The organism is Agrococcus sp. UYP33 (assembly GCF_054060915.1).
Map to the genome: position 1 here is coordinate 57,672 of NZ_JBSSDR010000001.1, position 53,981 is coordinate 111,652.

59 protein-coding genes, 1 tRNA gene and 1 other RNA gene (2 of these 61 cut by a window edge) are annotated in these 53,981 nt (G+C 73.4%); 22 read left to right on the forward strand and 39 right to left on the reverse strand.

Annotated elements, in window-relative coordinates; translation table 11 throughout:
* Window positions 1–257 carry the 5' end (the start) of a helix-turn-helix domain-containing protein gene (locus ACVWW9_RS00200; protein ID WP_456513923.1) on the reverse strand. Its footprint begins 1,231 nt before the window's first position, so the window shows 257 of its 1,488 coding nt (coding positions 1–257); the start codon lies at window positions 255–257; its stop codon lies beyond the left edge, outside the window.
* 129 nt (window positions 258–386) lie between these two features.
* On the opposite strand from ACVWW9_RS00200, the gene aceA reads away from it, so the two are divergent.
* Window positions 387–1,715 (forward strand): isocitrate lyase, encoded by a 1,329-nt coding sequence (gene aceA / locus ACVWW9_RS00205; protein ID WP_456513924.1) that lies wholly within the window; start codon window positions 387–389, stop codon window positions 1,713–1,715.
* A 33-nt stretch (window positions 1,716–1,748) separates the two neighbouring features.
* Complete coding sequence (gene aceB / locus ACVWW9_RS00210; RefSeq protein ID WP_456513925.1) at window positions 1,749–3,407, forward strand: malate synthase A; 1,659 nt, start codon at window positions 1,749–1,751, stop codon at window positions 3,405–3,407.
* Between the two features lie 3 nt (window positions 3,408–3,410).
* Here aceB and ACVWW9_RS00215 read toward each other — a convergent pair whose 3' ends face one another.
* The 3 genes from ACVWW9_RS00215 to ACVWW9_RS00225 are packed head-to-tail and all read right to left on the reverse strand — an operon-like array spanning window position 3,411 to window position 4,820.
* Complete coding sequence (locus ACVWW9_RS00215; protein ID WP_456513926.1) at window positions 3,411–3,875, reverse strand: pyridoxamine 5'-phosphate oxidase family protein; 465 nt, start codon at window positions 3,873–3,875, stop codon at window positions 3,411–3,413.
* 43 nt (window positions 3,876–3,918) lie between these two features.
* Entirely contained in the window at window positions 3,919–4,191 is a 273-nt protein-coding gene (locus tag ACVWW9_RS00220) for a zf-HC2 domain-containing protein (protein ID WP_123698256.1), read from the reverse strand.
* A complete protein-coding gene (locus ACVWW9_RS00225) occupies window positions 4,188–4,820 on the reverse strand; it encodes a sigma-70 family RNA polymerase sigma factor (protein WP_456515386.1) in 633 nt (210 codons plus the stop codon). Before ACVWW9_RS00225 ends, ACVWW9_RS00220 begins: the two co-directional genes overlap by 4 nt.
* 106 nt (window positions 4,821–4,926) lie before the next feature.
* Here ACVWW9_RS00225 and aroA point away from each other — a divergent pair, with 106 nt between their 5' ends.
* Genes aroA through hisN form a run of 3 tightly spaced genes read left to right on the forward strand, consistent with a single transcriptional unit; the run spans window position 4,927 to window position 8,097 of the window.
* Window positions 4,927–6,234: a 3-phosphoshikimate 1-carboxyvinyltransferase gene (aroA, locus tag ACVWW9_RS00230; RefSeq protein ID WP_456513927.1), complete on the forward strand. Its 1,308-nt coding sequence runs from the start codon at window positions 4,927–4,929 to the stop codon at window positions 6,232–6,234.
* Window positions 6,231–7,271, forward strand: a complete 1,041-nt coding sequence (gene rsgA, locus ACVWW9_RS00235) for a ribosome small subunit-dependent GTPase A (RefSeq protein ID WP_123698625.1) — start codon at window positions 6,231–6,233, stop codon at window positions 7,269–7,271. Before aroA ends, rsgA begins: the two co-directional genes overlap by 4 nt.
* A gap of 49 nt (window positions 7,272–7,320) precedes the next feature.
* The gene (gene hisN, locus ACVWW9_RS00240; protein ID WP_456513928.1) at window positions 7,321–8,097 is read left to right on the forward strand and encodes a histidinol-phosphatase; all 777 of its coding nucleotides are present in this window, start codon (window positions 7,321–7,323) and stop codon (window positions 8,095–8,097) included.
* 21 nt (window positions 8,098–8,118) lie between these two features.
* On the opposite strand, the gene ACVWW9_RS00245 is transcribed toward hisN, so the two are convergent.
* The gene (locus ACVWW9_RS00245) at window positions 8,119–8,592 is read right to left on the reverse strand and encodes a VOC family protein (RefSeq protein ID WP_456513929.1); all 474 of its coding nucleotides are present in this window, start codon (window positions 8,590–8,592) and stop codon (window positions 8,119–8,121) included.
* Window positions 8,593–8,639: 47 nt separating this feature from the next.
* Between ACVWW9_RS00245 and ACVWW9_RS00250 the strand changes: the two genes are divergently transcribed.
* A complete protein-coding gene (locus ACVWW9_RS00250; protein WP_456513930.1) occupies window positions 8,640–8,930 on the forward strand; it encodes a rhodanese-like domain-containing protein in 291 nt (96 codons plus the stop codon).
* Window positions 8,931–8,979: 49 nt separating this feature from the next.
* Window positions 8,980–10,503 carry a CYTH and CHAD domain-containing protein gene (locus ACVWW9_RS00255; RefSeq protein WP_456513931.1) on the forward strand — a complete coding sequence of 508 codons (1,524 nt, stop codon included), beginning with the start codon at window positions 8,980–8,982 and terminating at the stop codon, window positions 10,501–10,503.
* A gap of 11 nt (window positions 10,504–10,514) precedes the next feature.
* Here ACVWW9_RS00255 and ACVWW9_RS00260 read toward each other — a convergent pair whose 3' ends face one another.
* The 7 genes from ACVWW9_RS00260 to ftsE form a co-directional block, all read right to left on the reverse strand.
* Window positions 10,515–11,882 (reverse strand): NAD-dependent succinate-semialdehyde dehydrogenase, encoded by a 1,368-nt coding sequence (locus ACVWW9_RS00260; RefSeq protein WP_456513932.1) that lies wholly within the window; start codon window positions 11,880–11,882, stop codon window positions 10,515–10,517.
* 77 nt (window positions 11,883–11,959) lie between these two features.
* Window positions 11,960–12,649, reverse strand: coding sequence for a hypothetical protein (locus ACVWW9_RS00265; RefSeq protein WP_456513933.1), 690 nt, complete (start codon window positions 12,647–12,649; stop codon window positions 11,960–11,962).
* A 50-nt stretch (window positions 12,650–12,699) separates the two neighbouring features.
* Window positions 12,700–13,070, reverse strand: a transfer-messenger RNA (tmRNA) gene (gene ssrA / locus ACVWW9_RS00270).
* A gap of 113 nt (window positions 13,071–13,183) precedes the next feature.
* Window positions 13,184–14,212, reverse strand: coding sequence for a 6-phosphofructokinase (locus tag ACVWW9_RS00275; RefSeq protein WP_123698263.1), 1,029 nt, complete (start codon window positions 14,210–14,212; stop codon window positions 13,184–13,186).
* Between the two features lie 117 nt (window positions 14,213–14,329).
* Window positions 14,330–14,806 (reverse strand): SsrA-binding protein SmpB, encoded by a 477-nt coding sequence (gene smpB, locus ACVWW9_RS00280; protein ID WP_456513934.1) that lies wholly within the window; start codon window positions 14,804–14,806, stop codon window positions 14,330–14,332.
* 55 nt (window positions 14,807–14,861) lie between these two features.
* Window positions 14,862–15,776 carry a permease-like cell division protein FtsX gene (gene ftsX / locus ACVWW9_RS00285; protein ID WP_123698265.1) on the reverse strand — a complete coding sequence of 305 codons (915 nt, stop codon included), beginning with the start codon at window positions 15,774–15,776 and terminating at the stop codon, window positions 14,862–14,864.
* Window positions 15,773–16,489 carry a cell division ATP-binding protein FtsE gene (gene ftsE / locus ACVWW9_RS00290; protein WP_456513935.1) on the reverse strand — a complete coding sequence of 239 codons (717 nt, stop codon included), beginning with the start codon at window positions 16,487–16,489 and terminating at the stop codon, window positions 15,773–15,775. The genes ftsX and ftsE overlap by 4 nt, the downstream gene beginning before the upstream one ends.
* Before the next feature lie 1,083 nt (window positions 16,490–17,572).
* Between ftsE and ACVWW9_RS00295 the strand changes: the two genes are divergently transcribed.
* Both ACVWW9_RS00295 and ACVWW9_RS00300 read left to right on the forward strand, forming a co-directional pair.
* The gene (locus tag ACVWW9_RS00295) at window positions 17,573–18,310 is read left to right on the forward strand and encodes a hypothetical protein (protein WP_456513936.1); all 738 of its coding nucleotides are present in this window, start codon (window positions 17,573–17,575) and stop codon (window positions 18,308–18,310) included.
* A 549-nt stretch (window positions 18,311–18,859) separates the two neighbouring features.
* Entirely contained in the window at window positions 18,860–19,624 is a 765-nt protein-coding gene (locus tag ACVWW9_RS00300) for a hypothetical protein (RefSeq protein WP_456513937.1), read from the forward strand.
* A 62-nt stretch (window positions 19,625–19,686) separates the two neighbouring features.
* Here ACVWW9_RS00300 and ACVWW9_RS00305 read toward each other — a convergent pair whose 3' ends face one another.
* Window positions 19,687–21,090, reverse strand: a complete 1,404-nt coding sequence (locus ACVWW9_RS00305) for a 4-hydroxyphenylacetate 3-hydroxylase N-terminal domain-containing protein (protein WP_456513938.1) — start codon at window positions 21,088–21,090, stop codon at window positions 19,687–19,689.
* A gap of 35 nt (window positions 21,091–21,125) precedes the next feature.
* Entirely contained in the window at window positions 21,126–22,241 is a 1,116-nt protein-coding gene (gene prfB / locus ACVWW9_RS00310) for a peptide chain release factor 2 (RefSeq protein WP_123698270.1), read from the reverse strand.
* A gap of 90 nt (window positions 22,242–22,331) precedes the next feature.
* Here prfB and ACVWW9_RS00315 point away from each other — a divergent pair, with 90 nt between their 5' ends.
* Window positions 22,332–23,561 carry an MFS transporter gene (locus ACVWW9_RS00315; RefSeq protein ID WP_456513939.1) on the forward strand — a complete coding sequence of 410 codons (1,230 nt, stop codon included), beginning with the start codon at window positions 22,332–22,334 and terminating at the stop codon, window positions 23,559–23,561.
* Window positions 23,562–23,565: 4 nt separating this feature from the next.
* Here ACVWW9_RS00315 and ACVWW9_RS00320 read toward each other — a convergent pair whose 3' ends face one another.
* On the reverse strand, window positions 23,566–25,170 hold the full coding sequence (locus tag ACVWW9_RS00320; RefSeq protein ID WP_456513940.1) for a protein kinase domain-containing protein: 1,605 nt from the start codon (window positions 25,168–25,170) through the stop codon (window positions 23,566–23,568).
* Window positions 25,171–25,314: 144 nt separating this feature from the next.
* On the opposite strand from ACVWW9_RS00320, the gene ACVWW9_RS00325 reads away from it, so the two are divergent.
* Window positions 25,315–25,893: a sigma-70 family RNA polymerase sigma factor gene (locus tag ACVWW9_RS00325; protein WP_456513941.1), complete on the forward strand. Its 579-nt coding sequence runs from the start codon at window positions 25,315–25,317 to the stop codon at window positions 25,891–25,893.
* A gap of 31 nt (window positions 25,894–25,924) precedes the next feature.
* Here ACVWW9_RS00325 and ACVWW9_RS00330 read toward each other — a convergent pair whose 3' ends face one another.
* A complete protein-coding gene (locus tag ACVWW9_RS00330) occupies window positions 25,925–26,164 on the reverse strand; it encodes a hypothetical protein (RefSeq protein ID WP_354259925.1) in 240 nt (79 codons plus the stop codon).
* A gap of 224 nt (window positions 26,165–26,388) precedes the next feature.
* On the opposite strand from ACVWW9_RS00330, the gene ACVWW9_RS00335 reads away from it, so the two are divergent.
* The gene (locus ACVWW9_RS00335) at window positions 26,389–29,781 is read left to right on the forward strand and encodes a PKD domain-containing protein (RefSeq protein ID WP_456513942.1); all 3,393 of its coding nucleotides are present in this window, start codon (window positions 26,389–26,391) and stop codon (window positions 29,779–29,781) included.
* 21 nt (window positions 29,782–29,802) lie between these two features.
* Here the strand turns inward: ACVWW9_RS00335 and ACVWW9_RS00340 are convergent, their stop codons facing one another.
* The 8 genes from ACVWW9_RS00340 to ACVWW9_RS00375 all read right to left on the reverse strand — a co-directional run bounded on the left by ACVWW9_RS00340 (window position 29,803) and on the right by ACVWW9_RS00375 (window position 34,670).
* Window positions 29,803–30,012: a hypothetical protein gene (locus ACVWW9_RS00340; RefSeq protein ID WP_456513943.1), complete on the reverse strand. Its 210-nt coding sequence runs from the start codon at window positions 30,010–30,012 to the stop codon at window positions 29,803–29,805.
* 162 nt (window positions 30,013–30,174) lie between these two features.
* A complete protein-coding gene (locus ACVWW9_RS00345; RefSeq protein WP_456513944.1) occupies window positions 30,175–30,600 on the reverse strand; it encodes a pilus assembly protein TadG-related protein in 426 nt (141 codons plus the stop codon).
* Between the two features lie 17 nt (window positions 30,601–30,617).
* The gene (locus ACVWW9_RS00350; RefSeq protein WP_456513945.1) at window positions 30,618–31,106 is read right to left on the reverse strand and encodes a hypothetical protein; all 489 of its coding nucleotides are present in this window, start codon (window positions 31,104–31,106) and stop codon (window positions 30,618–30,620) included.
* Entirely contained in the window at window positions 31,081–31,455 is a 375-nt protein-coding gene (locus tag ACVWW9_RS00355) for a TadE/TadG family type IV pilus assembly protein (protein WP_456513946.1), read from the reverse strand. The genes ACVWW9_RS00350 and ACVWW9_RS00355 overlap by 26 nt, the downstream gene beginning before the upstream one ends.
* 5 nt (window positions 31,456–31,460) lie before the next feature.
* Window positions 31,461–31,646 (reverse strand): hypothetical protein, encoded by a 186-nt coding sequence (locus ACVWW9_RS00360; protein ID WP_456513947.1) that lies wholly within the window; start codon window positions 31,644–31,646, stop codon window positions 31,461–31,463.
* A gap of 11 nt (window positions 31,647–31,657) precedes the next feature.
* Window positions 31,658–32,590, reverse strand: a complete 933-nt coding sequence (locus tag ACVWW9_RS00365) for a type II secretion system F family protein (protein ID WP_456513948.1) — start codon at window positions 32,588–32,590, stop codon at window positions 31,658–31,660.
* On the reverse strand, window positions 32,587–33,441 hold the full coding sequence (locus ACVWW9_RS00370; RefSeq protein ID WP_456513949.1) for a type II secretion system F family protein: 855 nt from the start codon (window positions 33,439–33,441) through the stop codon (window positions 32,587–32,589). The genes ACVWW9_RS00365 and ACVWW9_RS00370 overlap by 4 nt, the downstream gene beginning before the upstream one ends.
* A complete protein-coding gene (locus ACVWW9_RS00375; protein ID WP_456513950.1) occupies window positions 33,438–34,670 on the reverse strand; it encodes a CpaF family protein in 1,233 nt (410 codons plus the stop codon). The genes ACVWW9_RS00370 and ACVWW9_RS00375 overlap by 4 nt, the downstream gene beginning before the upstream one ends.
* Here ACVWW9_RS00375 and ACVWW9_RS00380 point away from each other — a divergent pair.
* Window positions 34,669–34,944: a VOC family protein gene (locus ACVWW9_RS00380; RefSeq protein WP_456513951.1), complete on the forward strand. Its 276-nt coding sequence runs from the start codon at window positions 34,669–34,671 to the stop codon at window positions 34,942–34,944. The genes ACVWW9_RS00375 and ACVWW9_RS00380 overlap by 2 nt on opposite strands.
* Window positions 34,945–34,950: 6 nt before the next feature.
* On the opposite strand, the gene ACVWW9_RS00385 is transcribed toward ACVWW9_RS00380, so the two are convergent.
* The 5 genes from ACVWW9_RS00385 to ACVWW9_RS00405 all read right to left on the reverse strand — a co-directional run bounded on the left by ACVWW9_RS00385 (window position 34,951) and on the right by ACVWW9_RS00405 (window position 39,227).
* Window positions 34,951–35,874, reverse strand: coding sequence for a hypothetical protein (locus ACVWW9_RS00385; protein WP_456513952.1), 924 nt, complete (start codon window positions 35,872–35,874; stop codon window positions 34,951–34,953).
* A gap of 100 nt (window positions 35,875–35,974) precedes the next feature.
* The gene (locus ACVWW9_RS00390; protein WP_456513953.1) at window positions 35,975–36,781 is read right to left on the reverse strand and encodes an alpha/beta fold hydrolase; all 807 of its coding nucleotides are present in this window, start codon (window positions 36,779–36,781) and stop codon (window positions 35,975–35,977) included.
* Between the two features lie 52 nt (window positions 36,782–36,833).
* The gene (locus ACVWW9_RS00395) at window positions 36,834–37,538 is read right to left on the reverse strand and encodes a flavodoxin family protein (RefSeq protein ID WP_456513954.1); all 705 of its coding nucleotides are present in this window, start codon (window positions 37,536–37,538) and stop codon (window positions 36,834–36,836) included.
* 58 nt (window positions 37,539–37,596) lie between these two features.
* Window positions 37,597–38,460, reverse strand: coding sequence for a 3-hydroxyacyl-CoA dehydrogenase family protein (locus ACVWW9_RS00400; RefSeq protein WP_456513955.1), 864 nt, complete (start codon window positions 38,458–38,460; stop codon window positions 37,597–37,599).
* The gene (locus ACVWW9_RS00405) at window positions 38,460–39,227 is read right to left on the reverse strand and encodes an SDR family NAD(P)-dependent oxidoreductase (protein ID WP_456513956.1); all 768 of its coding nucleotides are present in this window, start codon (window positions 39,225–39,227) and stop codon (window positions 38,460–38,462) included. The genes ACVWW9_RS00400 and ACVWW9_RS00405 overlap by 1 nt, the downstream gene beginning before the upstream one ends.
* Window positions 39,228–39,291: 64 nt before the next feature.
* On the opposite strand from ACVWW9_RS00405, the gene ACVWW9_RS00410 reads away from it, so the two are divergent.
* Together ACVWW9_RS00410 and ACVWW9_RS00415 are read left to right on the forward strand one after the other, a co-directional pair.
* Window positions 39,292–39,374 (forward strand) — tRNA-Leu (locus ACVWW9_RS00410).
* Window positions 39,375–39,405: 31 nt separating this feature from the next.
* Window positions 39,406–40,128: a DedA family protein gene (locus tag ACVWW9_RS00415; RefSeq protein ID WP_354259878.1), complete on the forward strand. Its 723-nt coding sequence runs from the start codon at window positions 39,406–39,408 to the stop codon at window positions 40,126–40,128.
* Window positions 40,129–40,149: 21 nt separating this feature from the next.
* On the opposite strand, the gene ACVWW9_RS00420 is transcribed toward ACVWW9_RS00415, so the two are convergent.
* The 7 genes from ACVWW9_RS00420 to murI form a co-directional block, all read right to left on the reverse strand.
* Window positions 40,150–40,803, reverse strand: a complete 654-nt coding sequence (locus tag ACVWW9_RS00420) for a metal-dependent transcriptional regulator (RefSeq protein ID WP_354259875.1) — start codon at window positions 40,801–40,803, stop codon at window positions 40,150–40,152.
* Window positions 40,784–41,620, reverse strand: coding sequence for a metal ABC transporter permease (locus ACVWW9_RS00425; protein WP_456515387.1), 837 nt, complete (start codon window positions 41,618–41,620; stop codon window positions 40,784–40,786). Before ACVWW9_RS00425 ends, ACVWW9_RS00420 begins: the two co-directional genes overlap by 20 nt.
* Before the next feature lie 52 nt (window positions 41,621–41,672).
* Entirely contained in the window at window positions 41,673–42,422 is a 750-nt protein-coding gene (locus ACVWW9_RS00430) for a metal ABC transporter ATP-binding protein (RefSeq protein WP_456513957.1), read from the reverse strand.
* Complete coding sequence (locus ACVWW9_RS00435; protein ID WP_456513958.1) at window positions 42,419–43,351, reverse strand: metal ABC transporter solute-binding protein, Zn/Mn family; 933 nt, start codon at window positions 43,349–43,351, stop codon at window positions 42,419–42,421. The genes ACVWW9_RS00430 and ACVWW9_RS00435 overlap by 4 nt, the downstream gene beginning before the upstream one ends.
* A 136-nt stretch (window positions 43,352–43,487) precedes the next feature.
* Entirely contained in the window at window positions 43,488–44,117 is a 630-nt protein-coding gene (rdgB, locus tag ACVWW9_RS00440) for an RdgB/HAM1 family non-canonical purine NTP pyrophosphatase (RefSeq protein WP_456513959.1), read from the reverse strand.
* Window positions 44,114–44,848 (reverse strand): ribonuclease PH, encoded by a 735-nt coding sequence (gene rph / locus ACVWW9_RS00445; RefSeq protein WP_456513960.1) that lies wholly within the window; start codon window positions 44,846–44,848, stop codon window positions 44,114–44,116. The genes rdgB and rph overlap by 4 nt, the downstream gene beginning before the upstream one ends.
* An 11-nt stretch (window positions 44,849–44,859) precedes the next feature.
* A complete protein-coding gene (murI, locus tag ACVWW9_RS00450) occupies window positions 44,860–45,696 on the reverse strand; it encodes a glutamate racemase (RefSeq protein WP_123698296.1) in 837 nt (278 codons plus the stop codon).
* A gap of 102 nt (window positions 45,697–45,798) precedes the next feature.
* On the opposite strand from murI, the gene ACVWW9_RS00455 reads away from it, so the two are divergent.
* From ACVWW9_RS00455 to ACVWW9_RS00470, 4 genes are read left to right on the forward strand one after another with little or no spacing between them, the layout of a single operon-like run.
* Window positions 45,799–46,611: an ABC transporter ATP-binding protein gene (locus ACVWW9_RS00455; RefSeq protein WP_456513961.1), complete on the forward strand. Its 813-nt coding sequence runs from the start codon at window positions 45,799–45,801 to the stop codon at window positions 46,609–46,611.
* Between the two features lie 13 nt (window positions 46,612–46,624).
* The gene (locus ACVWW9_RS00460; protein WP_456513962.1) at window positions 46,625–47,266 is read left to right on the forward strand and encodes an ABC transporter permease; all 642 of its coding nucleotides are present in this window, start codon (window positions 46,625–46,627) and stop codon (window positions 47,264–47,266) included.
* On the forward strand, window positions 47,242–47,976 hold the full coding sequence (locus tag ACVWW9_RS00465) for an ABC transporter permease (RefSeq protein WP_354259853.1): 735 nt from the start codon (window positions 47,242–47,244) through the stop codon (window positions 47,974–47,976). The genes ACVWW9_RS00460 and ACVWW9_RS00465 overlap by 25 nt, the downstream gene beginning before the upstream one ends.
* Window positions 47,973–48,908, forward strand: coding sequence for an ABC transporter substrate-binding protein (locus ACVWW9_RS00470; protein WP_456513963.1), 936 nt, complete (start codon window positions 47,973–47,975; stop codon window positions 48,906–48,908). Before ACVWW9_RS00465 ends, ACVWW9_RS00470 begins: the two co-directional genes overlap by 4 nt.
* A 16-nt stretch (window positions 48,909–48,924) precedes the next feature.
* Here the strand turns inward: ACVWW9_RS00470 and ACVWW9_RS00475 are convergent, their stop codons facing one another.
* Window positions 48,925–49,464 (reverse strand): GNAT family N-acetyltransferase, encoded by a 540-nt coding sequence (locus ACVWW9_RS00475; RefSeq protein ID WP_354259847.1) that lies wholly within the window; start codon window positions 49,462–49,464, stop codon window positions 48,925–48,927.
* A 66-nt stretch (window positions 49,465–49,530) separates the two neighbouring features.
* On the opposite strand from ACVWW9_RS00475, the gene ACVWW9_RS00480 reads away from it, so the two are divergent.
* Window positions 49,531–50,820 (forward strand): nicotinate phosphoribosyltransferase, encoded by a 1,290-nt coding sequence (locus ACVWW9_RS00480; protein ID WP_456515388.1) that lies wholly within the window; start codon window positions 49,531–49,533, stop codon window positions 50,818–50,820.
* Window positions 50,821–50,827: 7 nt separating this feature from the next.
* Here the strand turns inward: ACVWW9_RS00480 and ACVWW9_RS00485 are convergent, their stop codons facing one another.
* Window positions 50,828–51,121: a DUF3039 domain-containing protein gene (locus ACVWW9_RS00485; protein ID WP_354259841.1), complete on the reverse strand. Its 294-nt coding sequence runs from the start codon at window positions 51,119–51,121 to the stop codon at window positions 50,828–50,830.
* 110 nt (window positions 51,122–51,231) lie between these two features.
* Between ACVWW9_RS00485 and ACVWW9_RS00490 the strand changes: the two genes are divergently transcribed.
* The gene (locus tag ACVWW9_RS00490) at window positions 51,232–52,137 is read left to right on the forward strand and encodes a hypothetical protein (RefSeq protein ID WP_456513964.1); all 906 of its coding nucleotides are present in this window, start codon (window positions 51,232–51,234) and stop codon (window positions 52,135–52,137) included.
* On the opposite strand, the gene ACVWW9_RS00495 is transcribed toward ACVWW9_RS00490, so the two are convergent.
* Complete coding sequence (locus ACVWW9_RS00495; protein ID WP_456513965.1) at window positions 52,134–53,537, reverse strand: S1C family serine protease; 1,404 nt, start codon at window positions 53,535–53,537, stop codon at window positions 52,134–52,136. The two genes, ACVWW9_RS00490 and ACVWW9_RS00495, sit on opposite strands and share 4 nt — an antisense overlap.
* Before the next feature lie 92 nt (window positions 53,538–53,629).
* On the opposite strand from ACVWW9_RS00495, the gene ACVWW9_RS00500 reads away from it, so the two are divergent.
* Window positions 53,630–53,981 carry the beginning of an aminotransferase class I/II-fold pyridoxal phosphate-dependent enzyme gene (locus ACVWW9_RS00500; protein ID WP_354259832.1) on the forward strand. The gene runs 857 nt beyond the window's last position, so the window shows 352 of its 1,209 coding nt (coding positions 1–352); its start codon is at window positions 53,630–53,632; its stop codon lies off the right edge, out of view.

Genomic DNA, 53,981 nt, shown 5'->3' on the forward strand with positions numbered 1-53,981 from the left:
CGCTCGAGCGTGACGCCGTAGAGCGCCGCGAGCTGCTGCAGCTGCGTGAACCGAGCCTCGCGCTTGCCCGTCTCGAAGCCCGAAAGCTGCGAGGGCGCGAGCCCGATCGCGTCGTGCACCGCGTCGAGCGTCAGCCCAGCGGCCTTCCGCGCGTGCCGGAGCGATCGCCCGAGCTGCAGCGCATCCACGCGCGGCGCTGGTGACGCGGGTCGGGCGGGGCGATCCCATGAGGCGGTGGTGCCGTTGTCGCTGCTCATGCGGGCACCCTACGCCACTCCTGCGGCATGTGGCAGGAATGCAGAACTTCACTGGGCGAATGCGGATCGGCGCCGTGGTCCTGCCCGCACAGTGGGTGCAGACCCACCCCGGAGACCCAGGAGGACACCATGACCGAGCAGCCCACGACCACTCCGCACGGCACCGCACGGCAGGACGCAGCGCTGGCGACGGAGGCCGCGGAGCTCGAGCTCGAGTGGGCGGCCGACGCCCGCTGGAGCGGCATCCGGCGCGACTACAGCGCGGCCGACGTCGTGCGCCTGCGTGGCTCGGTCGTCGAGGAGCACACGCTCGCCCGCCGTGGCGCCGAGCGGCTCTTCGAGCGGCTGCACGCCCACGAGGCGCCGGTGCGTGCGCTCGGTGCGCTGACAGGCAACCAGGCGGTGCAGCAGGTGCGCGCCGGCCTCGAGGCGATCTACCTCTCGGGCTGGCAGGTCGCAGCCGACGCCAACCTGTCGGGCCAGACCTACCCCGACCAGTCGCTCTACCCGTCGAACTCGGTGCCCGCGGTCGTCCGACGCATCAACAACGCGCTGCAGCGCGCCGACCAGATCGAGCGCAGCGAGGGCGGGCGGACCGTCGCCGACTGGCTCGCGCCGATCGTCGCCGACGCGGAGGCCGGCTTCGGCGGTCCGCTCAACGCCTTCGAGCTCATGCGCAGCATGATCTCGGCCGGCGCGGCGGGCGTGCACTGGGAGGACCAGCTCGCGAGCGAGAAGAAGTGCGGCCACCTGGGCGGCAAGGTGCTCATCCCCACGCAGCAGCACGTGCGCACGCTGAACGCCGCACGGCTCGCCGCCGACGTCGAGGGCGTGCCGAGCGTCATCATCGCCCGCACCGACGCGGAGGCCGCGAGCCTGCTCACGAGCGACGTCGACGAGCGCGACCGCCCGTTCGTCACCGGCGAGCGCACGTCGGAGGGCTTCTACGAGGTGCGGAACGGCATCGAGCCGTGCATCGCCCGCGGCCGCGCCTATGCGCCCTACGCCGACCTGCTGTGGATGGAGACCGGCAAGCCCGACCTCGCGGTCGCCCGCCGCTTCGCCGAGGGCGTCAAGGAGGCGTTCCCCGACCAGCTGCTGGCCTACAACTGCTCGCCGTCGTTCAACTGGCGCAAGCACCTCGACGACGACCAGATCGCCGCCTTCCAGCGCGAGCTCGGCGCGATGGGCTTCCGCTTCCAGTTCATCACCCTCGCCGGCTTCCACGCGCTCAACCACTCGATGTTCGACCTGGCGAAGGGCTACGCCGAGCAGCACATGACGGCGTACGTCGACCTGCAGGAGCGCGAGTTCGCTGCCGAGGCGCACGGCTACACCGCCACGAAGCACCAGCGCGAGGTCGGCACCGGCTGGTTCGACCTCGTCGCGACGGCGCTCAACCCGACCTCGGGGACGCTCGCGCTCGCGGGCTCGACCGAGTCCGAGCAGTTCCACTGAACCCGATCAGCACCGACCGCAGAGGACACGACCATGCACGACCGGATCCGCATCACCGACACCGCCGAGGGCCAGGACCGGGTCCTCACCGAGGACGCGCTGGCCTTCCTGCTCGCGCTGCACGACCGCTTCGAGCCCACGCGGCAGCAGCTGCTGCAGATCCGCCGGAAGCGCCGCGCGGCCTTCGCCGACGGCGACTCGCCGCGGTTCCTGGAGTCGACCCGGCGCATCCGCGAGGACGGCAGCTGGCGGGTGGCGCCGCCCGCGCCCGGGCTCGAGGACCGCCGCGTCGAGATCACCGGTCCGATCGAGCGCAAGATGACCATCAACGCGCTGAACTCGGGCGCGACGGTGTGGCTCGCCGACTGCGAGGACGCGTCGAGCCCGCTGTGGCGGAACGTGATCGCGAGCCAGGTCAACCTGCAGGACGCCATCCGCGACCGGATCGCGTTCACGAGCCCGGAGGGCAAGCGGTACCGCGTCACCGCCGAGACGACGCCGACGATCGTCGTCCGGCCGCGCGGCTGGCACCTCGACGAGCACCGCATCCTCGTCGACGGCACGCCCATCTCGGGCGCGCTCGTCGACTTCGGGCTGCACGTCTTCCACAACGCCGACGAGCTCATCGCCCGCGGCCGTGGCCCGTACTTCTACCTGCCGAAGCTCGAGAGCCACGTCGAGGCGCGGCTGTGGAACGAGGTCTTCGTGGTGGCGCAGCAGCTGCTCGTCATCCCGCAGGGCACCATCCGTGCGACCGTGCTCATCGAGACCATCACGGCGGCGTTCGAGATGGAGGAGATCCTCTTCGAGCTGCGCGAGCACTCGGCGGGCCTCAACGCCGGCCGCTGGGATTACCTGTTCTCGATGATCAAGGCGTTCCGCCTGCGCGGCCCGGCCTTCGTGCTGCCCGACCGCTCGCAGCTGACGATGACGGCGCCCTTCATGCGCGCCTACACCGAGCAGCTCGTGCGCGCATGCCACCGGCGCGGCGCGCACGCGATCGGCGGGATGGCCGCGTTCGTGCCGAGCGCAAGGGACCCGGAGGCCACGGGGCGCGCGCTCGCCGCGGTCGCGACCGACAAGGCGCGCGAGGCGGCCGACGGCTTCGACGGCTCCTGGGTGGCGCATCCGGGGCTCGTCGCGACGTGCCGCGACGCGTTCGATTCGGTGCTGGGCGAGCGACCGCACCAGCTCGAGCGCACCAGGGAGGACGTGCCGGTCGACGGCGATGCGCTCATCGACCTGTCGACGACGCGCGGCGAGATCACCGACGGCGGGCTGCGCTCGAACATCGAGATCGGCATCCGCTACATGGAGGCGTGGCTGCGCGGGCACGGGGCGGTCGCGATCCACTCGCTCATGGAGGATGCCGCGACGGCCGAGATCTCCCGCTCGCAGGTGTGGCAGTGGATCCACAACGAGTCGTCGACCTCGGACGGCAGGACGATCACGCGCGAGCGCTGCGAGTCGATCGTCGACGAGCTCGCGACCGGCTTCGACCTCGCCGAGGGCAACCGGTTCCGCGAGGCGATCGCCCTCTTCCGCGAGATCGCGCTCGAGGAGACCTACCCGGCCTTCCTCACGCTGGCCGGCACCGAGCGCTACCTCGGCGACGGCGTCGAGCGGCCGACCACCGGGTCGATCCCGGTGCAGGACGCGCCGGAGGATACACCCGCGCGGCTGGCGGCGTGACGATCAGCGCACCGGCACGCGCTGCTCGTCCTCGTCGATGATCCACACCTCGGTGGCGACCGCGCGGTAGAGCCGCAGCGCCGACTCCCCCGTCACGCGCTGCGGCTCCCACGCCAGCCGGCCCGAGGCGACGGTCTTCGCGTTGAAGGTCGCGAGCGCGTCGGGGAGCTCGTCGTCCGGGACGATGCCGGCGACCGCGTCGGCGAACACCGCGGTCGCGTCGCCGACCGGCGTCGTCGAGTCGAATACCGCGAGCGCGACCTCCGGTCGCACGCCGATGTTGTGCGAGTGCCGGCGCCCGGTGCGCGAGACCCAGACGAACTCGCGGCCGTCGCGGTCGGCGAACCAGACGGGCGTCGCCCACGGGCGGCCGTCCGCGTCGGCCGTCGCGAGCGTGAGGTAGGCGTTCGCATCGAGGATGCGCCGCGCGAGCGCGGCGTGCGAGGTCGGATCCGGTGCGGCGGTCATGCGCCCTGGCTACCAGATCCGCCGCACGGCGGGAAGGCTGCCGTCAGGCGTGCTGGTCGCGCGCCTGGCGGAGGCTCGCGAGCAGCTTCGCCCGCAGCTCCTCGGGCGCGCGGTCGCGGCAGGCGCCCTGCAGCGCCGCCGTGAGCATCTCGCCCACGTGGTGCTCTGCGGAGCACTCGTCGCAGGTCGCGAGGTGCGCGCGCACGTCGGCGGCGTCCTCGGCGCACAGCTCGTTGTGGAGGAACTCCTCGAGCGCGGCTCGAGCCTCGGTGCAATCCTTCTTCGCCTCGGGTGCGAGGCTGCCGGTCTCGGTCACGGCTTCTTCTCCTTCTCGGTGGTGCCCTGCACGGCGATCCCCTGCTCCCTGGCGTAGTCGGCGAGCAGGCCGCGGAGCAGCTTGCGCCCGCGGTGGAGGCGGCTCATCACGGTGCCGACGGGCGACTCCATGACCTCCGCCGTCTCGGCGTAGCTGAGGCCCTCGACGTCGACCCAGTAGACGGCCATGCGGAAGTCCTCGGGCACCTGCTGGAGGGCGTCCTTAACGATCCCGGACGGCATCCGGTGGATGGCCTCGGCCTCGGCGCTGCGCGACGCGGTCGCGGTGAACGACTCGGCGTCACCGACCTGCCAGTCCTCGAGGTCGTCGAGCGGTGCCTCGAACGGCCGGCGCTGCTGCTTGCGATAGGTGTTGATGTAGGTGTTGGTCTGGATGCGGTACAGCCACGCCCGCAGGTTCGTGCCCTGCTTGAACGAGCCGTACGCCGCGTACGCCTTGAGCAGCGTGTCCTGCACGAGGTCGGCGGCGTCTGCCGGGTTGCGCGTCATGCGCATCGCCGCGCCGTAGAGCTGGTCGGCGTACTGCATGGCCTGCTCGGCGAAGTCGTCGCGCTTCGCGGCGTCGGTCTGGTCGCTTGTCATCGCGGGCGAGTCTAGTGTCGCGGTCATCGCTGCGGCGGTCGCCGAACGGGTGACGGCCGGACCGTCGGCAGAGAGTGTGGCTGTGGGCACAGGCACCTCCTCGGCTGGACGTGTGACCGATAGATTGCAACCGATGCCCGCACCAGATCATTCCCGCCCATGGACCGCGCCGACGGCGACCGCCCGCCTCGACGCGCGCGTGCAGCTGCCCGGCTCGAAGAGCCTCACGAACCGCGCGCTGCTCCTGGCCGCCCTGGCCGACGGTCCGAGCACGCTCCACCGGCCGCTGCGGAGCCGCGACGCGTCGATCATGGCCGCGGGGCTGCGGGCGCTCGGCGCCGACATCCGCGAGGCGCCCGGCGACGGGCTGTTCGGCCCCGACCTCGTCGTGACGCCGGGCCCGATCGTCGGCGGCGCGGCCATCGACTGCGGCCTCGCGGGCACCGCGATGCGGTTCCTGCCGATCATGGCGGCGCTCGGCGACGGCCCGGTCGCCTTCGACGGCGACCCGCACGCGCGCGAGCGCCCGATGGACCAGACGATCGCGGCGCTCCGCGGGCTGGGCGTCGAGGTCGAGGCGGATGCGCCGCGCCTGCCGTTCACGGTGCACGGCGCCGGCCGCGTGCGGGGCGGCGAGCTCACGATCGACGCGAGCGCGTCCAGCCAGTTCGTCTCGGCGCTGCTGCTCGTCGCGGCCCGCTTCGACGAGGGGCTGACCCTGCACCACCGCGGCGCCCGGCTGCCATCGCTCCCGCACATCGAGATGACGCTCGAGGCCCTGCGGCAGCGGGGCGTCGACGCGCGCTCGCCCGACGCGGACGACGGCGCGTCCTGGCGCGTCGAGCCGGGGCCCATCGCACCGCTCGACGAGCAGATCGAACCCGACCTCTCGAACGCGGCACCGTTCCTCGCCGCCGTCGTCGCCGTCGGCGGCCGGGTCGTGCTCGACGGCTGGCCCGCCCGGACCACGCAGGTCGGCCGACTGCTCCCCGAGCTGCTCGCGCCCTTCGGCGCGACGTCGCGCGTCGCGGACGGCACGCTCACGGTCGAGGCGGTCGGGGGCGAGATCCCCGGCGCGACGCTCGACCTCCGCGCGGCCGGCGAGCTCGCGCCCACGATCGTCGCGCTCGGCGCGCTCGCCTCCGCCCCCGTCGAGGTGACCGGGATCGGGCACATCCGCGGGCACGAGACCGACCGCATCCGCGCGCTCGTCGACGACATCGTCGCGATCGGCGGGGTGGCGACCGCGCTGCCCGACGGCATCCGCGTCGAACCGGCGCCGCTCACCGGCGGCCCGTGGGGCGCCTACGCCGACCACCGCATCGCGACCGCCGGTGCCGTGATCGGGCTGCGCGTGCCGGGCGTCGAGGTCGACGACATCGGCGCGACCGCCAAGACGATCCCGGAGTTCCCCGAGCTGTGGGCGGCGATGCTCGCATGAGCTGGCTGGGCGACTACGAGGACCCGTACGAGGACTACGACGAGTCGAGCGTGCGCGAGCGGCCGAACCCGAAGGCCAACCGGCCGAGGTCGAAGCAGCGGCCCGAGCACGAGAGCGCGATCACGGGCATCGTCACCGCCGTCGACCGCGGCCGCTACACGCTCGCGGTGCGCATCGGCGAGGACGACGAGGCGATCGTCACGGCGGCGCGAGCGCGCGAGCTGCGCAAGCAGGCGATCGTGGCGGGCGACCGCGTCGACGCGGTCGGCGACGCGACGGGCGACACCGGCACGCTGGCGCGCATCGTGCGCATCCAGCCGCGCACCACGGTGCTGCGACGGTCGGCGGACGACACCGACGTGGTCGAGCGCGTGATCGTGGCGAACGCCGACCTCATGCTCATGGTGGTCGCGGCGGCCGACCCCGAGCCGCGGCCGCGGCTCGTCGACCGCTACCTCGTCGCGGCGCTCGACGCGGGCATCACGCCGATCATGGTCATCACGAAGACCGACGTCGCCGACCCCGAGCCGTTCCTCGCGCTCTTCGAGGGCCTCGACATCGAGGTGTGGCGGTCGTCGATCGACGACCCGCCCGTCGAGGCGCTGCGGGCGCGCCTCGACGGCCACACGACCGTCGCGGTCGGCCACTCCGGCGTCGGCAAGTCCACGCTCGTGAACGCGCTCGTGCCGAGCGCGATGCGCGCGGTCGGGCACGTCAATGCCGTCACCGGCCGTGGCCGCCACACGTCGTCGTCGACCGTGTCGTTCAAGCTCGGCGACGGCTGGATCATCGACACCCCGGGCGTGCGCTCCTTCGGGCTCGGCCACGTGGCGACCGCGAGCGTGCTGCGCGGCTTCCCCGACCTCGCCGCGGTCGCCGAGGACTGCCCGCGCGGCTGCACCCACCTCGCCGACGAGGAGTACTGCGAGCTGTCGATCGCCGCCGCCGAGGGTCGGCTCGAGGCGCGAAGGGTCGACTCGATGCAGCGGCTGCTCGGCACGCTCGTCGCGATCCGCGAGCAGCGGCACCAGGAGTGACGGGGATCGCGCCCTGCGGGGCCTCCGCGCGCCGTCGTACGCTGGTCGCGTGACCCGATACGACGACGACCTCGACCTCGCGCTGCGGATGGCCGACGCCGCGGACGCCATCGCCATGGCGCGCTTCGGTGCGCGCGACCTGCAGGTGACGACGAAGGCCGACACCACGCACGTCACCGACGCCGACCGCGCGGTCGAGCAGCGCATCCGCGACATGCTGCAGGCGGAGCGACCGGACGACGCCATCTTCGGCGAGGAGTTCGGCTCGACCGGCGACGCGGAGCGCCAGTGGATCATCGACCCGATCGACGGCACCGCCCACTACCTGCGCGGCGCGCCCATCTGGGCGACGCTCATCGCGCTCGTCGTCGACCACCACCCGGTCGTCGGGGTCGTGTCGGCGCCGGCGCTCGGCGGCCGCTGGTGGGCCGCGCAGGGCCAGGGCGCGTGGACCGACGTGGCAGAGCCGCGGCAGATCCACGTGTCGAAGGTCGCCGACCTGTCGGACGCCGTGCTCTCGTACAACTCCATCCAGGGCTGGGACGGCGCGGGCAGGATGGACGACCTCGTCGCGCTGCAGCGCGACGTCTGGCGCGCGCGGTCCTACGGCGACGCCTGGAGCTACATGCTGCTCGCCGAGGGCACGATCGACGCGGTGGCGGAGTTCGACCTCAAGCCCTACGACATGGCGGCGCTCGTGCCGGTCATCGAGGAGGCCGGGGGCACGTTCACGTCGATCGGCGGCAAGATCGGGCCGTGGCACGGCTCCGCGCTCGCGACGAACGGCGCACTGCACGCCGGGCTGCTCGCGCGCCTCGCCGACTGACGTCGCGCGCGCGAGCGCGGCTCAGCGCCCGGCCGCTGCCGCCTCGAGCTCGGCGATGTCGATCTTCCGCATGCGCATGAGCGCACCGGAGACCGCGCCGGCGCTCGGGCCGGACATGAGTTCGACGAACCGCCGCGGCACCACCTGCCACGAGAGCCCGAACCGGTCCTTGCACCAGCCGCACTGCGACTCCTGACCGCCATCGGCGATGAGCGCGTCCCACACGCGGTCGACCTCATCCTGGTCGTCGACGATCAGCGCGATCGAGACCGCCTCGGTGAGCGGGAACTCCGGCCCGCCGTTGAGCAGCTGGTAGGGCACGCCGGCGAGCGTGAAGTCGATCGTGAGCGCCTCCCCCGGTGTCCCACCGGGGAACTCGCTGCCCTCCGGGTAGCGGCTGATCGACCCGACCTCGGACCCGGGCACGAGCGAGACGTAGAAGCGCGCGGCCTCCTCGATGCGGCCGTCGAACCAGATGCAGGTGCTCACGTCCATGCCTGCCATCCTCGGGCACGGACCTCGCTCGCGCTAGCCTGGAATCCATGCGCGAGATCCAGCCGGCCGAGGTCGGGACCATGCCCATCGTCGACGTGCGCGAGCAGCACGAGTGGGACGCGGGCCACGCAGTGGACGCGATCCACATCCCCATGAGCGAGGTCGTCGCGCGGCTCGATGAGGTGCCCGACGGTGCCGCCGTCATCTGCCGCTCCGGCGCGCGCAGCGGACAGGTGGTCGCCTACCTCGCGCAGCAGGGCCGGGATGCCGCCAACGTCGCGGGCGGCACGCTGCAGTGGGCGGCCGAGGGCCGGCCGATGGTGGGCTCGGTGCTCTGAGCGCCTGAGCGCACGGCTCGCGGACGGCCGCCGGGTGTAGAACCGACGCATGCCGACGAGGTACCGCGAGGTGGAGGTCAAGCTCGACGCTCCCGACGATGCGGCCGTGCCGCCGCTCGACGGGCTCGACGGGGTCGCCGCCGTCGACGAGCCGGTCGAGCAGCAGCTGTCCGCGACCTACTTCGACACCGAGGGCGGTGCGCTCGCGGCCGCGCGGATCTCGCTGCGGCGGCGGACGGGCGGCGACGACGCCGGATGGCACCTCAAGGTGCCCGCGCGCGGCGACGGCCGCGACGAGCTGCGGCTGCCGCTCGGTCGCGCGAGGACGAGCGTGCCCGCGGCGCTCCGCGAGGCCGCCCAGCTGTTCGTGCGCGACGAGCCGCTGCGGCCGATCGCCGAGCTGCGCACGCGTCGGGTCGCGCATCGGCTCCGCGACGCAGAGGGTCGCGTGCTCGTCGAGGTCGCGGACGACACCGTCGTCGCACGCACCCTGCCGGACGGCGAGCCGATGTCCTGGCGGGAGTGGGAGGTCGAGGTCGTCGACGGCGATCCCGCCCTCCTCGACGCCGCGATCGCGCTGCTCGGCGAGGCCGGCGCGAGGCCGGCGTCGAGCCGGTCGAAGCTCGCGCGGGTGCTCGGCGACGATCGAGCGGCGACCGCGTCGGAGCCTGCGCCCTCGCTCGGCCCGGACAGCGAGGCGCGGGAGGTGCTGCAGCCCGCGCTGCGCGCCCAGGTGGACGCGCTGCGCATCCACGACCCGCTCGTGCGCGCCGACGCCGACGGGGGCGTGCACCGGATGCGCGTCGCGGCGCGGCGGCTGCGCAGCATCCTCGCGACCTTCCGGCCGCTCCTCGACCGCGACGCGGGTGAGCGCATCCGACGCGAGCTGCGCTGGATCGCCGGCGAGCTCGGCGAGGCGCGGGACGCGGAGGTGCAGCGGCGGCGCCTCGCGGAGCTCGTCGCGGCGCAGCCCGTCGAGTTGGTGCTGGGTCCGGTCGCGCAGCGGATCGACGACGACCTCCGCGCCCGCCGCCGCTCGGCGCAGACCGCGGTGCTCGAGGTGATGCGATCCGAGCGCTACCTCGTGCTCATGGACGACCTCGAGCGCTTCGCCGAGGCGCCGCCGTGGACCGCCGATGCCTCCCGCCCCACGGCCGACGTGCTGCGGTCGCGCATGCGCCGCGAGCACCGGCGGATGCGCCGGCGGATCGCCGCGGCCGACGCAGCGCCGGACGCGGCGGCGCGCGATCGGCTGCTGCACGAAGCCAGGAAGGCGGCGAAGCGCGCCCGCTACGCGGCGGAGGTGCTCGCGCCCGCGTTCGGCACACCCGCCGAGCGGCTCGCGCGCGCGGCGAAGCGCGTCCAGTCGGTGCTCGGCGAGCAGCACGACACCGTGGTGGCGCGCGAGGCGCTGCGCGAGCTGGGCGTGCGGGCGCACCTCGTCGGCGACAACGCCTTCAGCTACGGGCTCCTCCACGCGCGCGAGCTCGCCGCCGCAGCCGCGCTCGAGGGCGAGGTGGCGCGCGCCCAGGCGAAGGCCGTGCGGCCGCGGCTGCGACGCTGGCTCGACTGAGCGCCCGCTGGTCAGCCGACGATGAGCTTCTTGTTCATGAACTCCTCCATGCCGTGGGGGCCGAGCTCGCGGCCGAAGCCGCTTCGCTTGGTGCCGCCGAAGGGCATGTCGTAGTCCTCGGAGCCGGCGCCGTTGATGGAGACCATGCCGGCGTCGATGCGGTCGGCGACCGAGGCCGCGAGCTCCGGGTCGGTGCACCACAGGCGTGCGCCGAGCCCGAACGGGGTGCCGTTCGCGATCCGGAGCGCATCGTCGACGTCCGTCGCCCGGTAGACGGTGCCGACCGGGCCGAACAGCTCCTCGCGGAACGCGTCCATCTCGTCGGTGACGCCGCCCAGCAGCGCGGGCGTGATGCGCGCGTCACCGGTCGCGGTGATGGTGCCGGCGAGCACCTGCGCGCCCTCCGCGACCGCGGCGCCCGTCTGCTCCCGCAGCCGGTCGGCCGCGGCCTGCGACGAGAGGGGGCCGACGAGGGCGTCCTCGTCGTCGGCCTCGCCGACCGGGAGGGCGGTGATCGCGGCGGCGAGCTTCTGGGTGAACTCGTCGTAGAGGTCGTCGATGACGATGAACCGCTTCGAGGCGTTGCAGGACTGGCCGGAGTTCTCCATCCGCGTCTCGACCGCCGCCTCGACGACCTGGTCCATGTCGTCGGTGGAGAGGACGATGAACGGGTCGGAGCCGCCCAGCTCCAGCACCACCTTCTTCAGGTGCCGGCCGGCGATCTCCGCGACCGCGGCGCCGGCCCGCTCGGAGCCGGTGAGGGACACGCCCCGCACCCGCGGATCGGGGATGACGATGTCGCCGATCTGCTCGTTGGTGGCGAAGATGTTCTCGTACGCGCCCGCCGGCAGCCCCGCCTCGGCGAGGATCTCGGCGATCACGGTCGCCGACCACGGGCACTGCGGCGCGTGCTTCAGCAGCACCGTGTTGCCGAGCATCAGGTTCGGGAACGCGAACCGCGCCACCTGGTAGTAGGGGAAGTTCCACGGCATGATCCCGAGGATCACGCCCTGCGCCGACTTCCGCACCCGCGCATCCACCCCGGACCGCACCTGCAGCACCTCGTCGGCGAGGAACGCCTCCGCGTTGTCGGCGTAGTACTGCACGATCTCGCCCGAGAACTCCGCCTCGAACACGCCCTGCGCGAGCGGCTTCCCCATCTCCGTGCGGATGATCTCCGCGAGCTCACGGCTGCGGGACGCGAACGCGTCCGCCGCCCGCCCCAGGACCGCCGCCCGCTCAGCGAGCGGCGTCGAGCGCCACGGCTCGTAGGCGGCGTGGGCGCGCTCGATGGCGGCGCGCACCTCGTCGTCCGTCGCGGTCGGGAACTCCTTCACGACCTGACCCGTGTACGGGTCCGTCACGCGGTACTCGCTCACGCCATTGCCTCCTCGCAGCGTCGGTGGACCACCAGCGTAGTGGTGGCGCGACCCGGGCCGGCGGCGGCGGAGCGACCTCAGGGCACCTGGAAGTACAGCCGGTAGTCGGTGCCGTCGTGGAGCATCGCAGAGCGGCCCGGGTCGCCCGTGGCGGGGTACCCGGTGAGCCGCAGCTCGGGGATCGAATCGTGCGCGTAGCGGTACGCGCCCGCGCCCGCGTCGAACGATCCCTGGTACATCCGGTCGGTCGTGCCGTGCCGGAAGGCGTAGATGCGGTAGGCGCTGCCGTCGTGCAGCATGTTCCACCGCGACCAGTCGGTGTCGAAGGGGAATCCCGTGACAGGCAGGCTCGGGTAGTACCCCGGCGGCCCCCAGCGGTAGGTCGTCGTGCCCGGCTCCCAGATGAACTGGTACAGCGTGGTCGGGTCGCCGAGCCGGCGGAGGTACGCGTGGTACGCCGCGCCGCTGTGCAGCATCCGGATGCTCGACGCATCCGCGTCGCTGGGGGCGCCCGCGAGGGCCAGCGTCGGTATCGACCGGTGGCCGAACTCGTAGGACGCGCCGTTCCAGGCGAACTGATAGAGCGTGTCGCTCGAGCTGCCGCGGAACGCGTAGAGGCGGTAGTCGGTGCCGTCGTGCAGCATGGCCCAGCGAGCCAGGTTGGTGTCGGCGGGGGCGCCCGTGATCGGGAGGCTCGCGATCGATCGGAAGCCGTAGCGGTACTCGTCCGTGCCGGGCACCCAGGCGCCCTGGTCCATCGACGGCATGGCGACCTCCTCGCGCGAGGACTCTCACAACGTGCGACTCGCAGCCCGAATGGTGGAGATGGGGGGAATCGAACCCCCGTCCAACGCTCATATCGTGCGGATTCTCCGGGTGCAGCTCAGGGAAGGCGTTCTGCTCGGCTCCGACCTTTGTCCTGAGCACCTAGGTCGACGAGCCCAGTCACAGGAAAAGTCCCGCGATGCCCTGTGACGCATCATCGCAGCAAGCCCTCAAGATGACGCCAGGGTCCGGAGCGAGGGCGTCTCCGGTCTGACGGACTTCAGGCTCGCTTACGCAGCGAGGGCGAAGTCGGTGCGCTTTGCGTTGGCACCTATGGGTTTGCAGGGGGCGTTGAAGAGATGACCCTGCATCCTCTACCCGCTTCCCGCAGCAACCGAGACGATGTCGAAACCGATCATCCCCGTGCTGGGTGTGCGAGTCGCACGCTGTGGAGTTGTCAAGGCCGGATCGCTCCGGCGCGCTGGCTGGGCCAGCCCGTCATCATATCGCGACCGCGGGCTGCGCGGCAAGGCTCCTCAGCCGAAGAGCAGCTCCGCCTCGCGGTAGCGGTGGTCGGGCACGCGCTTGAGGTCGCCGAGCGCATCCGACATCGGCACGCGCACGATCTCGGTGCCGCGCAGCGACACCATCGTGCCCCACGCCTTCGCGGTGATGGCGTCGATCGCGGCGAGCCCGAACCGGGTCGCGAGCACGCGGTCGGCGCCGCTCGGGGCGCCGCCGCGCTGGATGTGGCCGAGCACCGTCGAGCGCGACTCGATGCCGGTGCGCTCCTCGATCATGGGTGCGAGCACCTCGCCGATCCCGCCGAGGCGCGGCCGGTTGTAGGCGTCGAGGCCCTTGCGCGAGTACTCCTCATCCATGCCCTCGAGCTTGAACCCCTCTGAGACCACCACGAGCGGCGCGCGCCGGCGGTCGTAGACCGACTGCACGTACTCGCAGATCCACTCGATCGAGCGCGGCTGCTCCGGGATGAGCGTGACGTGCGCGCCGGTCGCGATGCCCGTGTGGAGGGCGATCCACCCGACGTGCCGGCCCATGACCTCGAGCACCATGCAGCGCATGTGCGAGTCGCCGGTCGTGCGGAGCCGGTCCCCCGCCTCCGTCGCGATCTGCACGGCGGTGTCGAAGCCGAACGTGTAGTCGGTCGCGTCGAGGTCGTTGTCGATCGTCTTCGGCACGCCGACGACCGGCAGCCCGTCGTCGGCGAGCCGGTTGGCCGCCGCGAGCGTTCCCTCGCCGCCGATCGCCATGACGGCGTCGATGCCGAGCCGCTCGAGTGTCTTGGCGACGTTCGCCGCGCCGCCGTTCGGGCCCTCGTAGGGGTTCGTGCGGCTCGTGCCGAGGATCGTGCCGCCGATTCGCGACGTGCCGCGCACCGACGACCGGTTGAGCACGCGGACGTCGCCCTCGACGAGGCCGCGGTAGCCGTCGCGGATGCCCACGAACTCGAGGCCGTGGTGCACCATGCCGGTGAGCACGGCGGCTCGGATGACTGCGTTGAGGCCGGGGCAGTCGCCGCCGGACGTGAGGATGCCGACTCGCATTTCGCCTTCCGCCGGAGGGCCCTGGGTGAATCCTGCCGGCGGTGCCCATCCAAGCGGCTGCGCGGTCGAATGTCGAACCGCGGGGGTCAGCTCACGGCGGCGCTCACTCGGCGGCGCTCACTCATTCAGGCGGTTGCGGGTGCGCATGGCGCGCTCGGCCTCGCGCTTGTCCTGCCGCTCCCGCAGCGCGTGCCGCTTGTCGTACTCCTTCTTGCCCTTCGCGACGGCGAGCTCGACCTTCGCCCGGCCGTCCGAGAAGTAGAGCGAGAGCGGCACGAGCGTGTAGCCGCCCTGGGAGACCTTGGCGGCCAGCTTGTCGATCTCGTCGCGGTGCAGCAGCAGCTTGCGCTTCCGGCGGGGCGGATGGTTCGTCCACGTGCCCTGGCCGTACTCGGCGATGTGCACCGCGTCGAGCCAGGCCTCGCCGTACTCGATGAAGGCGTAGCCGTCGACGAGCGACGCCCTGCCGGCGCGCAGCGACTTCACCTCGGTGCCCGTGAGCACGAGGCCCGCCTCGACGCGATCCTCGATCGTGTAGTCGTGGCGCGCCTTGCGGTTCTGCGCCACGACCTTCTGGCCCTGTTCGCGCGGCATGGTTCGCTCCTGCATCCTGTGCCCGACCACCGGGCAGCCGCCCAGTCTAGCCGGATCAGATCTTGAGGTACCTGCGGATCGCGACCGCCGCCGCCACACCGGCGAACAGCACGCCGATCCCGATGAGCACGGGCGCGACGACGAGGGCGTCGTCGAGCCCGACGATCGCGATGGTCTGCAGCATCGGCGCCACGTAGCCCTGGAGCACGAAGTGGACGACCGCCACGACCGAGCCGGCGGCCAGCACCGCCCCGATGAGCGCCGCCACCACCCCCTCGATGATGAAGGGCGTCTGGATGAAGCGGTTCGACGCCCCCACGAGCCGCATGATGCCGAGCTCGCGCTTCCGGGAGAAGGCGGAGAGGCGGATGGTCGTCGAGATCAGCAGCACCGCCGCGACGAGCATGAGCACCGCGACGCCGATCGCGGCCAGGCTCGCGGTGTTGAGCACCTGGAAGATCGGTTCCAGCAGCGCGCGTTGATCGCGCACCTCCAGCACCCCCGGGAGCGCCGTCGTCGCCTCCCGGATGAGGTCGGCGTCCTGGGGCGTGGTCGGCCGCACCCAGAGGGCCTCGTTCATCGTCTCCGGGCTCGCGAACTCCGCGCTCGCCGTGCCGCCGAACTGCTCCATGAAGTGCTGGTAGGCGAGCTCCCGGTCCTCGAACTGCACGTCGGCGACGTAGGGCGCGATCGCGCCGCTCGAGAGGGTGCTACGCACGGCCTCGATCTGCTCGGGGGTCGCCGCCGTCTGCGTGCAGGTGTCGGTCGCGTCGACCGGCCCGCAGAAGTAGATCCCGACCTGCGCGCGGTCGTACCAGAAGCCCTTCATCTGGTTGATCTGCTGCTGCAGCAGGATCGCCGCGCCCACGAACGAGAGCGAGATGAACGTGACGAGCACGACCGAGACGACGACCGAGAGGTTGCGGCGCAGGCCGTTCCAGACCTCGTTCGCGATGAGCTGGATCCTCATGCGACCTCCTCCCCGGCGTGCGACGCGAGCTGCCTGCGGTAGCTGCCGGAGGCCTCGTCGCGCATGATGACGCCGGCGTCGAGCTCGACGACGCGCTTCTGCATCTCGTTCACGATCGACGCCTCGTGCGTCGCCATGACGACGGTCGTGCCGCCCTCGTTGATGCGGGCGAGCAGCGCCATGATGCCTGCGCTCGTGGACGGGTCGAGGTTGCCCGTCGGCTCGTCGGCGAGCAGGATCGGCGGCCGGTTGACGACTGCGCGGGCGATCGCGACGCGCTGCTGCTCGCCGCCCGAGAGCTCGTGCGGCAGGCGGCTGGCCTTGCCCGCGAGCCCGACGGTCTTCAGCACGTCCGGCACCGCCTCCGAGATGAAGCCGCGGCTCTTGCCGATGACCTGCAGCGTGAAGGCGACGTTCTCGTAGACCGTCTTGTTGTTGAGCAGCCGGAAGTCCTGGAAGACGACGCCGAGGTTGCGGCGGAAGAACGGCACGCGCCGGCTGGGCAGCGCCTTGAGCCGCTGGCCGAGCACGTGCACCTCGCCCTCCGTCGGGCTCTCCTCGCGGAGCACCATCCGGATGAGCGTGCTCTTGCCGGAGCCCGAGGCGCCGACGAGGAAGACGAACTCGCCCTTGAGGATCTCCAGGGAGACGCCGTCGAGGGCTGGGCGGGCCTTGCGGGAGTAGGTCTTCGAGACCTCGTCGAAGCGGATCATGGCCTGTCGAGGGTATGGGCGGCGGCGCTCCGACCGGCGCGCCGCACCGGCGGTTCCATGGATCCATCGCACTTCGTGCTTGCCAAGCACTGTTATCAATCTGTTATCGTTGCCGTGCCGCGTGCGGACCGGGAGCCCATCTCCCTCCGGATCGCACGCAGCGTGAGCCCGGGTCGGATGAGCGACCGAGCGGTGAGCGTGCCCTGCGTGCAGCTCCGCGGCAACCACCACCTTGTGCAAGTCCGAGCCTGCCGGCGCCATGCGCCGACGGTCGGCGGCGGTGGTCATCGTGCAACCGGAAGGCCACACCACTCCATGACCCCTCAGCACCGCACCCCCACATCCCCCGGCCGCAGGACGCGGCTCGTCGTCGCGACCTCCGTCATGTCGGCGGGCGCGATCCTGCTCGCCGCCTGCGCGCCGCTGCAGCCGGGCGCCGACGCCAAGGCCGCCCTCCTCTCCGCCGGCCCGACGTCGTCCGCGAGCTCGGCCCCCGCCGAAGGCCTCGGCGGTCGCGGCCCCGGATCCGCCGGCCGCGAGGCGGCCGCGGGTCGTGACGACGCGGCGCCTGCTGCCGACGTGGCGCCCGAGCCCACGGCGGATGCGGCGCCCGTGGCGCCCGCCCCCGCGGCGCCCCAGCCGGTCGCAGCCGAGGCCGCACCCCAGCCCGCCGCGGCCGACCCCGAGTCGGCAGCGCCGTCGCGCTACCTGCAGCTGCCCGAGCAGCCTCGACCGGAGCCCGCCCCGACGCCGCCCCGTGCGCCGGCTCCCGCTCCAGCCCCTGCACCCGCTCCGGCCCCTGCACCCGCGCCAGCCCCGGCTCCCGCGCCGGCTCCGGCTCCGGCTCCCGCCCCAGCACCTGCGCCGGCTCCCGCCCCAGCACCTGCGCCGGCTCCCGCGCCAGCCCCCGCCCCCGCTCCGGCTCCGGCACCGGCTCCCGCGCCTGCTCCTGCACCGGCTCCGGCGCCTGCCCCCGCTCCGGCGCCCGCGCCCGCCCCGGCTCCTGCCCCGGCACCGGCCCCCGCACCGGCACCGGCCCCCGCACCGCCCACCGGCGGACAGCCCGGTCCGAGCAACACCGGCGTGCCCGCCGGCACGTCGCTGCGGGTGCACCAGGGCGACCTGGTGATCACCGAGCCGGGGACCGTGATCGACGGCCTCGACATCCACGGCTTCGTCGACGTCCGCGCGGCGAACGTCACGATCCGCAACTCGATCGTCCGCGGCGGCCAGCCCGGCGCGCAGGACTCGCTCGTCCGCAGCGCGACCGACGGCGCCAGCCTGACGATCACCGACAGCGAGCTCGTCGCCACCGTCCCGTGGGCGACCGACGGCCTGCGCGGCTCGCACATCGACGCCCAGCGCCTCGAGATCCGCAACGTGCTCGACGGCGCTCACTTCTGGGGCGACGGCGACGTGACGCTACGAGACTCCTGGCTCCACGGCATCCTGCACTTCGCCTCCGACCCGCGCGGCGGCGGCCCGAGCCATGACGACGCGATCCAGATCCAGAGCGGCTCCGGCTACGTGATCAGCGGCAACCGCATCGAGGGCGGCAACAACGCCGCGATCCAGCTGACGCAGGACGCCGGCCGGACCTCCGACGTGCGGATCAGCGGCAACTGGCTCGACGGCGGCGGCTGCACCGTGAACCTCGCGCAGAAGGACCAGGGCCCGCTGCAGGGCATCGCCGTCACGGGCAACACGTTCGGCGACTCCACGTACAACTGCGCGATCATCCGCCCCGCCGCGGGCAGCATCACGACGAGCGGCAACGTCGGCAGCGACGGCCAGACCCCGGTGGTCGTCGTCCGCGGCTGATCGACCGCACCCTCCGCAGCCCTGCCCCGCCGAGCGCCTCGGCGGGGCAGGGCCTCTTCCTGCGCATCCGGACCCGTGGAGGCGTAATGGGTGATCATAACGACGTCCGTATACCGCGCCACGCCGCGTCATGGTCAACAATCCTGACAATCGTTACGCTTCTGTTACTCTGGAGGGGTCGAGCAGAGCGCTAGCGTCATGCCGAGCAGCGGATGGGGTCACGACCTCCGCGCCGGTCGCTGGAGCTCACGCCGTGCAGCAGCCGTCTCCCTCGGCAGCGCCGGCAGCTCGATCGCACCATCACGCTGTGCCGACGCAGGCCTGCCGCCCGTCGGCATGCCGTCGTGCATCCCCATGAGAGGTACACCCATTCCCATTTCGCATCTCCCCAGTGCAATCGCGTCGACCCGTGTCCCCAGCACGCGCCGCCGCGCCCTCCGACTCGCTGTCGCGACGTCGGTCGTCGCCCTCGGCGCGACGCTCCTCCCGGCCACCGCGGCCACGGCAGCCCCCGCGGTCATCGACCGTCCTGCCAGCGTCGCCACGTCGATGCCCGGCGACAGCAACACCGGCGTGCCGTCGGGTGTGACGCTGCGCGTCCACCGCGGCAACATGGTCATCACCCAGGCCAACACCGTCATCAGCGGGCTCGACATCTACGGCTCGGTCGACGTGCGCGCGGCGAACGTCACCATCCGCAACTCGATCGTCCGCGGCGACTCGGCCGGCAACCACGACTTCCTCGTGCGCAGCGCCTCGAACACCGCGAGCCTCCGTATCTACGACACCACGCTGCGTGCCAGCAAGCCGACGTACCGCGTCAACGGCCTGCGCGGCTGGAACATCAACGCCAACCGGCTCGACATCAGCAACGTCATCGACCCCGCGCACTTCTGGGGATCGGGCAACGTGCAGCTGCGCAACTCCTGGCTGCACGACAACCTGCACTACGCGAACGACCCGGGCTGGAACGGCGGTCCGAGCCACGACGACAGCATCCAGATCCAGAGCGGCTCCGGCTACTGGATCACCGGCAACCGCATCGAGGATGCGAACAACGCCGGCATCATGATCACGCAGGACGCCGGACGCGTCTCGAACGTCATGATCCGCGACAACTTCCTCGACGGCGGCGGCTGCACGCTCAACCTGCACGACAAGGGCAAGGGCAGGTTCCAGAACATCGACATCGTCGGCAACATCTTCGGCGCGAACTCGGCGTTCAACTGCCAGATCATCCGCACCGCGGGCGACATCACCACGACGGCCAACACGACCGTCACCGGCAAGGCCGTGCGGATCAACCTCCACTGATCCGCTGACACCGCAACGGGCCGCCTCGTCACCGACGAGGCGGCCCGTCCTGGCATCCGGCGTCAGCCGCGCCAGCGAGCGAGGCTGCCGTCGGCGCGCGCGAGTCCGAGGATGCCGACGTGCGTGCGCTCCGGCTGCCCCCAGTAGCTGCGCTCGTACAGCTCGTGCCGCGCGCCGAAGCCGGTGCCGACCGCATCCCACAGCTCGCCCATGACCTCGAGCCGCTCCCGCGCATCCGCGCCGCCGGAGCCGCGCAGCAGCGGCTCGATCGCCGCGACGGCGTCGGTGCCGAGCGAGGCGAGCGGCACCGGCAGGTGCGCGAAGGCCGACGACAGGGTCGTCTCCAGGGTCACCCGCATGCGGCTGTAGGCGTCGGGCGCGAACGCGGCGAACGCGAGCGCCGCCTCGGCGCCCGGGCCGATCGAGTCACCCGAGGGCGCCGCCTGCTCGATCATCGCGTCGCGGAGCCCCGCCGTCATGTGGCGGAACGCGAGCACCTCGCCGAGCGCCGCCTGCACGCCCCGCCGCTCGGTCGTGCCCATGATCTCGGTCGCGCGCACGGCGAGGCCGGTGATGTGCTCGAGCTTGGCCTCCAGCCGCGTCGCCGCCTGGAAGGCCAGCCGGCGGTTCCAGCCGATCGCACCGCCGTTGAAGGCGAGCATCGTCTCGGCGTCGCGGATGAAGACGTCGTCCCACGGCACGAGCACGTCGTCGAAGACGACGAGCGCGTCGTGCTCGGCGAAGCGGCTCGCGAGGGGCTGGTCGTCGCGGGCGGGCGTGCCCCGCGTGTAGATGCGGATGCCGGGCGTGCCGACCGCGACAGACGCGGCGATCGCGAACGCATCCGTCTGCACCTCGCCGCCGAAGTGCGAGACGAGCAGCCGCTGGGCGGTCGCCGCACCGGTCACGACCGCCTTCGCGCCGCGGAGGACGACGCCCTGGTCAGTCTCGCGCACGACGTGCAGGAAGACGTCGCCCACCTCGTCGGGCGGCAGGTCGCGGTCGACGGGCGGGTTGACGAGCGCCTGCGCGTAGTGGGTGACGTCGCGCTGGTCACGCGCGAGCGCCGCGCGAACGTTCCCCTCGAACCGGCCGAACTCGCCTGCGTGCGCCGCCATCGAGGTCAGCACCGCGCCCATGAACTCGGGGGTGCGACCGACCCAGCCGCGGGTGATCCGCTGCCAGGCGCGGATCGCGTCGCGCTGCATCCGCAGGTCGTCCCGCGTCTGCGGCACCGTCCAGAAGGCGTGCGTCAGGCCCGATCCGTCCGCCGTCGGCGCCAGGAGGGCATCCGCCCCGTCGCCGTGCAGCGCGTCGTAGAGCGACGCGATGGTGCCCGCGAGCCCTGCGAGCCCGGCGAGCTCGGGATGCTCGGCCACGCGCTCCACCGGCACGCCGTCGTGGATGACGACGCGGCCGTCGTCGAGGCTCGCGAGGTAGTCGCTGCCGGTCTGCGGCCGGGTCATCGGGGCTCCCTGCGTCGGTGCGGCGCCCTCGGCGCCTACTCGGCCTCGAGCTGCTGCTGCTTGCGCCAGCGGATGCCGGCGGCGATGAAGCCGTCGAGGTCGCCGTCGAACACGGCCGACGGGTTGTTGACCTCGTGGAGCGTGCGGAGGTCCTTGACCATCTGGTACGGCGCGAGGACGTAGGAGCGCATCTGGTCGCCCCAGCTCGCCGAGATGTTGCCGGCGAGCTCCTTCTTGCGGGCCGCCTCCTCCTCGCGCTTGAGTAGCATGAGGCGACTCTGCAGCACGCGCATCGCCGCTGCGCGGTTCTGGATCTGGCTCTTCTCGTTCTGCATCGAGACGACCGTGCCGGTGGGCAGGTGGGTGATGCGCACGGCGGAGTCGGTCGTGTTGACGCTCTGGCCGCCCGGGCCCGAGGAGCGGAACACGTCGACGCGGATGTCGCCCTCTGGCACCTCGACCTCGTCGACCTGCTCGAAGAGCGGCACGACCTCGACCGCGGCGAACGACGTCTGCCGCTTGCCGGCCGCACCGAACGGGCTCATGCGCACGAGCCGGTGGGTGCCGGCCTCGACCGACATGTGGCCGAAGGCATAGGGCGCGTCGATCTCGAACGACGCCGACTTGATGCCCGCTTCCTCCGCCCAGCTCGTCTCGTAGATGGTGACGGGCATGTCGTGCTGCTCCGCGTAGCGGAGGTACATGCGCATGAGCATCTCGGAGAAGTCGGATGCGTCGACGCCGCCGGCGCCGGCGCGGATGGTGACGACCGCGGGCAGCGGATCGAACTCTCCGTCGAGGAGCGTCTGGATCTCCATCTCGGAGACGAGCCGCTGCAGGCTCGCGAGCTCCTTGCGGGCCTCCGTCTGGGTGGCCTCGTCGGCCTCCTCGTTCGCCATCTCGACGAGCACCTCGAGGTCGTCGATGCGCGCCTCGGCCTCGGTGAGGCGGCGGAGCGCGGTCTGCGCGTGGCTCAGCCGGCTCGTCACCTTCTGGGCGGCGTCGGGGTCGTCCCAGAGGTCGGGGGCGCCGGCGGCCTCGGAGAGGCGCTCGATGTCGGCGGCGATCTTGTCGACGTCCGCCACCGCCTTGATGTCGGAGAACGTGGAGCGGAGAGCGGCGATGTCGCCGGCGATGTCGAGATCGGCCATGGTGCCTCCAGCCTATGTTGCCAAGGGGATACATTCCGACCCCACATGGACACAAGGAGCGAGCCCACGCAGCCCCCATAGGCTCGCTGCATGAGCGGCGTCGACCAGTCCGAGCGCTTCCCCTGGCGGAAGGTCGCCGGCGCCGCCTACGTGCCGACCGCGGCATTCGCGATCGGCGAGGGCGCGGTCATCCCCTACATCCCGCTCATCGCAGGCGACCTCGGCGCATCGCTCGCCGTCGCCGCGGTCGTGACCGCGATGCTCACGGTCGGCCAGCTCGCCGGCGACGTGCCCGGCGGCAGCGTCGTCGCCCGCTTCGGCGAGCGGCCGACCATGATCGGCGCCGGACTGCTCGTGCTCGTCGCGCTCGCGATCGCGTTCGTCTCGACGAACGTGTGGATGCTCGGCGCCGCGATCTTCGTGCTCGGCCTCGGCCACGCCGTGTTCGCCCTCGCGCGGCACGCCTTCATGACGACGTTCGTGCCCATCCGCTTCCGCGCGAGGGCGCTCTCGACGCTCGGCGGCATCTTCCGGCTCGGCATGTTCGTGGGCCCGCTGCTCGGGTCGGCCGTCCTCGGCCTCGGCCTGCCGCTCGCGTCGGTCTGGGTGGTGTGCGCGATCGGCACCGTCATCGCGATCGTCGTGCTCATCGTGCTGCCCGATCCCTCGTCGGCGTTCGAGCGGACGCCGCTGACGACCGGCACGATCGAGCTGCGCGCCGAGCGCACCGGCGTCGGCGAGGTCGTCCGCCGCAACGCGCGGGTGCTCGCCACCGTCGGCGTCGGAGCCGCGATGCTCGCGCTCGCCCGCTCCGCGCGCAACGTGCTGCTGCCGCTCTGGGCCGTCTCGATCGGGCTCGACGGCGTCACCACCGGCCTCGTGATCGGCATCGCGGGCGGCGTCGACTTCGCGCTCTTCTTCGTCTCGGGCTGGGTGATGGACCGCTTCGGGCGGCTCTGGAGCGTCGTGCCGTCGCTCACGCTCATGGCCGCGGCCTTCGCGATGCTCGCGGTCTCGCACGACCTCGATGCCGCCACCGGCTGGTTCACGGCCGCCGCGCTCGTGCTCGCGCTCGGCAACGGGCTCGGCTCCGGCATCCTCATGACCCTCGGCGCCGACCTGGCGGATCGCCGCAACCCTGCGCCGTTCCTCGGTGCGTGGCGCCTCACCACCGACCTGGGCGGCGCGGCGGCGCCGCTGCTCATCTCGCTGCTCGTCTCGATCGCGTCGATCGCCTGGGCGGCCGGCGGGCTCACCGCGCTCTGCATCGTCGGTGCCGGGATGCTGCTGCGCTGGCTGCCGAGGAAGCCGCGCGACTAGCGCCTCAGGGCAGGGACGCGACCGCGTCGTCGATCGCCGCCTGGATGCTGGCCGCGGCATCCGAAGTCACCGCACCGGCCTCCTGCAGCTGGGCGACCTGGGCCTGCAGATCTCCGAGCGCAGCGCGCGCATCCTCGGTCCGACCGTCGGCGAGCGATGCATCGATCGCGGCGACGCGGTCGCTCAGCCCGGCGCCGGCATCGCCCTCGAGCGCCCCGCTCTCGATCGCCTGGGCGATCGCGGCGCGCACGCCGGCGAGCGCGTCGGGCGCGGGTTCCTCCGGATCGGGCGCGGGCGGCGGGGGCGCCGGCTCGGTGGGCGAAGGCGCCGGCGCGGTCGAGGATGGCGCGGTGGGTGCCGCCTGCGCCGAGCGCGACGGTGCGGGTGTCCCAGCGCCGCCGGACCCCTCCGCGAGCGCCTCCTCGCCGCTCGCCGGCTCCCCAGCGGGGTCGGTGGCAGTCGCAGGCACCGCCGTCGCGCCGTCGGCGACGGCGGTCTCGGCGATCGCCGCGGGCGGTGGGCTCGCGGTCGCGGCCGCGGGGGGCTGGGAGGCGATCGCCTCCTCCACACCGCCTGGCTGCAGCAGCCCCGGCAGCACCGCGAGCGCGAGCGCCGCGATGGCCGCGAGGACGACCGCGGGCAGCACGATACGGGCAGCGGAACGGCGGCGGGTGCGCGGGACATCCTGGGTCGTCGCGGCGACGAACACCGCGGTCGCCCCAGCGTCCACCGGTCCGGGAGCACCCGCGGACGGGATCGCGAGCGCGGCTTCGGTCACGGGCAGCGCGGCGCGGATGGCGGCCAGCTCATCGCGCACGCGGGCGGCGTCGTCGCCGCGCGCTGCTGGCACCTTCGCGAGCAGCCGATCGACGAGCTCGTCGAGCGCGGCGGGCACGTCCGGCCGCCGTGCGGCGAGCCGCGGTGCCGGCGCCGCGACGTGCTGCTGCAGCAGCGCGAGCGGATGCTCACCGGTGAACGGCGCGGTGCCGGTCACGAGTGTCGTGAGCACGCAGCCGAGGGCGTAGAGGTCGGTCGCCGGCGTCACCCGCCCGCCCTCCGCCTGCTCGGGCGCCATGTACGCGGCGCTGCCGAGGATGGTCGAGGCTGCCGTCAGCTGCGCGGCCGGCGCGTCGGCGACGCTCGCGATGCCGAAGTCGACGACCTTGAGCCGCCCGCCGCCGTCGAAGACGAGGTTGGCCGGCTTGATGTCGCGGTGGACGATGCCGATGCCGTGGATCGCGGCGAGCGCCGCGGCGGTCTGCTCCGCGATCGTCACCGCCTGCTCGAGCGGGAGCGGCTCGCCGCGCTGCAGCAGATCGGCGACCGTGGGCCCGGGCAGCAGCTGCATCACGAGGAACGCGATGCCGGCATCGGTGCCGGAGTCGAACACCGTGACGACGTGCTCGTGCACGAGGGAGGCAGCCGCCTGCCCCTCCCGCCGGAAGCGCTCGGCGACCGTCGCATCCCCCGTGCCATCGACGTCGACCGTCTTGATGGCGACCTCGCGGCCGAGGACGCGGTCGAGCGCGAGCCACACCTGGCCCATGCCGCCCCGGCCGAGCGGTCGGACGAGCTCGTATCGCATCGCGAGCAGGGCACCGGGGAACATGTCCCCCACTCTTCACCGTCGCGCCTGGACGCCGCTCGTGAACCTGCCGCGGATCGCTGCTCGCGATTTACTTAGCCAAGGCAACTAAGTTACGATTGGGTCTCGTTCCGGTCAGGAACTTGCTGAGCGTGCAACACTCGCGCAGTGCAGCCGAGCCTCGAACGTCACCTCGAGCTCGCCGGTACCGGCGACGTGGGCGCGTTCGCGACCGTGTTCGACCTGACGTCGACGCGCGTGTTCGGAACGGTCCTCCGGATCCTCCTGGATCGCGCGCAGGCCGAGGAGGTCGCGCAGGACGTGTTCGTGGAGGCATGGCGCGCGGCGAGCCGGTTCGACCCGGCCCTCGGCTCGGCCACGAGCTGGTTGCTCCGCATCGCGCATGCGCGCGCGGTCGATCGCGTGCGCGCGACGCAAGCGCAGCGCGACAGGCACATCCTCCCCGCAGCTCGCGAGCGCGCGTCCACGGATGCGTCCGTGCGGGAACGGGTCGAGGGGTCGGCCGAAGCGGCGCGGGTCCGGGAAGCGCTCGTGCACCTCAGCGAGGTGCAGCGGGAGGCCATCGTGCTGGCCTACTTCGGGGGCATGACGCAGGCCGAAATCGCCGAGCACCTGGACGTGCCGCTCGGCACGGTGCAGACGCGCCTGCGAGACGGGATGCGGCGACTGCGGCACGCATCCGGGGCGCACGTCCCGACGCGGGATTCCGACGCGCTGTCAGCATGAGCAGACGGCGGCCGTCCGCACTGCGCGAGCGCTACTCGTCGCGGCGCAGCTCCTGACGGGCGGCGAGGTCGTAGGCGATCGACGTCGCCTCCTCGCGCAGCTCGTCGTCGTTCAGCTCGCCCGACTGCACCTGCTGCACGAGCTGACGGAAGGCCGGGTTCTCCATGAGCGCCCGCAGCCCGTCGGCTGCCCGCTCGGGGTCCTCGACGGGCAGGGCCGCCGCGACGGCGTCGTAGTCGGGCTCGGGCTGATCGCTGGGCTGCTCGGTCATGCGGCGAGGGTACCGGCGCGGGCTGGGCGGCGGAGCCCGCGCTGGCGGTGGCGCCGGATCGACCCCGCTGGCTGGGCGGACGCTGCTGCCCGCGCTGACGGAATCCTGCGTTGTCGCCCGTCCGGCCCGGTGCCATCCTTGCCGCAGCGGGTGCCGAGGGCGGCGCCCCCTGAGACCTGAGGCGTCACGGGCCGGTGGTGGAGGATCCCGTGCAGCGTCGTCCCATGCAGCGCCGTCCCATGCAGCGTCGTCCGTTCCCGGTGAGCGGCGTCGCCGTCACCGCGGTCGCGGTGCTCGTGCTCAGCCTCGCGATGCCTACCGCGGCGTCGGCGGCCGCGCCGGCCGCGGCGGCGCTCGTCGCTCCCCCGACCGGCGGCACCACCGCATCCGCGAGCCCCACGCTGAGCGTGATGGCGAGCGACCCGGACGGCGGCGCCCTCGACGTGACCTTCGAGGGGCGCCGGGTGGGCGCGACCGTGCCCGGCGCGACCGACGCAGAGCCCTTCTCGGTCGTCGTCGTGCCCGACACCCAGAACTACAGCTACGGGCCGATCGACCTGCTGGATGCGCAGCTGCGGTGGGTGCGCGACTCGCGCGACGCGCTCGACACGGCCTTCGTGATCCAGGTGGGCGACCTCGTGAGCGAGTGGGACATCCCGCGGCACTGGGACAACGTCTCGCGCTCGTTCGCGATCCTCGACGACGCGGGCGTGCCCAACACGGTCGTGCCCGGCAACCACGACTTCGACAACGCCACCGGCGACCTCGGCCCGTACAACAGCTACTTCCCCTCCACCCGCTACGCCGACGCGTCGTGGAACACGGCGAGCACCCGCTACGGCGGCTACCTCGGGCAGGACCAGTTCGGCCCGGACCCGATCGACCGCGGCAACGGCGACAGCTACGCGCTCTTCACCGCGGGCGGCCGCGACTTCCTGGTGCTCAACCTCGAGTGGGAGGCGCCGCAGTACGCGCTCGACTGGGCAGACCGGGTGCTCGACGCCCATCCCGGTCGGAGCGTCATCATGGCCACGCACAGCTTCGTGTCGGTGAACGGCACGCGCCGCGCCACCGCGCAGCGCCCAGGCGGCACATCGCAGACCGCGCTGTGGGAGGGCTTCGTGCGCACCCACTGCGAGATCGACCTCGTGGTGGCCGGCCACGAGCACCAGGGCGACCTCGGCGAGGCCCACCGCGTCGACGCCAACGCGTGCGGCGAGCCGGTGCCGCAGATCCTCACCGACTACCAGGCGAGGGCAAACGGCGGCGACGGCTGGCTGCGGTACTACACGTTCGACCCGGCGGCGAACACGATGCGCGCGACCACCTACTCGCCGACGCTCGACCGCTACGAGACCGACGGCAACTCGTCGTTCACGCTGCCGTTCGAGCTGACGGAGCCGCAGCCGGCGCCGTTCACGCCGATCGCGACGAGCACGGTCGCGTCGGGAGGCACTGCATCCGCGACCTGGTCGGGCCTGGCGCACGACACCGCCTACGAGTGGCGCGCGGTCGTCGACGACGGCACGACCAGGACCACGTCGGCGACCTGGACGCTCCGCACGCCGCCCGCGCCGCAGGCCGTGCTCGCCGCCGACGCGTTCGGCCGCACCGTGACCGGCGGGTGGGGCACCGCCGACGTGGGCGGAGCCTGGACGCCGGGCACCGGCACGACCGGTCCGTTCTCGGTGAACGGGTCCGAGGGGCTCATGACGCTCGTGCCCGGCCAGACGCGCGAGGTCCGGCTCGGCTCGACCGCCGGCACGTCGGCGGTCGTCGACGCGCGCGTGAGCGCGAACGTCGCCGCCGCCGGTGGCGCCGCGCACACCACGATCATCGGCAGGCAGGTCGGCACCTCGAGCTACGGGCTCAACGTGCGCTTCGAGCCGGGCGGCGTGCTGCGCCTCTACCTGCTCCACAACAACACGGCGCTCGCGACGAGGGTGACGACCTGGACGCCCGGCCAGCGCTTCAACACCCGGCTGTCGGTGACCGGGACGAACCCGACGCAGCTCGCGACGATGGTCTGGCCGGTCGGCTCGCCCGAGCCGATCTCGTGGCAGCTGACCGCGACGAGCACCGTCGCGGCCATGCAGGCGGCGGGACCCGTCGTCATCAAGACGGCCGTCAGCTCGACGTCGACGGTCGCGTCGACGCGCGTCGCGTTCGACGACCTGCGCGTCGTCGACCCGGCGGGCGTGCCGCCGCAGAACACCGCGCCCGTGGCTCGCTTCACGACCGGCGGCACCGGGCTCACCGTCACCGCGAACGGCACCGGGTCGACGGACACCGACGGCACGATCACCGGCTACGCGTGGACCTGGGGCGACGGTTCGACGAGCACGGGTGCCACGGCGCAGCACACCTTTGCGACCGCCGGCACCTACTCGATCGGCCTGACCGTCACCGACGACGACGGTGCCACGCACGCGACGTCGAGCAGCGTCACCGTCACCGCTCCCCCGCCGCAGAACACCGCGCCGGTGGCCCGCTTCACCACCGGCGGGACCGGCCTCACTGTCACCGCGGACGGCACCGGGTCGACGGACGCCGACGGCACGATCACCGGCTACGCGTGGACCTGGGGCGACGGCGCCACCGGCACGGGCGCGACCGCGCAGCACGCGTACGCGGCCGCCGGCACCTATTCGATCGGCCTGACGGTCACCGACGACGACGGCGCGACGCACGCGACGTCGAGCAGCGTCACCGTCACCGCTCCCCCGCCGCCGAACCAGCCGCCGACCGCGGCGATCGCCGCTCCGGCGATCACCGGCCGCACCGTCGCGCTCGACGGGAGCGGCTCGACCGACCCCGACGGGTCGATCGCGACGTACGCGTGGCAGTTCGGCGACGGCAACACCGGCACCGGTCCGACGCCGACGCACACCTACGCGACCGACGGCACCCGCACCGTCACCCTGACCGTGACGGATGACGACGGCGCGACCGCGTCCACGACCCGGTCGGTCACGGTGACGACCGCGCCGCCCGCCGGCGTGCTCGCGACCGACGCCTTCGGCCGCGTGCTCAGCAACGCGTGGGGCACGGCCGACACCGGCGGCCCGTGGACGCTGAGCGGCACGGCCTCGGCCTTCTCGGTCGCCGGCGGCGCCGGCGTCGTCGCCATCGGGCCCGGCTCGACGCGCGAGGCGCGGCTCGCGGGCGTCTTGACCTCGAACGCCGTCGTGACGGTGCGCATCAGCGCGGATGCCGCGGCCGCAGGGGGCGCGGCGAGCGCCACCGTGGTCGGGCGGCTCGTCGGCTCGTCGACCTACGCGGCGCGGCTGCGGCTCGAGCCGGGCGGCATCATCCGGCTCTACCTGCTCCGCGACGAGGTGGCGCTCGCCGGCAGCTACGTGCTGCCGGGCGCGTACGTGCCCGGCGAGGCGATCATGCTGCGCCTCAGCGTGCGCGGCACCTCGCCGACGACGCTCGGCGCCATGATCTGGCGCGCGAGCGGCACGCAGCCCACGAGCTGGCAGCTGCAGGCGACCGACGCCACGGCCGCGATGCAGACCGCGGGGATCGTGACGCTCAAGTCGGCGATCTCGTCGTCGTCGACGGTCGCGACCACCCGCTTCCGCTACGACGACTACCGGGTGACGACGAGCTGACGGCCGAGCGAGGACAGCTGGTCAGGCGTCGGCGCGAGCGCGATGCAGATCGCGCTGCCCGAGGCGCGTCGCGAGCGCGATGCGGTCCAGGGCGCGCTCGGCGGTGGAGGTGTCTCCGCTCTCGTACGCTCGAGCGAGCGTCACCAGCCAGGTGTCGATCGCCTCGGCGACGCCTGCTTGCAGGCTCGAAGCGGGTGATGGCGCGGTGCCCGTGGGTGTGGTGCTTGCCATGTCGTGGCTTCCTCTCCGTACGTGAATGGGAGCGGCGTCCGACACTGGAGCGGTCGCGCCGGGTAGCGCCGCTCAGATCTCCAGCGTAACGCGGTTACATTTCCAGCGGGTTTCGGGCTCCTCGGCGTCGACCCTCGCCCGGTGCTGAGGAGCTGCGGCGCGTCAGTCGAGGAACACCGCGCGGGCGGTCGACGTCACGTCGAGCCGGATGCCGTCGGGCAGGAAGAGCGACACGACCGGCGGGCGCCAGGCGCTCGAGACGGTGACGGTGGCGCTGCGGGCGTCGGCGCTCGCGCCGTCGACGCGGAGGCCCGCGAGGCCGCTGCCGGCCGCGACGGTCCAGGCTGCGGCCGCCAGGTCGACGGCGCGGTCGGCGAGCTCCGGTGCCGCCGCATCGCCGTCGAACCGCACCTGCTCGAGCGCGAACGCCTCGGCCGCGGCGAGCGCCGCGCCGTCGGCCACCGTGAACAGCCGGCGGCGCTCGATGAGCAGGCTCGTGGCCGCGGTGACGGCGAGGATGAGCGCGAGGGCGAGGGCGGCGAAGCCGATGGTCAGCACGAGCGTCGACCCGTCGTCCTCCCGCGCCAACCGGCGAGCGAGTCGCCTCACGGCGCACCGCCGAACGCGGAGACCGGCTGGACGGCTCGGGCGGAGATGGGTACGCCGATGCCGACGTCGGGTGCGAGGACGGGCGGCACGAGCGGCAGCGGCACGGTGGCATCCACCTGCACGGTCACGGTGCCGCCGCGGGTGTCGCACGCGCCGGGGTCTGGCTCGCACGCGATCGTCACCTGCGCCGCGTCCCGCTCGATGCCGGCGTCGGCCATCGCCACGAGGAGCGAACGGTCGGCGGCCTCGAGGCCGGCGTCGTGGTTCGGCGCCTGGGCGATCGTCCGTGCCGCGTGCCGAGCAGCGCCCTCGACGCCGAGCACCGCGAGCTGGATCTGGCCGAGCGCCAGCACGAGGTAGACGAGCGGCACGAGCAGCAGCACCCCGACGGTGAGGAACTCCAGCGACGCGGAGCCCGTCTCGTCGACGAGCCGGTCACGGGCCGCGCGGACCGGCGGCTCACCCGAGCGACTCGACCGGCGCATGCCCGGTCACCTCCAGCCCGATCGGCCCGACCAGGCCGAGCACCGGCAGCGGTGCCGCGACGCGGATCTCGATCGTCTCGAGCCCGGCGACCGACGCGGTGGTCGCAGAGACGCGCTCGGCGTAGCTGGCACCGAGCGCGACGGTGATGAGCTCACGCGTGCGCGCGACGCCCGCCGAGGCATCCGCGCCGACGAGCGCTGCGTGGCGGGCGCCCTCGGCAGCCGCATCGGCGAGGGTGGCGCGCACGTGCAGCGCGAGGGTGAGCTGGACGACCGACAGCGCGAGCGCCACGAGCAGCGCCGCGACCATCGTGAACTCCGCGACCGCCGAGCCGCGCTCGTCGGCCACGCGCATCAGAAGCTCGAGACGCGCGCGATCGCCTGCTCGAAGACGCCGGTGAGCGCCGGACCGGCGACCGTCCAGAGCACGATCACCAGCCCCGCCGTCATGAGCGTGACGAGCACCCAACCGGGCACATCGCCGCGCTCCTCGCGCACGCGCCCGACGAGGCGCGCGTACCTGGTGCTGATCGTCGACATGGTGTCCTCCTTCAGAATCCGACCTGCAGCACGTGGATGCCCGGCCACAGCGCGAACGCCACCGTCGTCGGCAGCAGTCCGAAGACCAGCGGCACGAGCATCGAGATCTCCTTGCGGCCCGCCGCCTCGAGTAGGTCCCGCTTCGCCGCCTCCCGGGCGTCGAGCGCCTGCGCCTGCAACGTCTGGGCGAGCGGGGTGCCGCGCTCGAGCGCGCCGCGCATCTGCTCGACGCAGCGGGTGACGGCCGGATGCCCCAGGTCGTCGGCCAGCGTCGCGAGCGCGCTCGACAGGCTCGTGCCCGCCGCGGCATCGGCGACGACCCCGGCCAGCTCACGACCGAGGGCACTCGAGCCGGCCGCGCCTACCCTGCGCAGCGCATCCTGCAGCCCCTCGCCCGCCGCGAGGCTCAGCGACAGGAACTCGAGGATCGAGGGCAGCTCGCTCGAGATGCGTGCGAGCCGTCGCTTCGCGCGGCGCTGCAGCAGCCAGTCGACGGCGACGGCGCCGCCCACGGCGCCCATCGCGGCGAGCGCCGCGGGCAGCGCCGACGGGCCGCCCTGCACGGCGACGGCGACCCCGACGGCCGCCCCGGCAGCTCCGCCGAGCGCGGCCCAGCGCAGCTGGCGTCCGCGCACGTCTGCGACCGTCTCCGGCGAAGCCGCCTGCCGCAGCCGCCGGCGCACGCGGTCCGGTGCGCCGAGCACAGCGCGGAGCACCGGCGCGAGCCGGTCGCCGACCGGCGAGGCGACCACGCCGAGCACCCGGGTGGGGCTCACCCTGCGCCGGGCGACGAGGTCGCGCGCGCCGGCAGAGACGTCGAGCACGTAGGGTGCGACGCGGTGCAGCAGCAGCGGCCGGCGCAGCATCGGCGTCAGGCTCACGAGCATCCACAGCCCGAGCCCGAGGCTCGCGCCGAGGATGAGGCTCCAGCCGGCGTCGCTCACGCGAACCACCGCGCCTCGTTCGGCAGGGCGCCGATCCGGAGCATCACCCGGTAGGCGATGCAGGTCACCACGGCGCCGCCGGTGATGAGCAGCAGCCCGCCCGGTGCGTTGTAGGCCTGCGCGGCCTCGGGTCGCGTCGACAGGATGAGCAGCACGATCCACGGCGCCGCGACACCCAGCCGCGCAGCGCTCACGATCCAGGACTGTCGCGCTTCGAGCTCGCCGCGCGTCGCGAGGTCGACGCGCAGGTAGGCGGCGAGCTCGCGCAGCACCGTCGTCACCTCGGTGCCCCCGACCTCGCGCGCCATGCGCAGCGTCTCGATGAGGCGGTCCCCGACCGGGTCCGCGAGCCGGTCCTTCAGGCGGTCGAGCGCGTAGCCGAAGCTGCCGGTCGCCCGCAGGTCGGCGGCGTAGGCGGCGAAGGGCGACCGCGTGAGCTCCGGGCCCGCGCGCTCGAGCTGCGCCACCGCATCCGGCAGCGCCAGGCCGCTCCGCACCGCCGACACCAGGTGGTCGACGACGTCGGGCCAGACACCGGCCTGCGCACGACGGCGTCGGCGTGCGCGCCACCGGACCGCGAGCGGCGGTGCAGCGACGCCGAGGACGAACGCCGCCCCTGCGACGGCGACGACCGGCACGAGCGCGAGCGCGATGCCGGCAGCGAGGACGCCGGTGAGCAGCGCCACCGCGGCGACCGCGAGCGGCGGGATGCCCTCGAGCCCCGCGTGCGCGAGCCGGTCGAGCACCGGTCGCCCGGCGCGCTCGAGGCGACGCGGGGCGCGTGGCCACAGCCACGGGCTGACGGCGAGCACGACGCCCAGCCCCAACGCGGCGCCGAGTAGCCAGGTCATGCCGCGCCTCCCGCCAGCAGCGCGACCGGATCGATGCCGACCGCGGCGAACTTGGCGATGCGGGCTGGGTGCGAGCCGGTCGGCTCGAGCAGCCCGTCGCGCAGCGCGAAGAGCGTCGACGCCTCGACGATGCCGCCGATCGCGGACCCGGTCGGCGCGAGGATCTCGACGACGCTGCGATTGCCGCGCGCGTCGATCGCGAGGTGCACGACGAGGTCGATGCACTGCGCGACGGTCGGCACGACGAAGCCCGCGTCGATGTTGCGGCCGGCGAGGAGCGGCAGGGTCGTCAGCTTGCCGAGCGCGTCGCGCGCGGAGTTGGCGTGGATCGAGCACATGCCGCTCACGCCGCAATTGAGCGCGACGAGCAGGTCGAGCGCCTCGGCCTCGCGCACCTCGCCGACGATCAACCGATCCGGCCGCATGCGGAGGCTCTCCTTGACGAGGCGGCGCAGCGTGATCTCGCCGGTGCCCTCGAGCGACGGCTGTCGGCACTGCAGCGCCACGATGTCGTCGACCGGCGGGTCGAGCTCGAACGTCTCCTCGACCGTCACGACCCGCTCGCCCGGCCGCACCGCCGAGAGCAGCGCGTTGAGCAGCGTGGTCTTCCCCGCGTGCGTCGGTCCCGAGACCAGGATGTTGCTGCCGGCCACGACCGACTGCCGGAGGAAGTGGGCCGCCTGCTGGCTGAGCGCCCCGCGCTCGACGAGCGCCGCGAGCGACGACAGCCGGCGTGCGAACTTGCGGATGTTGATGCTCATGGCACCCCGGGCGACGTCGCCGGATGCCACGTGGAGCCGCGAGCCGTCCGGGAGCGAGGCGTCGACGAACGGCGTCGAGAGGTCGACGCGCCTGCCGGTCGTTGACAGCATCCGCTCGACGAGGTCGCGCACCTCGCGCTCGGTCAGCCGCAGCGGCAGCGGCTCGCTCACGCCGGCGCGGGCGCAGAAGACGCGCGAGCCCTGGTTGATCCACAGCTCCTCGATCTCGGGGTCGTCGAGGTACGGCTGCAGCGGCCCGTAGCCTGAGACCGCCGCGAGTACGTCGCGCTGCGCCTGCTGCTCGTCGGCGAGCATCGGCAGGCTGCCGCCGAGCGACCGCTCGGCGTAGGAGCGCACCGCATCGCGCACGTAGCGCTCGGCGAGGTCGCCCGAGCGCGCGAGGTCGACCCCGTCGCGCCGCACCTTCGCCCGCACGGATGCGGTGATGTCGGCGACGGCCTGGCGCATGCGTGCCAGTGAAGCCGACCGGCGTCTCCCGGCGCGGAACTTGTCCACAGCGAGGGTCGGTCTTGACAACGACCTCCCGGGTCCACCGGTCGGAGCAGCGCTCTGGATCTACGTCGACGACGTCGACCGGAGCCACCGGGCGGCGCTCGAAGCAGGAGCGACGAGCGTGGCGGAGCCCGAGCTCATGCCGTGGGGTGAGCGGGTGGCGCAGGTGCGCGATCCGGACGGCTTCCTGCTCTACCTCGGGGACGAGGCGAGCGACGAGCACGGCTGACGCCGATCACTCCCCCGCCCAGCGCAGCACCCGCAGCGCCTGAAGCGTGATCCATCGGTTCGGCTCGCCGACCTCGCCGTAGTCGATGCGCGCGTCGCCGCCGTGCCGGGCGTCGAGCGGCCAGGTGCCGTCGGCGCGGCGCTTCGCGCGCACGAGCTCGATCGCCTCGGCCATCCGCTCGTCGGGTGCCGCGCCGACGGTGCGGAAGTGCTCGAGCGCGCGCAGCGCGTCGTAGTGCCAGCGTGGCGGGAAGGCGAAGGCGCGGTACCCCTCGCTGATCAGCTCGCCGGTCGACAGGCGGCGCAGCAGGCCGCGCTCCAGCAGGTACGCCTCGCCGCTCCTGCGCGCCTCCGGCACGGGCGGGTCGTCGCTGATCCGCTCGAACGCCGCGAGCGCCTCGAGCACCGCGATCGTCGTGTCGAACGACGACCGGACGCTCCCGCGCTCCTGCTCGCAGTTCCAGCCGCCGTCCTCCATGCGCTCGCCGAGCAGCCGCTCGACGACCGGAGCGACATCGACGCCGTAGTAGACGGCGTTCGTCACGAGCGCCGCGTTGATGCACGGCTCGACCTCGCCGTCGAAGAAGGGCAGGTCGTCGTACTCCCACCGCGTCACCCGCGCGACGTCGGAGATCGCATCCCGCACCGCGGCATCCGCCGGGTCGACGCCGAGGAGCCGCAGCTCGGTGAGCACGTGCGACGTGGATGTCCACGGCTGGCCCGGCAGCGTCGGCTCGGCCTTCGGGAAGTGCGCGCCGCCCGCCCACTGGCCGTCGTCGCCGCGCTCGGCCAGCAGCTGCGCGCCCCAGCCCTCGCGGGCGACCTGGGCGCGCTCGGCCGCCACCTCGTCGGGCTCGGCGCCCTGCAGGTCGCGCAGCACCTGCCAGCGGATGGCCGGATCACCCTGCAGCAGCCAGTCGATGGTGTCCATGCGGGCATCCTGCCCCGCGCCGCCCACGCGCGCCAGCGCCCGTCGAGGACGTGCGTCCGAGTGACGGGCAGCTCGGACGCACGCCCTCAACCGTCGGCGATCACTCGGCCAGGAAGCCGAGCAGCGCCCGGTTGAACTCCTCCGCGTGGCTCACGTTGAGGCCGTGCGGGGCGCCCTCGACGACGTGCAGCTCGCTGCCGTCGATCGCCGCGTGCGTGCGGCGGCCGGAGCCCTCGAAGGGCACCGTCTGATCGCCGTCGCCGTGGATGACGAGCGTCGGCACCGAGATCGCACCGAGGTCGTCGCGGAAGTCGGTCGTCGCCCACGCATCCATCGCACCGAGCGCCGCCGCCTGCGACGACTGCTTCGCGAGCGCGAGCGCCTGCTGCCGCTGCTCCTCGGTCACCTGCAGCCCCTCCGCGGTGGAGAAGAAGCCGGTCGTGAAGTCGTCGAAGAACGCGTCGCGGTCCTGCTCCAGGCCGCCGCGCATCTGCAGGCGCGCCTCGTCGGTCAGCGGCCCGTCCGGGTTGTCGTCGGACTGCAGCAGGAACGGCGGCACCGCCGCGGCGAAGACGACCGAGCGCACCCGGTCCTGGCCGTAGGCCGAGACGTAGCGCGCGACCTCGCCGCCGCCCATCGAGAACCCGACGAGCGTGACGTCGTCGAGGTCGAGGTCGGTCAGCACGGAGTCGAGGTCAGCGGCGAGGGTGTCGTAGTCGTAGCCAGTCTCGGGCTGCTCGCTGCGGCCGAAGCCGCGCCGGTCGTACGAGACGACGCGGTAGCCGGCCGCGACGAGCGCGTCGGTCTGCTCGTCCCACGACTCGGCCGACAGCGGCCACCCGTGGATCAGCACGACCGGGCGGCCGTCGCCGCCGGAGTCCTCGATGTGGAGTCGGATGTCGGGCATGGTGCCTCCTGGGTCGGTGGGATGTCGGGTGGTCGGTGCAGCGCTCGTCCGGCTAGCGGTATTCCGGGTTCTGGAACCCGAAGCGCTCGCCGCGCTCCCACGCGTCGCGGTCGTTGCCCTCGGCGGGGATGCCGCCCTGCAGCAGCCGTGCGAGGTGGAGCAGGTTCCACGCCATGATCGTGACGTTGCGCTTCGTGAAGTCGTTGTCGGCGCCTGCGTGTGAGCCGTCGTCGAGCTCGTCGCCGTACGACGGGCCGGGACCCGCCTCCCCCACCCAGCCGGCGTCGGCCTGCGGCGGGATCGTGTAGCCGATGTGCTGCAGCGCGTAGATCGCCTCGCGCGCGACGTGCTTCATGCCGTCCTCGTTGCCGCCGACGAGCACGCCGGCGACCTTGCCGTAGGAGATCGACTGGCCGTCGTCGTTGAGCACGCTCGACTCCGAGTAGAGGCGCTCGATGACCCGGCGGAAGACGCTCGAGCCGTCGCCGAGCCAGATCGGCGTCGCGAGCACGAGGATGTCGGCGGCGAGCACACGCTCCCAGAGCGCCGGCCAGGCGTCCTCGCTCGCGCCGTGCTCGGTCATGTCGGGCTGCACGCCCGGGGCGATCGCGTGGTCGACGGCGCGCACGATCTCGACCTCGACGCCCTGCTTGCGCAGGATCGTCGCGCTCGCCTGGATGAGCAGGTCGGTGTGGCTCTCGTCGGGCGACGGCGTGAGCGTGCAGTTGAAGTACAGGGCTCGGATGGGCTCGGTCATCCGGCCACGCTCGCACGCGACCCTGTGAGCGCCATGTCCCTCCGCGGGCTGTCCGCCGTCAGCGGTCGAGCTGCTCGCGCGCCTCCAGCAGTGCCGCGAGCCGCTCGGCGAAGCGGGCCGGCGCATCCGCGTCGCGCGGCAGGAACCCCTCCCCCGTCTTCGCACCGAGGTCGCCGCGCGCCGCGCGATCGCGCAGCATGGCGGGCGCGGCGGATGCGTCGCCGAGCGTCGGCAGGATGCCGTCCGCGACGCTCGTCCACACGTCGAGCCCGCCGAGGTCCATGACCTCGAACGGCCCGGCGAGCGCCCAGCGCGGCCCGAGCCCCGCCGTGACTGCGAGGTCGACCTGCTCGGGCGTCGCGATGCCGAGCTCGACGAGGTGCATCGCCTCGCGGTAGAGCGCCGCCTGCAGCCGGTTGGCGATGAATCCCTCGACCTGCTGCGCGAGCGGCACGGCCGTCTTGCCGGCGGCGGTCAGCAGCGCCGTCATCCGCTCGACCGTCGCGGCGGGCGTGGCCGGGCCGGGCACGACCTCGACGAGCGGCACGGTGTCGGCGGGGTTGAAGAAGTGGGCGATCACCAGCCGGGACGGGTCGCGCATGTCGGCCGCGAGCGCATCCGGGGCGATCGACGAGGTGTTCGAGGCGATGATCGCGTCGGGGTTCGCCGCCTCGACCTGGGCGAGCAGCGCCCGCTTGAGCTCGAGCCGCTCAGGCGCCGCCTCGAGCACGATCGTGGCGCCGTCGACCGCCGCCTCGACGCTGTCGTGCGCGGATGCGCCCGCCGACTCGGCCGCGCGCGCGGCAGCCGCGGGGTCGACGTCGAAGACCCGCACCTCGTGCCACGCCCTGGCGAAGACGCGCGCGATGCCCGCGCCCATGACGCCGGCGCCGAGCACCGCGACGACCTCGCGGGCGGCCATCAGTCGTCGAGCCGGGCGCCGAGCCCGACGCCGGCGATGATCCGGTCGGGCACGAGCACGGCGATCGGCGCCGCCAGGCGGTAGCGCCAGTCGGCGACGACGATGCCCCGCCGCGTGCGCAGCGCCCGCAGGCCGTCGCGCACGACCGCCGACGCATCCGCCCACCCGATCTCGGGGACGGTCGTCGCGTCGACGCCCATCCGCTCGTGGAACTCGGTGGCGACGAAGCCCGGCAGCAGCGCGGTGACGACGACGCCGTCGCGGCGGTACTGCGCGCGGAGCGCCCGCGAGAGCATGAGCAGCTGCGCCTTCGCCGCCGAGTACGTGCCGCTCGGCAGGCGGCCCGCGAGGCTCGCGACGTTGAGGATGCCGCCCCGGCGCCGGGCGCGCATGCCCGGCAGCGCCGCGTGCGCGAGCCGCAGCGGCACCCAGGAGAGCAGCTCGTGCATGCGCCGCTCGTCCTCGATCGCGGAGGCGTGGAAGGGCTCGGCGACGGCGAAGCCCGCGTTGTTGACGAGCACGTCGACCGGCCGCGCGTCGTCGGCGAGGCGCGCGGCGACCCGCTCGAGGTCGTCGTGCTCCAGCAGGTCGGCGGCGAGCACCTCGACCTCGGTGCCGCGAGCGGCGGCGAGCTCGTCGGCGAGCGCGCGCAGCCGTGCCTCGTCGCGCGCGACGAGCACGAGCGAGAAGCCGTCCGCCGCGAGCTGACGCGCGAACTCGGCGCCGAGGCCCGCGGATGCTCCGGTCACGAGCGCGCGCATGTCCATGGCTCAACCTTGGCAGACGGTGCGCCGCGGCGTGGGCGCGCGCCGCTACGCTGGGCACACCCACGCGGGAGTGGTGGAATTGGCAGACACGCAGGATTTAGGTTCCTGTGCCCTCGTGGCGTAGGGGTTCAAGTCCCCTCTCCCGCACTGCCCGGACCCATCGCGAAGGAGCCTGCCTGTGCACGCGCTGCCAGCCGAGTTCCTCATCGACATCGAGGGGCTGATCGCCGGTGCGGGCGTCTGGGCGCTCCTGCTCGTCTGCGCGATCGTCTTCGTCGAGACCGGGCTGCTCGTCGGCTTCCTGCTGCCGGGCGACACGCTGCTCGTGATCGCCGGGGTGCTGTCGTTCACGGGCGTCATCCCGCAGCCCATCTGGCTCGTCTGCCTGTGCATCGCGATCTGCGCGGTCGCGGGCGACCAGCTCGGCTACTTCATCGGCCACAAGGCCGGGCCGCCGATCTTCCAGCGAAAGTCGTCCGGGCTCTTCTCGCATCGCACGATCGAGCGCACGAACCGCTTCTTCCTCCGCTACGGCGCCGCCGCGGTCATCATCGCCCGCTTCATCGGCATCGTGCGCACCTTCATGCCCGTCGCCGCGGGCGTCGGGCGGATGCCGTGGCCGCTGTTCCTCCGCCTCGACATCGTCGGCGGGCTGCTCTGGGGTGCCGGGCTGCCGCTCGTCGGCTGGGGTGTCGCGCACATCCCCGGGGTCGCCGACATCGTCACCGAGTACATCGACCTCGTGCTGCTGGGCGTCGTCGCGATCGCGATCGTCGCGATCATCTGGCACGCCATCCAGTCGCGCCGCGAGGTCGAGCGCGAGCTGCGCGACGGCACCGCGACCGGGCAGGTGCAGACGCTCGACCTCTCCGGCACGAGCGAGCCGGGCCTGGAGCGCTAGGGACGCTGCGCGACCGAGCGCCTACGCGCTCAGCCAGATCGCCTGCGCGACCTCCGGCCCCAGGTCGATCGTGCCCGCGCCGGTGCGCACCTGGATCGAGCCCGAGTAGGGCTTGAGCCCCAGCACCTCGAGGTCGGCGTCGAGCGCGACGCCCGAGTCGGCGAGGAAGCGCAGCATGGCCGGGTCGGCGTCGGAGATGCGCACGATCGTGCCCGCGTGGCCGACCGGCGCATCCGCGAGCACGACGGCATCCGGTCGCACGACGGTGCCGTCGGCGGCGGGGATGACGTCGCCGTGCGGGTCGCGCGTCGGGTCGCCGAGCGAGCGGGCGATCGAGTCGAGCAGCCGGTCGCTCAGCGCGTGCTCGAGCACCTCGGCCTCGTCGTGCACCTCGTCCCAGTCGTAGCCGTGCCGCTCGACGAGCCACGTCTCGACGACGCGGTGCCGACGCACCTGCCGCACGGCGAGCGTGCGGCCTGCGTCGGTGAGCTCGATCGCGCCGTAGGGGCGGTGGTGCACGAGGCCGGCGGCCGCGAGCTTCTTCACCATCTCGGTGACGGTCGAGTTCGCGAGCCCGAGCCGGCCGGCGAGCTGCGACGGCGTGATCGGGTCGGGCTGCCACTCGGTGTGGTGGTAGATCGCCTTGACGTAGTCCTCAGCCGCTGTCGACTGCATGACGCCTCGCTCTCGTCGATCGGCTCCTCGCCCACCGGATGACGAGCCCCCGGCGGGGCCCGAAGAGCAACGCTAGCCCGAACGCGAGCCCCTGGGTGAGGACCACGGCGCCGCCCGGGGAGATGTCGAGCCAGAACGCGGCGATGAGCCCGGTGAGCGCCGCCACCGCGGTGACGCCGACCGACCAGCCGAGCAGCGCGTCCCAGCGCCCGACGATGAGCGACGCGGTCGCGCCCGGGATGACGAGCATCGCGACCACCAGGATGATGCCCACCGCCTGCAGCGCCGTCACGACGGTGAGCGCGAGCGCGCCGAGCAGCACGGCGTGCAGGATGCGAGGGCGCAGGCCGATCGCGTGCGCGTGGCCGGCGTCGAACGCGACGAGCGTCAGGTCGCGGCGCAGCACGACGAGCGTGCTGCAGACGACGGCGCCGACGATGAGCACCTGGGCGATGTCGGCGTCGCTGACGCCCAGCACGTTGCCGAACAGGATGTGCTGGAGGTCGGTGTCGGCGGGCGTCACCGAGACGATCACGAGGCCGAGCGCGAACAGCGTGGTGAAGACGACGCCGATGGCCGCATCCGCCTTGATCCTGGTGGCCGCGCGCACCCCGCCGATCAGCGCGACGGCACCGATGCCGAAGACAGCGGCGCCGAGCGCGAACGGCAGGCCGAGCAGGTAGGCGAGCGCGACGCCCGGCAGCACCGCGTGTGAGACCGCGTCGCCCATGAGCGACCAGCCCATCTGCACGAGCCACGTCGACAGCAGCGCGCACGCGACGGCGGCGACGAGCGTGACGAGCATCGCCCGCAGCATGAAGTCGTAGGCGAAGGGCGCGAGCAGCGCATCGAGGAGCGTCCCGTCCACGTCAGGCCTCCTCGCGGGTGCCGGCCCCGAAGGCCTCGGCGATGCGCTGGGGCGTGAGCACCTCGTCGGGCGGCCCGTGGTGCAGCAGCCGGCCGCGCAGCAGCAGCACCGCGTCGACGAGCTCGGCGACGCCCGAGAGGTCGTGGTGCACGATCACGACGGTGCGGCCGCGATCGCGGAGGCCGCGCAGCACCTCGGTGATCTGCGCCTCGCTCGTGCGGTCGACGCCCGCGAACGGCTCGTCGAGCAGCAGCAGCTCGGCGTCCTGCGCCATCGCGCGCGCGACGAACGCGCGCTTCCGCTGCCCGCCCGAGAGCTCGCCGATCGGCCGGTCGGCGAGGTCGTCGATGCGCAGCAGGTCGAGCGCCTCGTCGACCGCGGCGCGGTCGGCGGCGCGCGGGATGCGCAGCATGCCCATCCGCCCGTAGCGACCGGTCGTGACGACGTCGCGCACCGTGATGGGGAAGTCCCAGTCGACGGACTCCGCTTGCGGCACGGATGCCACGAGGCCCGCGCGGCGCGCCTCCTTGGGCGTGCGGCCGAGGATGCGCACGGTGCCCTCGTGCGGCACGCGCTCGAGCACGGCCGCGAGCATCGACGACTTGCCCGAGCCGTTGACGCCCACGAGCCCGGTGATCTCGCCGGCGCGGATGCGCACGGTCACGTCGGCGAGCGCGCGCACGTCGCCGTAGCGCACGCCGAGCCGCTCGGTGGAGATCGCATCGGCCGTCGGGTGCTGAAAGGCCGTCATCCGCCCAGCCCTTCCAGGATCGCGTCGACGTCGTGCTCGACGAGCGCGAGGTAGGTGGGCGCGGGACCGCCCGGCACCGAGAGCGAGTCGACGTGCAGGCTGCCGTCGAAGCGCACGCCGGCGTTCCGCGCGATCTGCTGCTGGGTGCCCGGATGCGTCGTCGACTCGCAGAAGACGGTCGGCACCCCGGTGCGCTCGACGGCCGCGGCGACGGCGGCGATCGACTGCGGCGTGCCCTGGCCGCCGGCGTTCACCGGCCAGAGGCTCGCCTCGGCGAGGCCGGCGTCCCGCGCGAGGTAGCTGAACGCGCCCTCGCACGTGACGAGGATGCGGTGCGCCTCGGGCAGCCCTGCGACGCCGTCGCGCAGCCGGTCGCCGAGGCCCTCGAGCTCGGCGGTGATCGCCGCCGCCCGGCGGTCGATCGCGGCGCGCTCTGCGGGGACGAGGTCGCCGATCGCGACCCGGAGCGCCTCGACGTAGGCCGCGCCCTCGGCCGGCGACACCCACGCGTGCGCGTTCGGGTTGCCGGCGTAGTGGCCGGTCTCGATCGGGATCGGCTCGACGACGTCGCTCAGCACGACGTGCGGTGCGGCCGCGCGCTCGACGAGCGTGAGCAGCCAGTCGTCGATGCCCATCCCGTTCGTCACCACGAGGTCGGCGCCCTCGGTGCGCACGAGGTCGCCCGGCGTCGGCTCGTAGTCGTGCACCTCGACGCCGGGGCGCGTGAGCGACTCGACCCGCGCGGCGTCGCCCGCGACCTCGCGCGCGAGGTCGGCGATGACCGTGAAGGTCGCGAGCACGAGCGGCCGGCCGTCGTCGACGGGCGCGGGGGCCGCGGCGCCCGGCGCGGCGCAGCCGGTCAGCGCCGCGAGCGCTGCCGCAGCAACGACCGCGGCGATTCGCCGCCCCGCACGCACATCTTTCGGCATGCCGAAATCATGGCATATGGCGGCTGTCAGAGCGAGATGGACCCGATCCCGGACGGTGGACCCGAGATCTGGGGTCCATCATCCGGATTCGGGTCCACGAGGGTGCCGTCGGGTGCAGCCCGCGCTCGGGCGGGGGTCAGCGCCCGGCGATGCGCGCGGCGAGCGCCTCGAAGGCGATGCGGCGGTGGCTCCGCGCGTCCTTCTCCTCGGCGCTCAGCTCGGCGGCGGCGCGGCCGTCGCCGTCGTGCGGCAGGAAGATCGGGTCGTACCCGAACCCGCCCTCGCCGCGCGGCGCATCCGCGACCGTGCCGGCCCACACGCCCCGCTCGACGAGCTCGCCGTCGGCGTCGACCCACGCGGCCGCGCAGACGAAGCTCGCGGCGCGATCCGTGCGGCCCTCGAGGTTCGCGAGCAGCAGCTGCAGGTTGTCGAGGTCCTCGCGCGTGCCGGCATAGCGCGCCGAGTGGATGCCGGGTGCGCCGTCCAGCGCGTCGACCGCGATGCCGGAGTCGTCCGCGAGCGCCGGCAGGCCGGTGCGCTCGTGCGCGGCGCGCGCCTTGATGAGCGCGTTCGCCTCGAACGTGTCGCCGTCCTCGACGGGCTCGGGCCCGTCGTCGGGCAGCAGCTCGACGCCCGGCAGCAGCGGCGAGAGGATGCGCTGCAGCTCCTCGATCTTGTGCGGGTTTCGCGTGGCGACGACGACCTGCAGGCCGCCGCCGCGCACCTCGACGCCGGTGGCGCCGAAGCCGGTGTCGACGGGGGTCATGCGAGCGCCTCGCGCTGCAGCTCGGTGAGCCGCTGCGTGCCGGCGAGCGCGAGGTCGACCATCGCGTCGAGCTCCGAGCGGTCGAAGGGCGCGCCCTCGGCGGTGCCCTGCACCTCGACGAGCAGGCCGCGGCCGGTCGCGACGACGTTCATGTCGGTGCCGGCCCGCACGTCCTCGACGTAGGCGAGGTCGAGCAGCGGCCTGCCGTCGACGATGCCGACCGAGATCGCGGCGACGGAGTCGATGATGGGCTTCGCGCTCGCCGGCACGCGGCCGCTCGCCTGCGCCCACGCGATCGCGTCGGCGAGCGCGACGTAGGCGCCGGTGATCGCCGCGGTGCGGGTGCCGCCGTCGGCCTGCAGCACGTCGCAGTCGACGGCGATCGAGAGCTCGCCGAGCGCCCGCATGTCGACCGCGGCGCGGAGCGACCGGCCGATGAGCCGCGAGATCTCGTGCGTGCGCCCGCCGACGCGGCCCTTGATGCTCTCGCGGTCCATCCGCTCGTTCGTCGAGCGCGGCAGCATGGCGTACTCCGCCGTCACCCAGCCCTTGCCCTTGCCCGACATCCATCGCGGCACGGAGGGCATGACGGATGCGGTGCAGAGCACGCGCGTGGAGCCGAACGAGATGAGGGCGCTGCCCTCCGCCTGCTCGCTCCAGCCGCGCTCGATCGTGACCTGCCGCAGCTCGTCGGCCTGCCGGCCGTCCTTGCGCGTGCCTGTGTCAGCCACGGTGATCTCCTTCAGTCGGTGCGGCCGGGGAGCTGGATGACCCCGGTCTGGTGGAACTCGACGTGCGTGACCTCCGGCCCGAGGAAGCGGCGGGCGAGCCGCAGGAAGGGCTCCTGCGCCTCGGTCGTCGCCTCGAACTCGTAGGCCGGGATCGCGCCGGGCGGCGCGAGCAGCTGCCGGTCGCTCAGGATGCGGTAGACGTCGGCGGCCGTCTCCTCGGCGCTCGACACGAGCCGCACGTCCGGGCCGGCGACGTAGCCGATCGCGCCGGCGAGCAGCGGGTAGTGGGTGCAGCCGAGCACGAGCGTGTCGGGGCGCTCCGCGAGCAGCGGCTCGAGGTACTCGTGCGCGGCGGCGAGCACCTCGTCGCCGGTCGTGACGCCGGACTCGACGAACTCGACGAACCGCGGCGCGGCGCCCGCGGCCACGTGCGGCACCCCTGCCTCGGCGAACGCGCGCTGGTACGCGCCCGAGCCGATCGTGCCGGCGGTGCCGATCACGCCGATCCGCCCCGACCTGCTCTGCCGCACGGCGGCGCGCACGGCCGGGTCGATGACCTCGACGACCGGGATGCCCATGCCCTCCTCGTAGCGCTCGCGCGCGATGTCGAGGGTCGCGGCCGAGGCGGTGTTGCACGCGATGACGAGCATCTTCACGCCCTGGGCGACGAGCGTGTCGAGCACGTCGAGCGCGAGGCGGCGCACCTCGGCCTGCGCGCGCGGCCCGTAGGGGCCGTTCGCGGTGTCGCCGATGTAGGTGATCGACTCGGCGGGCAGCTGGTCGATGATCGCGCGCGCCACGGTGAGACCGCCGACGCCGCTGTCGAAGACTCCGATCGGGCGCTGCACGTCGGCCAGCCTAGCCGCGGCGCGCGGAGCGGCTCGCGCACCGCCTGGAGCGTCGTGTCAGCGGGGCGCGGTATCGTCTGCATCCCGACGGCAGGAGTCCGCGTGATTGAGTTCGCATCCGTGCGCAAGGAGTATCCCGGCGGCACGGTCGCGGTCGAGGACTTCAGCCTCACGATCCCCTCGCATGCCGTCGCGGTGCTCGTCGGCTCGTCCGGCTGCGGCAAGACGACGCTGCTCCGCATGATCAACCGCATGGTCGAGCCCTCCGGCGGCACCGTCAGCATCGACGGCGTCGACGTGCGTTCGATGGATGCCGTGAAGCTGCGCCGCTCGATCGGCTACGTGCTGCAGGCTGGCGGCCTGCTCCCCCATCGCACGATCGCCGACAACGTCGCGACCGTGCCGGTGCTCGAGGGCCGCAGCCGCAGGCAGGCTCGGCAGGATGCGCTCGGCCTGCTCGAGCGCGTCGGCCTCGACACCGCGCTCGCCGACCGCTACCCCGGGCAGCTCTCCGGCGGGCAGCAGCAGCGCGTCGGCGTCGCCCGTGCGCTCGCCGCCGATCCCAACATCCTGCTCATGGACGAGCCGTTCGGCGCCGTCGACCCGATCGTGCGCGACCAGCTGCAGGCTGAGATGCGGTCGCTGCAGGCCGAGCTCGGCAAGACGATCGTCTTCGTCACGCACGACATCGACGAGGCCTTCGCGCTCGGCGACGAGGTGCTCGTGCTGCGGAAGGGCGCCGAGATCGCCCAGCGCGGCACGCCCGCCGAGATCCTCGCGAACCCCGCGGACGACTTCGTCGCGAGCTTCGTGGGCGCGGGCAGCGCCCGCCGCACGCTCCGCATCCGCGAGGTCGACGGCCGCAGCATCGTGGTCGACGGCGACGACCGCCCGACCGGCGTGCTGGCGCGGTGAGGGCGGCGTCGCCATGACCTGGCTCAGCCAGAACCTCCACATCGTCGGCGCGCTGCTCGTTGACCACCTCGTGCTGTCGATCGTGCCGATCGTGCTCGCGATCCTCGTGTCGGTGCCGCTCGGCTGGATCGCCTCCCGCTACCGTCGCGCCCGCACGCCGCTGCTCACCGGCACCGGGCTCCTGTACGCCGTGCCGTCGCTGCCGCTGTTCATCATCGTCGCGCCGATCATCGGGGTGCCGGTGCGCTCCCCCGTCACGATCGTCGTCGCGCTCACGCTCTACGGCGTGGCGCTGCTCGTGCGCGGCGCCGCCGACGCCTTCGGCTCGGTGCCCCGCGAGACGATGCTCGCGGCCGATGCGATGGGCCACTCCGCGTGGGCGCGCTTCTGGCGCGTCGAGCTGCCGCTCGCCGGCCCCGTGCTGCTGTCGTCGCTGCGCGTCGTGGTGGTCTCGACCGTGAGCCTCGTCACGGTCGGCGCCGTGGTCGGGGCGTCGAGCCTCGGCACGCTCTTCACCGACGGGTTCCAGCGCGGCATCGAGGCGTCGATCGTCACCGGCATCGTGCTCACGGTCGTCGTCGCGTTCGCGCTCGACGCGCTCGTCGTGCTCGCGGGCAGGCTCGCGATGCCGTGGCGACGGGCGGTGGCGGCGTGAACCTGTTCGCGGAGGCGATGGCCTACCTGCTCGATCCGGCCAACTGGGCAGGGGACGGCAGCATCGGCCTGCGGATCCTCGAGCACCTCGCGTTCTCGGGCGCGGTGCTGCTCGTCGCCGCGGCGATCGGCATCCCCGCCGGGGTGCTCATCGGGCACACCGGCCGCGGCCGCGGGCTCGTGATCGCGCTGACGAGCGGCGCGCGCGCGATCCCCACGCTCGGGCTGCTGACGATCTTCGGGCTGCTGCTCGGCATCGGGTTCGAGGCGCCGTTCCTCGCCCTCGTCGTGCTCGCGCTGCCGCCCGTGCTCGCAGGCGCGTACGCCGGCGTCGAGTCGGTCGACCGGCTCGTGATCGGCGGTGCGCGGGCGATCGGCATGACCGAGCGGCAGATCCTCACCGGCGTCGAGCTGCCGCTCGCGAGCCCGGTGCTCATCGGCGGGCTCCGCTCCGCGGCGCTGCAGGTCATCTCGACGGCGACGCTCGCGGCGTACGTCTCGGACACCGGCCTCGGCCGGCTCATCTTCTCCGGCCTGAAGACCCGCGACTACGGCGTCATGCTCGCCGGCTCGCTGCTCGTCGCGCTGCTCGCACTCGTCGTCGAGCTGCTGTTCCAAGCCGCCCAATCCGCGGCGGCCCGCCGCGCCGAACCACTCGGCACCCCACGCACCACCGCGCGCGCACGCGCATCAGAGAGGAACTCCGCATGACCACTCCCATCCGCAGGGCGGGCCTCGCGCTCGCCGCGCTCGGCACCGCCGGTGTCGTCCTGGCCGGCTGCTCGAGCGCCGACCCGCTCGAGGAGAGCCCCAGCACCGCGCCGAGCGGCAGCAGCGAGAGCACGACGCTCGTCGTCGGCTCGCAGGACTACTACTCCAACGAGATCATCGCCGAGCTCTACGCCCAGGGGCTCGAGGACGCCGGCTACACGATCGACCGCCAGCTGCGCATCGGGCAGCGCGAGGTCTACCTGCCCGAGATCGAGTCCGGCTCGATCGACCTCTTCCCGGAGTACACCGGCCCGCTGCTGCAGGTCTGGGCCGACGCCCCGGAGGAGCGCGAGAGCGACGAGGTCTACGCGGCGCTCACCGAGGCCGCGCCCGAGGGCATCACGATCCTCGACCAGGCGCCCGCCACCGACCAGGACTCCTACGTGGTGACGCGCGAGTTCGCCGAGCAGTACGACCTCACGACGGTCGCCGACCTCGCGAACGTCGACGTGCCGCTCACCATGGGCGCGAACTCCGAGGCCGAGACGCGGCCGAACGGGCCGCAGGGCCTCGCCGACGTCTACGGCATCGAGGTCGGCTTCACGCCGATCGAGGACGGCGGCGGCCCGCTCACCGTGCGCGCGCTGCAGGACGGCGACGTCCAGCTCGCGATCCTCTACACCGCGCAGCCGGAGATCGCCGAGAACGACCTCGTCGTGCTCGAGGACACCGAGGGCCTCTTCCTGTCGTCGAACGTCGTCCCGGTCGCGAGCGACCGCGTCGACGAGGAGGCGCAGGCGGTCGTCAACGAGATCAGCGCGGCGCTCACGTCGGACGAGCTCATCGAGCTCAACCGCCGCAGCACCGTCGACCAGTCGCCGGCCGCCGACATCGCGGCAGCGTGGCTCGAGGAGCAGGGGCTGCTCGGCTGAGCACGCCGCGTCGGGGTCAGTCCTTCAGCATGCGGTGCATGCTGATGTGGCCCCAGGTCGGGCCGGTCGACACCCGCTCGTCCAGATGACGGAACCCGCGCCGCTCGTAGAACCGAGCGGCGCGGGCGTTCCCGTCGATGAGCCAGAGGTAGTGCGGCCGCTCGTCGACGACCTCGTCGAAGAGCACGCCGCCGAGCCCGGTGCCATGCAGGTCGGCGTGCACGTAGAGGCGCCCGAGCTCGCGCGCAGCCGGCGCGGGCACGAAGCCGAGCTCGACCTCCCACGCCGCCGGGGCGGGCTCCGCGGCCGCGACGCCGACGATGCGGTCGCCGAGCCACGCGATGCGCCGCTGGGCATCGCCGGGCGCGGCGAAGGCGTCCGCGAGCCCCTGGATGTCGGCCTGCGCGAGGCCGTCCTCGTGGAAGGCGTCCGGCAGGAGCCCGGCATAGGTGCGCAGCTGCTCCTCGACGAGGAACAGCGCCCACGCGGGCGCGTCGGCCGGGGTCGGCGGGCGCAGCTCGACGCCATCGGGCAGGGGTCGGGAGGATGCGGGCACCGAGCCACGCTACCCGCCCCGAGCGGGGGCGCGTCATAGGCTTGCGCCGTGACCGACACCGCGCTCATGACCGACCGCTACGAGCTGACGATGATCGACGCCGCGCTGCGCGCCGGCACGGCGTTCCGGCCCTCCGTCTTCGAGGTGTTCGCGCGCCGGCTCCCGGGCGCCCGCCGCTACGGCGTCGTTGCCGGCACGGGCCGCTTCCTCGAGCTGCTCGCCGACTTCCGCTTCGGCGACGACGAGCTGCGCTTCCTGCGCGACGAGCACATCGTCTCGAACGAGCTGCTCGACTGGCTCGCCGACTACCGGTTCTCGGGCGACATCCGCGGCTACGCGGAGGGCGAGCTGTACTTCCCGGGCTCCCCCATCCTCGTCGTCGAGGGCTCGTTCGCCGAGGCGGTCGTCCTCGAGACGCTCGCGCTCTCGGTGCTCAACTACGACTCGGCGGTCGCGAACGCCGCCACCCGCATGACGCGCGCGGCGAAGGGCCGTCCGGTCGCCGAGATGGGCTCACGCCGCGCGAACGAGGAGGCGGCGATCGCCGCCGCCCGCGCCGCCTACATCGCCGGCTTCGGCGCCACCTCCAACCTCGCGGCCGGCGCGCGCTGGGGCATCCCGACGATGGGCACCGCCGCGCACTCCTTCACGCTGCTGCACGACTCCGAGGCGGCCGCCTTCCAGGCGCAGATCGACGCGCTCGGGGTGGGCACGACGCTGCTCGTCGACACCTACGACATCGAGCAGGGCATCCGCACGGCCATCGAGGTCGCCGGCACCGGCCTCGGCGGCATCCGCCTCGACTCCGGTGACCTCGACGAGGTCGCCACCGAGGCGCGGGCGCTGCTCGACTCGCTCGGCGCCACCGGCACGCGCATCACCGTCACGAGCGACCTCGACGAGTACGCGATCGCGGCGCTGCAGGCGAGCCCGGTGGATGCCTACGGCGTCGGCACGAGCCTCGTCACCGGCTCGGGCGCGCCCGCGGCCGGCATGGTCTACAAGCTCGTCGCGCGCCAGGGCGACGACGGCGCCTGGGTCGGCGTCGCGAAGCACTCCGAGGACAAGGCGTCGAAGCCGGGCGAGAAGGTCGCGGTGCGCACGCTCGAGCAGGGCGTCGCGGTCGAGGAGACCGTGCTCGTCACCGACCACCGGCCCACGCTCGACGCGGCGGCCGCCGGCGGCCGCGCGCTGCAGGTGCCGCTCGTGCAGGGCGGCGAGATCGACGACCGCTGGCTCGGCCGGCAGGGCGTCGCCGCCGCTCGCGAGCGCCACGACGCCGCCGTCGCGGAGCTGCCGAACGAGGCGCACCGCCTCGCGCGCGGCGAGCCGGTCATCCCGACCGTCTTCCGCTGAGGACGGCCTACTCCTGGCGGAGCTTCTCGTAGATCTCCTTGCAGGCGGGGCAGATCGGGAACTTCTCCGGGTCGCGCCCCGGGGTCCACTTCTTGCCGCACAGCGCGCGCACGGGCTTGCCCGAGAGCGCGGACTGCAGGATCTTCTCCTTCTTGACGTAGTGCGAGAACCGGTCGTGGTCGCCGTCCTCCACCGACTCCTCGTTGAGGAGCTTCTCGAGCTCGCGGTCGAGCACGTCGGTGCTCCCGCCGGCGCCGATCGAGCCGGGGCCTGCGGTGTCGGGTGCGGGCAGCTGCGTCATGCCTCCATCATCCCACGACCCGGCATCGCACGCTCAGCCTGCTCCCGGCTCGTGGCGGCATGCTTCTCGTCTGCGCCGGATGCACGTCCGGCACCGGATGAGGGGGAACCATGCAGGAGATCGAACGCGACGACGACCTCGGCTGGCTCGTCGGCACGCTCGACCGCATCCTCGGCGTGCAGCGGCCGCTCGTGGTCAACCACCTGCGCTCGCTCCGCCGCAAGCACCCGGAGCTCTCGCCCGCGCAGGTGATCGAGCGGCTCGAGAAGCAGTACCTCGCCGCCGTCACGAGCGGCGGCGCGGCGGTCGGCGCGACCGCGGTCGCCCCCGGCATCGGCACCGCCGCGGCGCTCGGGCTGACCGTCGCCGAGACCGTCGGCTTCCTCGAGGCGAGCGCCTTCTTCGCGCAGGCGGTCACCGAGGTGCACGGCATCCACGTCGAGGACCCGGAGCGCGCGAAGGCCCTCGTGATGGGCCTCATGCTCGGCTCCGGCGGCAAGGCGCTCGTGAAGCGCGTCGCCGAGCAGTCGCTCGGTCGCGGCGCGGCCGGCAGCGCGTTCTGGGGGGAGCTCGTCACGTCCCGCATGCCGACCGGCATGATGGGCCAGGTCGTGGACTTCCTGCGGCGCGCGTTCCTCAAGCGCATGGCGCGCAACACCGGCGCATCGATGCTGGGCCGCGCGCTGCCCTTCGGGATCGGCGCCGTCGTCGGCGGCGTGGGCAACCACATCCTCGGCCGTCAGATCGTGCAGGCGGCGCGCGAGGCCTTCGGTCCCCCGCCGGTCGCCTTCGACCCGAGCCTCGCCCCGGTCGTGCGCGAGGTGCGGCCGAGCCTCGGCGAGCGGATCAGCGAGGCGCGCGCGATCGAGCGCGAGGGCCTCGGCGGCGGGCTGCGGCGGCTGCGGCAGCGGCGCGCCGACGTGCCGCCGGTCGACGAGGACCTGCCGCTCGAGGACAGCGCGCCGCCGGCCCCTCGCGGGACCGACGGCGCGGGGACCGACGGGGGTCGCGGCTAGCCGAGCTCGCTCAGCGTCACCTCGGCCTCGGCCTCGTCGCCGTCGCGGAGGTAGGTGACGGTCACGGTCTCGCCGCCGGCGTGGGCGCGCACCTGCGCGGTCGCATCGGTCGCGCCGGTCACCGGCTGCCCGTCGATCGCGGTCACGACGTCGCCCGCCTGCAGGCCCGCGGCAGCGGCCGCGCCGCCCTCGACCGTCTCTCGGATGAGCGCGCCCACGGTGCCGACGGAGGCATCCGTCACGTCGCTCACCGACGCGCCGAGCAGGCCGTGGCTCGCGGTGCCGTCGGCGATGATCTCGTCGACCACGCGCTGCACGAGGCTCGACTCGATCGCGAAGCCGATGCCGATCGAACCGGACGAGGTCTCCGAGCCCATGCTCGCGATCGCCACGTTGACGCCGACGAGCTGGCCCGCCGCGTTCAGCAGCGCGCCGCCGGAGTTGCCCGGGTTGATGGACGCATCCGTCTGCACGACCGGGATGGAGATGTCCTCCGCGGCCGCCTGGGTGCCGTCGGGCTGCCAGAAGCCGAAGGGCTGCTGCTGCGACTGGTCCTCCTCGCTCGGCGCGGCGCTCGAGGCGATGCGCAGGCCGCGGTCCACCGCCGAGACGATGCCGTCGGTCACGGAGTTCGAGAGGCCGAGCGGCGCGCCGATGGCGATCGCCGTGTCGCCGACGCGCACGTCGTCGCTCGCGGCGAACGTGATGACCGGCAGCTCGGCGTCGACCTTGATGACCGCGAGGTCGACGATCGGGTCGGTGCCGACGATCTCGGCGGCGAGCAGCCGTCCGTCGCTCGTCTCGACCGTGATGGTCGCGTCGGCGGCCTGCCCGTCGAGGGTGACGACGTGGTTGTTCGTGACGATGTAGCCGCCGGCCGCGATGGCGACGCCCGAGCCCTCGCCCGAGCCGGAGCTCGACGAGGCCTGCACGGTCACGACGGAGGGTCCGGCCGCCGCGGCGACGTCGGCGATCGTCGAGGGGTCGGAGACCGTCTCGCCGGTCGCGCCGGCGCCCGGCGCGGACTGCGTCTGCGGCTGCTGCTGGCTGAGCGCGAGCGCGCCGCCGCCGAAGCCGGCCGCGCCGCCGAGCAGCGCTGCAGCGACGAGCGACGTCACGACGAGGCCGGTGCGCCGGGATGCGCGCGGCGCGGCAGCGGCGAGCGCCGGCTGCTCGCCCATCGGCGCGTAGGCGAGCGTCGGGTGCTCGGCGCCGGGGACCGGCGGCGCGCCGTGGGCGTACGGGCCGCCCTGGGCATGCGGGCCGCCCTGGGCGGACGGCGAGGAGGGCTGCTGCCAGCCATGCCAGCGCTGGCCGTCGGGGGCCGAGGTGGGAGCGGGCTGCTGCGGCTGCTGCTGCGGGCCAGCGGGGTTCGGCACGCGATCGTACGGGTTCGTCATGTGCTCGAGCGTGGCACCCGAATCCATGCGGTTCCCATGCGATCCCGATGTCGAGCGTCGGAAGGGAGGCGGGAGCGAGTAGCGTTCGGAGCATGGAGCAGGCACCCTGGCAGCGGACCGCAGCGGGCGCAGGACTGCTCGGCACGGACGGCCGGCTCGCGCCGACGATCTTCGCCGAGATGACCGCCCTCGCGTCGAAGACCGGCGCCCTCAACCTCGGGCAGGGCTTCCCCGACGAGGACGGTCCGCGGGCCGTGCTCGACGCGGCGAAGCACGCGATCGACCACGGCAGGAACCAGTACGGCCCCGGTCGGGGCAGCCAGGAGCTCATCGACGCGGTCGTCGAGCACCAGCGGCGCTTCTACGGCATCGGGCTCGGCCGCGGCGACGTGCTCGTCACCGCCGGTGCGACCGAGGCGCTCGCGGCGACGATGCTCGCCTACC

Coding starts and splice junctions, on each gene's coding strand:
- aceA (WP_456513924.1), top strand. CDS start 387: ATGACCGAGCAGCCCACGACCACTCCGCACGGCACCGCACGGCAGGAC.
- aceB (WP_456513925.1), top strand. CDS start 1,749: ATGCACGACCGGATCCGCATCACCGACACCGCCGAGGGCCAGGACCGG.
- ACVWW9_RS00215 (WP_456513926.1), bottom strand. CDS start 3,875: ATGACCGCCGCACCGGATCCGACCTCGCACGCCGCGCTCGCGCGGCGC.
- ACVWW9_RS00225 (WP_456515386.1), bottom strand. CDS start 4,820: ATGACCGCGACACTAGACTCGCCCGCGATGACAAGCGACCAGACCGAC.
- aroA (WP_456513927.1), top strand. CDS start 4,927: ATGCCCGCACCAGATCATTCCCGCCCATGGACCGCGCCGACGGCGACC.
- rsgA (WP_123698625.1), top strand. CDS start 6,231: ATGAGCTGGCTGGGCGACTACGAGGACCCGTACGAGGACTACGACGAG.
- ACVWW9_RS00245 (WP_456513929.1), bottom strand. CDS start 8,592: ATGGACGTGAGCACCTGCATCTGGTTCGACGGCCGCATCGAGGAGGCC.
- ACVWW9_RS00250 (WP_456513930.1), top strand. CDS start 8,640: ATGCGCGAGATCCAGCCGGCCGAGGTCGGGACCATGCCCATCGTCGAC.
- ACVWW9_RS00255 (WP_456513931.1), top strand. CDS start 8,980: ATGCCGACGAGGTACCGCGAGGTGGAGGTCAAGCTCGACGCTCCCGAC.
- ACVWW9_RS00265 (WP_456513933.1), bottom strand. CDS start 12,649: ATGCCGTCGATGGACCAGGGCGCCTGGGTGCCCGGCACGGACGAGTAC.
- ACVWW9_RS00275 (WP_123698263.1), bottom strand. CDS start 14,212: ATGCGAGTCGGCATCCTCACGTCCGGCGGCGACTGCCCCGGCCTCAAC.
- smpB (WP_456513934.1), bottom strand. CDS start 14,806: ATGCCGCGCGAACAGGGCCAGAAGGTCGTGGCGCAGAACCGCAAGGCG.
- ftsX (WP_123698265.1), bottom strand. CDS start 15,776: ATGAGGATCCAGCTCATCGCGAACGAGGTCTGGAACGGCCTGCGCCGC.
- ftsE (WP_456513935.1), bottom strand. CDS start 16,489: ATGATCCGCTTCGACGAGGTCTCGAAGACCTACTCCCGCAAGGCCCGC.
- ACVWW9_RS00300 (WP_456513937.1), top strand. CDS start 18,860: ATGCCCGGCGACAGCAACACCGGCGTGCCGTCGGGTGTGACGCTGCGC.
- ACVWW9_RS00305 (WP_456513938.1), bottom strand. CDS start 21,090: ATGACCCGGCCGCAGACCGGCAGCGACTACCTCGCGAGCCTCGACGAC.
- prfB (WP_123698270.1), bottom strand. CDS start 22,241: ATGGCCGATCTCGACATCGCCGGCGACATCGCCGCTCTCCGCTCCACG.
- ACVWW9_RS00315 (WP_456513939.1), top strand. CDS start 22,332: ATGAGCGGCGTCGACCAGTCCGAGCGCTTCCCCTGGCGGAAGGTCGCC.
- ACVWW9_RS00320 (WP_456513940.1), bottom strand. CDS start 25,170: ATGTTCCCCGGTGCCCTGCTCGCGATGCGATACGAGCTCGTCCGACCG.
- ACVWW9_RS00330 (WP_354259925.1), bottom strand. CDS start 26,164: ATGACCGAGCAGCCCAGCGATCAGCCCGAGCCCGACTACGACGCCGTC.
- ACVWW9_RS00335 (WP_456513942.1), top strand. CDS start 26,389: ATGCAGCGCCGTCCCATGCAGCGTCGTCCGTTCCCGGTGAGCGGCGTC.
- ACVWW9_RS00340 (WP_456513943.1), bottom strand. CDS start 30,012: ATGGCAAGCACCACACCCACGGGCACCGCGCCATCACCCGCTTCGAGC.
- ACVWW9_RS00350 (WP_456513945.1), bottom strand. CDS start 31,106: ATGCGCCGGTCGAGTCGCTCGGGTGAGCCGCCGGTCCGCGCGGCCCGT.
- ACVWW9_RS00360 (WP_456513947.1), bottom strand. CDS start 31,646: ATGTCGACGATCAGCACCAGGTACGCGCGCCTCGTCGGGCGCGTGCGC.
- ACVWW9_RS00370 (WP_456513949.1), bottom strand. CDS start 33,441: ATGACCTGGCTACTCGGCGCCGCGTTGGGGCTGGGCGTCGTGCTCGCC.
- ACVWW9_RS00380 (WP_456513951.1), top strand. CDS start 34,669: ATGCGTGCCAGTGAAGCCGACCGGCGTCTCCCGGCGCGGAACTTGTCC.
- ACVWW9_RS00375 (WP_456513950.1), bottom strand. CDS start 34,670: ATGCGCCAGGCCGTCGCCGACATCACCGCATCCGTGCGGGCGAAGGTG.
- ACVWW9_RS00385 (WP_456513952.1), bottom strand. CDS start 35,874: ATGGACACCATCGACTGGCTGCTGCAGGGTGATCCGGCCATCCGCTGG.
- ACVWW9_RS00390 (WP_456513953.1), bottom strand. CDS start 36,781: ATGCCCGACATCCGACTCCACATCGAGGACTCCGGCGGCGACGGCCGC.
- ACVWW9_RS00395 (WP_456513954.1), bottom strand. CDS start 37,538: ATGACCGAGCCCATCCGAGCCCTGTACTTCAACTGCACGCTCACGCCG.
- ACVWW9_RS00400 (WP_456513955.1), bottom strand. CDS start 38,460: ATGGCCGCCCGCGAGGTCGTCGCGGTGCTCGGCGCCGGCGTCATGGGC.
- ACVWW9_RS00405 (WP_456513956.1), bottom strand. CDS start 39,227: ATGGACATGCGCGCGCTCGTGACCGGAGCATCCGCGGGCCTCGGCGCC.
- ACVWW9_RS00420 (WP_354259875.1), bottom strand. CDS start 40,803: ATGCAGTCGACAGCGGCTGAGGACTACGTCAAGGCGATCTACCACCAC.
- ACVWW9_RS00425 (WP_456515387.1), bottom strand. CDS start 41,620: ATGCTGCGGGCGATGCTCGTCACGCTCGTCGCCGCCGTCGCGTGCGCG.
- ACVWW9_RS00430 (WP_456513957.1), bottom strand. CDS start 42,422: ATGACGGCCTTTCAGCACCCGACGGCCGATGCGATCTCCACCGAGCGG.
- ACVWW9_RS00435 (WP_456513958.1), bottom strand. CDS start 43,351: ATGCCGAAAGATGTGCGTGCGGGGCGGCGAATCGCCGCGGTCGTTGCT.
- rdgB (WP_456513959.1), bottom strand. CDS start 44,117: ATGACCCCCGTCGACACCGGCTTCGGCGCCACCGGCGTCGAGGTGCGC.
- ACVWW9_RS00460 (WP_456513962.1), top strand. CDS start 46,625: ATGACCTGGCTCAGCCAGAACCTCCACATCGTCGGCGCGCTGCTCGTT.
- ACVWW9_RS00470 (WP_456513963.1), top strand. CDS start 47,973: ATGACCACTCCCATCCGCAGGGCGGGCCTCGCGCTCGCCGCGCTCGGC.
- ACVWW9_RS00480 (WP_456515388.1), top strand. CDS start 49,531: ATGACCGACCGCTACGAGCTGACGATGATCGACGCCGCGCTGCGCGCC.
- ACVWW9_RS00485 (WP_354259841.1), bottom strand. CDS start 51,121: ATGACGCAGCTGCCCGCACCCGACACCGCAGGCCCCGGCTCGATCGGC.
- ACVWW9_RS00490 (WP_456513964.1), top strand. CDS start 51,232: ATGCAGGAGATCGAACGCGACGACGACCTCGGCTGGCTCGTCGGCACG.
- ACVWW9_RS00495 (WP_456513965.1), bottom strand. CDS start 53,537: ATGACGAACCCGTACGATCGCGTGCCGAACCCCGCTGGCCCGCAGCAG.